This is a genomic window from Sedimentitalea sediminis, from assembly GCF_042687825.1.
Lineage (GTDB): Bacteria > Pseudomonadota > Alphaproteobacteria > Rhodobacterales > Rhodobacteraceae > Sedimentitalea.
Genome location: NZ_JBHUQE010000008.1, coordinates 54,004 through 108,513 on the forward strand (window position 1 = coordinate 54,004; position 54,510 = coordinate 108,513).

The 54,510-nt window shown below is 65.5% G+C and carries 58 protein-coding genes, 1 tRNA gene and 1 pseudogene (2 of these 60 cut by a window edge); 29 read left to right on the top strand and 31 right to left on the bottom strand.

The features are described from left to right. From ACFMPD_RS08640 to ACFMPD_RS17600, 5 genes and pseudogenes are all read right to left on the bottom strand, one after another. A protein-coding gene (locus tag ACFMPD_RS08640; RefSeq protein WP_380993399.1) for a GcvT family protein crosses the window boundary here: on the bottom strand, nucleotides 1-829 show its 5' portion. Its footprint begins 1,616 nt before the window's first position; 829 of the gene's 2,445 nt are visible here — the first part of the coding sequence; the start codon lies at nucleotides 827-829; its stop codon lies beyond the left edge, outside the window. Nucleotides 830-843: 14 nt separating this feature from the next. Then, the gene (locus tag ACFMPD_RS08645) at nucleotides 844-1,221 is read right to left on the bottom strand and encodes a GFA family protein (RefSeq protein WP_476463232.1); all 378 of its coding nucleotides are present in this window, start codon (nucleotides 1,219-1,221) and stop codon (nucleotides 844-846) included. Between the two features lie 11 nt (nucleotides 1,222-1,232). Next, a complete protein-coding gene (locus ACFMPD_RS08650; RefSeq protein ID WP_380993401.1) occupies nucleotides 1,233-1,847 on the bottom strand; it encodes a LysE family translocator in 615 nt (204 codons plus the stop codon). A gap of 4 nt (nucleotides 1,848-1,851) precedes the next feature. Next, nucleotides 1,852-2,424: a helix-turn-helix domain-containing protein gene (locus ACFMPD_RS08655; protein WP_380993402.1), complete on the bottom strand. Its 573-nt coding sequence runs from the start codon at nucleotides 2,422-2,424 to the stop codon at nucleotides 1,852-1,854. A gap of 201 nt (nucleotides 2,425-2,625) precedes the next feature. Beyond that, nucleotides 2,626-2,852: pseudogene (locus ACFMPD_RS17600) on the bottom strand (acetyl-CoA C-acetyltransferase); the annotation flags it as partial. Nucleotides 2,853-2,873: 21 nt separating this feature from the next. On the opposite strand from ACFMPD_RS17600, the gene ACFMPD_RS17605 reads away from it, so the two are divergent. The 4 genes from ACFMPD_RS17605 (at nucleotide 2,874) to ACFMPD_RS08675 (ending at nucleotide 5,899) form a co-directional block, all read left to right on the top strand. Next, a complete protein-coding gene (locus tag ACFMPD_RS17605; RefSeq protein WP_476463233.1) occupies nucleotides 2,874-3,074 on the top strand; it encodes a hypothetical protein in 201 nt (66 codons plus the stop codon). A 143-nt stretch (nucleotides 3,075-3,217) separates the two neighbouring features. Further along, on the top strand, nucleotides 3,218-3,556 hold the full coding sequence (locus ACFMPD_RS08665) for an STAS domain-containing protein (protein ID WP_380993403.1): 339 nt from the start codon (nucleotides 3,218-3,220) through the stop codon (nucleotides 3,554-3,556). Nucleotides 3,557-3,582: 26 nt separating this feature from the next. After that, a complete protein-coding gene (locus ACFMPD_RS08670) occupies nucleotides 3,583-4,032 on the top strand; it encodes an ATP-binding protein (RefSeq protein ID WP_380993404.1) in 450 nt (149 codons plus the stop codon). A gap of 289 nt (nucleotides 4,033-4,321) precedes the next feature. Then, the gene (locus ACFMPD_RS08675) at nucleotides 4,322-5,899 is read left to right on the top strand and encodes a gamma-glutamyltransferase family protein (protein WP_380993405.1); all 1,578 of its coding nucleotides are present in this window, start codon (nucleotides 4,322-4,324) and stop codon (nucleotides 5,897-5,899) included. Between the two features lie 8 nt (nucleotides 5,900-5,907). Here ACFMPD_RS08675 and hspQ read toward each other — a convergent pair whose 3' ends face one another. Beyond that, complete coding sequence (gene hspQ, locus ACFMPD_RS08680) at nucleotides 5,908-6,234, bottom strand: heat shock protein HspQ (protein ID WP_380993406.1); 327 nt, start codon at nucleotides 6,232-6,234, stop codon at nucleotides 5,908-5,910. A gap of 247 nt (nucleotides 6,235-6,481) precedes the next feature. Between hspQ and ACFMPD_RS08685 the strand changes: the two genes are divergently transcribed. Further along, on the top strand, nucleotides 6,482-7,072 hold the full coding sequence (locus ACFMPD_RS08685) for a transglycosylase SLT domain-containing protein (protein ID WP_380993407.1): 591 nt from the start codon (nucleotides 6,482-6,484) through the stop codon (nucleotides 7,070-7,072). On the opposite strand, the gene ACFMPD_RS08690 is transcribed toward ACFMPD_RS08685, so the two are convergent. The 4 genes from ACFMPD_RS08690 to ACFMPD_RS08705 form a co-directional block, all read right to left on the bottom strand. Then, complete coding sequence (locus tag ACFMPD_RS08690) at nucleotides 7,069-7,668, bottom strand: LolA family protein (RefSeq protein WP_380993408.1); 600 nt, start codon at nucleotides 7,666-7,668, stop codon at nucleotides 7,069-7,071. The two genes, ACFMPD_RS08685 and ACFMPD_RS08690, sit on opposite strands and share 4 nt — an antisense overlap. Before the next feature lie 40 nt (nucleotides 7,669-7,708). Further along, nucleotides 7,709-10,615: a DNA translocase FtsK gene (locus tag ACFMPD_RS08695; protein WP_380993409.1), complete on the bottom strand. Its 2,907-nt coding sequence runs from the start codon at nucleotides 10,613-10,615 to the stop codon at nucleotides 7,709-7,711. 12 nt (nucleotides 10,616-10,627) lie between these two features. Then, nucleotides 10,628-11,809: an aminotransferase class I/II-fold pyridoxal phosphate-dependent enzyme gene (locus ACFMPD_RS08700; RefSeq protein WP_380993410.1), complete on the bottom strand. Its 1,182-nt coding sequence runs from the start codon at nucleotides 11,807-11,809 to the stop codon at nucleotides 10,628-10,630. A 106-nt stretch (nucleotides 11,810-11,915) separates the two neighbouring features. Further along, nucleotides 11,916-13,244, bottom strand: a complete 1,329-nt coding sequence (locus ACFMPD_RS08705; RefSeq protein WP_380993411.1) for an amidase — start codon at nucleotides 13,242-13,244, stop codon at nucleotides 11,916-11,918. A gap of 82 nt (nucleotides 13,245-13,326) precedes the next feature. Here ACFMPD_RS08705 and ACFMPD_RS08710 point away from each other — a divergent pair, with 82 nt between their 5' ends. After that, complete coding sequence (locus tag ACFMPD_RS08710) at nucleotides 13,327-14,589, top strand: FAD-dependent monooxygenase (RefSeq protein ID WP_380993412.1); 1,263 nt, start codon at nucleotides 13,327-13,329, stop codon at nucleotides 14,587-14,589. Nucleotides 14,590-14,607: 18 nt separating this feature from the next. Here the strand turns inward: ACFMPD_RS08710 and ACFMPD_RS08715 are convergent, their stop codons facing one another. The 5 genes from ACFMPD_RS08715 to ACFMPD_RS08735 form a co-directional block, all read right to left on the bottom strand. Continuing rightward, complete coding sequence (locus ACFMPD_RS08715; RefSeq protein ID WP_380993413.1) at nucleotides 14,608-14,793, bottom strand: Trm112 family protein; 186 nt, start codon at nucleotides 14,791-14,793, stop codon at nucleotides 14,608-14,610. Continuing rightward, complete coding sequence (locus tag ACFMPD_RS08720) at nucleotides 14,790-15,431, bottom strand: LON peptidase substrate-binding domain-containing protein (RefSeq protein ID WP_380993414.1); 642 nt, start codon at nucleotides 15,429-15,431, stop codon at nucleotides 14,790-14,792. Before ACFMPD_RS08720 ends, ACFMPD_RS08715 begins: the two co-directional genes overlap by 4 nt. A 27-nt stretch (nucleotides 15,432-15,458) precedes the next feature. After that, nucleotides 15,459-16,370: a thioredoxin gene (gene trxA, locus ACFMPD_RS08725; RefSeq protein WP_380993415.1), complete on the bottom strand. Its 912-nt coding sequence runs from the start codon at nucleotides 16,368-16,370 to the stop codon at nucleotides 15,459-15,461. 90 nt (nucleotides 16,371-16,460) lie between these two features. Then, entirely contained in the window at nucleotides 16,461-17,249 is a 789-nt protein-coding gene (locus ACFMPD_RS08730; protein ID WP_380993416.1) for an exodeoxyribonuclease III, read from the bottom strand. 383 nt (nucleotides 17,250-17,632) lie between these two features. Next, nucleotides 17,633-18,319, bottom strand: a complete 687-nt coding sequence (locus ACFMPD_RS08735) for a response regulator transcription factor (protein ID WP_380993417.1) — start codon at nucleotides 18,317-18,319, stop codon at nucleotides 17,633-17,635. A 158-nt stretch (nucleotides 18,320-18,477) separates the two neighbouring features. Between ACFMPD_RS08735 and ribA the strand changes: the two genes are divergently transcribed. Further along, a complete protein-coding gene (gene ribA / locus ACFMPD_RS08740; RefSeq protein ID WP_380993418.1) occupies nucleotides 18,478-19,569 on the top strand; it encodes a GTP cyclohydrolase II in 1,092 nt (363 codons plus the stop codon). 11 nt (nucleotides 19,570-19,580) lie between these two features. Next, nucleotides 19,581-20,078 carry a L,D-transpeptidase family protein gene (locus tag ACFMPD_RS08745; RefSeq protein ID WP_380993419.1) on the top strand — a complete coding sequence of 166 codons (498 nt, stop codon included), beginning with the start codon at nucleotides 19,581-19,583 and terminating at the stop codon, nucleotides 20,076-20,078. A gap of 18 nt (nucleotides 20,079-20,096) precedes the next feature. On the opposite strand, the gene ACFMPD_RS08750 is transcribed toward ACFMPD_RS08745, so the two are convergent. Further along, entirely contained in the window at nucleotides 20,097-20,759 is a 663-nt protein-coding gene (locus ACFMPD_RS08750) for a YggS family pyridoxal phosphate-dependent enzyme (protein WP_380993420.1), read from the bottom strand. A gap of 107 nt (nucleotides 20,760-20,866) precedes the next feature. Next, nucleotides 20,867-21,946, bottom strand: coding sequence for a porin (locus ACFMPD_RS08755; protein WP_380993421.1), 1,080 nt, complete (start codon nucleotides 21,944-21,946; stop codon nucleotides 20,867-20,869). A 305-nt stretch (nucleotides 21,947-22,251) separates the two neighbouring features. Between ACFMPD_RS08755 and ACFMPD_RS08760 the strand changes: the two genes are divergently transcribed. The 5 genes from ACFMPD_RS08760 to ACFMPD_RS08780 all read left to right on the top strand — a co-directional run bounded on the left by ACFMPD_RS08760 (nucleotide 22,252) and on the right by ACFMPD_RS08780 (nucleotide 27,557). Further along, complete coding sequence (locus ACFMPD_RS08760) at nucleotides 22,252-22,761, top strand: DUF3576 domain-containing protein (protein ID WP_380993422.1); 510 nt, start codon at nucleotides 22,252-22,254, stop codon at nucleotides 22,759-22,761. 72 nt (nucleotides 22,762-22,833) lie between these two features. Further along, nucleotides 22,834-25,395 carry a leucine--tRNA ligase gene (gene leuS / locus ACFMPD_RS08765; RefSeq protein ID WP_380993423.1) on the top strand — a complete coding sequence of 854 codons (2,562 nt, stop codon included), beginning with the start codon at nucleotides 22,834-22,836 and terminating at the stop codon, nucleotides 25,393-25,395. Continuing rightward, nucleotides 25,382-25,873, top strand: a complete 492-nt coding sequence (gene lptE / locus ACFMPD_RS08770; protein ID WP_380993424.1) for an LPS assembly lipoprotein LptE — start codon at nucleotides 25,382-25,384, stop codon at nucleotides 25,871-25,873. The genes leuS and lptE overlap by 14 nt, the downstream gene beginning before the upstream one ends. Beyond that, a complete protein-coding gene (gene holA / locus ACFMPD_RS08775) occupies nucleotides 25,870-26,898 on the top strand; it encodes a DNA polymerase III subunit delta (RefSeq protein WP_380993425.1) in 1,029 nt (342 codons plus the stop codon). Before lptE ends, holA begins: the two co-directional genes overlap by 4 nt. A gap of 65 nt (nucleotides 26,899-26,963) precedes the next feature. After that, nucleotides 26,964-27,557, top strand: coding sequence for a glutathione S-transferase family protein (locus ACFMPD_RS08780; RefSeq protein WP_380993426.1), 594 nt, complete (start codon nucleotides 26,964-26,966; stop codon nucleotides 27,555-27,557). Here the strand turns inward: ACFMPD_RS08780 and ACFMPD_RS08785 are convergent. Then, entirely contained in the window at nucleotides 27,548-28,747 is a 1,200-nt protein-coding gene (locus ACFMPD_RS08785) for a TIGR03862 family flavoprotein (RefSeq protein ID WP_380993427.1), read from the bottom strand. The two genes, ACFMPD_RS08780 and ACFMPD_RS08785, sit on opposite strands and share 10 nt — an antisense overlap. Further along, nucleotides 28,744-30,072, bottom strand: a complete 1,329-nt coding sequence (locus ACFMPD_RS08790) for a mechanosensitive ion channel family protein (protein ID WP_380993428.1) — start codon at nucleotides 30,070-30,072, stop codon at nucleotides 28,744-28,746. The genes ACFMPD_RS08785 and ACFMPD_RS08790 overlap by 4 nt, the downstream gene beginning before the upstream one ends. 301 nt (nucleotides 30,073-30,373) lie before the next feature. On the opposite strand from ACFMPD_RS08790, the gene ACFMPD_RS08795 reads away from it, so the two are divergent. Then, a tRNA-Leu gene (locus ACFMPD_RS08795) sits at nucleotides 30,374-30,458 on the top strand. A gap of 43 nt (nucleotides 30,459-30,501) precedes the next feature. On the opposite strand, the gene ACFMPD_RS08800 is transcribed toward ACFMPD_RS08795, so the two are convergent. Further along, entirely contained in the window at nucleotides 30,502-31,122 is a 621-nt protein-coding gene (locus tag ACFMPD_RS08800) for an enoyl-CoA hydratase/isomerase family protein (RefSeq protein ID WP_380993429.1), read from the bottom strand. Continuing rightward, nucleotides 31,119-31,868, bottom strand: a complete 750-nt coding sequence (locus ACFMPD_RS08805) for an SDR family oxidoreductase (protein WP_380993430.1) — start codon at nucleotides 31,866-31,868, stop codon at nucleotides 31,119-31,121. The genes ACFMPD_RS08800 and ACFMPD_RS08805 overlap by 4 nt, the downstream gene beginning before the upstream one ends. Nucleotides 31,869-31,993: 125 nt before the next feature. On the opposite strand from ACFMPD_RS08805, the gene ACFMPD_RS08810 reads away from it, so the two are divergent. The 6 genes from ACFMPD_RS08810 to lpxK all read left to right on the top strand — a co-directional run bounded on the left by ACFMPD_RS08810 (nucleotide 31,994) and on the right by lpxK (nucleotide 38,409). Further along, on the top strand, nucleotides 31,994-33,520 hold the full coding sequence (locus ACFMPD_RS08810; protein WP_380993431.1) for a DUF2125 domain-containing protein: 1,527 nt from the start codon (nucleotides 31,994-31,996) through the stop codon (nucleotides 33,518-33,520). 206 nt (nucleotides 33,521-33,726) lie between these two features. Beyond that, the gene (locus tag ACFMPD_RS08815) at nucleotides 33,727-35,073 is read left to right on the top strand and encodes a TldD/PmbA family protein (protein ID WP_380993432.1); all 1,347 of its coding nucleotides are present in this window, start codon (nucleotides 33,727-33,729) and stop codon (nucleotides 35,071-35,073) included. Beyond that, nucleotides 35,060-35,842, top strand: coding sequence for a 3'(2'),5'-bisphosphate nucleotidase CysQ (locus tag ACFMPD_RS08820; protein ID WP_380993433.1), 783 nt, complete (start codon nucleotides 35,060-35,062; stop codon nucleotides 35,840-35,842). The genes ACFMPD_RS08815 and ACFMPD_RS08820 overlap by 14 nt, the downstream gene beginning before the upstream one ends. Before the next feature lie 99 nt (nucleotides 35,843-35,941). After that, nucleotides 35,942-36,184, top strand: coding sequence for a DUF4170 domain-containing protein (locus ACFMPD_RS08825; protein WP_380993434.1), 243 nt, complete (start codon nucleotides 35,942-35,944; stop codon nucleotides 36,182-36,184). Nucleotides 36,185-36,206: 22 nt separating this feature from the next. Further along, nucleotides 36,207-37,424 carry a 3-deoxy-D-manno-octulosonic acid transferase gene (locus ACFMPD_RS08830; RefSeq protein ID WP_380993435.1) on the top strand — a complete coding sequence of 406 codons (1,218 nt, stop codon included), beginning with the start codon at nucleotides 36,207-36,209 and terminating at the stop codon, nucleotides 37,422-37,424. Beyond that, a complete protein-coding gene (lpxK, locus tag ACFMPD_RS08835; protein ID WP_380993436.1) occupies nucleotides 37,411-38,409 on the top strand; it encodes a tetraacyldisaccharide 4'-kinase in 999 nt (332 codons plus the stop codon). The genes ACFMPD_RS08830 and lpxK overlap by 14 nt, the downstream gene beginning before the upstream one ends. Before the next feature lie 128 nt (nucleotides 38,410-38,537). On the opposite strand, the gene ACFMPD_RS08840 is transcribed toward lpxK, so the two are convergent. Both ACFMPD_RS08840 and ACFMPD_RS08845 read right to left on the bottom strand, forming a co-directional pair. Beyond that, on the bottom strand, nucleotides 38,538-39,206 hold the full coding sequence (locus tag ACFMPD_RS08840; RefSeq protein WP_380993437.1) for a DsbA family protein: 669 nt from the start codon (nucleotides 39,204-39,206) through the stop codon (nucleotides 38,538-38,540). A 12-nt stretch (nucleotides 39,207-39,218) separates the two neighbouring features. Next, a complete protein-coding gene (locus tag ACFMPD_RS08845; RefSeq protein ID WP_380993438.1) occupies nucleotides 39,219-39,725 on the bottom strand; it encodes a DUF721 domain-containing protein in 507 nt (168 codons plus the stop codon). A gap of 82 nt (nucleotides 39,726-39,807) precedes the next feature. On the opposite strand from ACFMPD_RS08845, the gene mutY reads away from it, so the two are divergent. Next, nucleotides 39,808-40,860 carry an A/G-specific adenine glycosylase gene (gene mutY / locus ACFMPD_RS08850; RefSeq protein ID WP_380993439.1) on the top strand — a complete coding sequence of 351 codons (1,053 nt, stop codon included), beginning with the start codon at nucleotides 39,808-39,810 and terminating at the stop codon, nucleotides 40,858-40,860. A gap of 68 nt (nucleotides 40,861-40,928) precedes the next feature. Further along, nucleotides 40,929-42,062 carry an alkane 1-monooxygenase gene (locus tag ACFMPD_RS08855; RefSeq protein WP_380993440.1) on the top strand — a complete coding sequence of 378 codons (1,134 nt, stop codon included), beginning with the start codon at nucleotides 40,929-40,931 and terminating at the stop codon, nucleotides 42,060-42,062. A 103-nt stretch (nucleotides 42,063-42,165) separates the two neighbouring features. On the opposite strand, the gene ACFMPD_RS08860 is transcribed toward ACFMPD_RS08855, so the two are convergent. From ACFMPD_RS08860 to ACFMPD_RS08870, 3 genes are all read right to left on the bottom strand, one after another. Further along, nucleotides 42,166-43,269, bottom strand: coding sequence for a site-specific DNA-methyltransferase (locus tag ACFMPD_RS08860; RefSeq protein WP_380993441.1), 1,104 nt, complete (start codon nucleotides 43,267-43,269; stop codon nucleotides 42,166-42,168). 89 nt (nucleotides 43,270-43,358) lie between these two features. After that, complete coding sequence (locus ACFMPD_RS08865) at nucleotides 43,359-43,991, bottom strand: ribonuclease HII (RefSeq protein WP_380993442.1); 633 nt, start codon at nucleotides 43,989-43,991, stop codon at nucleotides 43,359-43,361. Nucleotides 43,992-44,083: 92 nt separating this feature from the next. Beyond that, nucleotides 44,084-44,593: a hypothetical protein gene (locus ACFMPD_RS08870; RefSeq protein WP_380993443.1), complete on the bottom strand. Its 510-nt coding sequence runs from the start codon at nucleotides 44,591-44,593 to the stop codon at nucleotides 44,084-44,086. 202 nt (nucleotides 44,594-44,795) lie between these two features. Between ACFMPD_RS08870 and ACFMPD_RS08875 the strand changes: the two genes are divergently transcribed. Next, nucleotides 44,796-45,110: a hypothetical protein gene (locus ACFMPD_RS08875; protein ID WP_380993444.1), complete on the top strand. Its 315-nt coding sequence runs from the start codon at nucleotides 44,796-44,798 to the stop codon at nucleotides 45,108-45,110. Then, on the top strand, nucleotides 45,082-45,783 hold the full coding sequence (locus tag ACFMPD_RS08880; protein ID WP_380993445.1) for a winged helix-turn-helix domain-containing protein: 702 nt from the start codon (nucleotides 45,082-45,084) through the stop codon (nucleotides 45,781-45,783). The genes ACFMPD_RS08875 and ACFMPD_RS08880 overlap by 29 nt, the downstream gene beginning before the upstream one ends. Before the next feature lie 36 nt (nucleotides 45,784-45,819). Here the strand turns inward: ACFMPD_RS08880 and ACFMPD_RS08885 are convergent, their stop codons facing one another. The 4 genes from ACFMPD_RS08885 to ACFMPD_RS08900 are packed head-to-tail and all read right to left on the bottom strand — an operon-like array spanning nucleotide 45,820 to nucleotide 47,750. Further along, nucleotides 45,820-46,506, bottom strand: a complete 687-nt coding sequence (locus ACFMPD_RS08885; RefSeq protein ID WP_380993446.1) for a 5-formyltetrahydrofolate cyclo-ligase — start codon at nucleotides 46,504-46,506, stop codon at nucleotides 45,820-45,822. After that, the gene (locus ACFMPD_RS08890; protein WP_380993447.1) at nucleotides 46,503-46,937 is read right to left on the bottom strand and encodes a DUF488 domain-containing protein; all 435 of its coding nucleotides are present in this window, start codon (nucleotides 46,935-46,937) and stop codon (nucleotides 46,503-46,505) included. Before ACFMPD_RS08890 ends, ACFMPD_RS08885 begins: the two co-directional genes overlap by 4 nt. Further along, on the bottom strand, nucleotides 46,934-47,269 hold the full coding sequence (locus ACFMPD_RS08895) for a carboxymuconolactone decarboxylase family protein (protein ID WP_380993448.1): 336 nt from the start codon (nucleotides 47,267-47,269) through the stop codon (nucleotides 46,934-46,936). Before ACFMPD_RS08895 ends, ACFMPD_RS08890 begins: the two co-directional genes overlap by 4 nt. Before the next feature lie 28 nt (nucleotides 47,270-47,297). Next, nucleotides 47,298-47,750 carry a group III truncated hemoglobin gene (locus ACFMPD_RS08900; protein ID WP_380993449.1) on the bottom strand — a complete coding sequence of 151 codons (453 nt, stop codon included), beginning with the start codon at nucleotides 47,748-47,750 and terminating at the stop codon, nucleotides 47,298-47,300. Between the two features lie 99 nt (nucleotides 47,751-47,849). Between ACFMPD_RS08900 and ACFMPD_RS08905 the strand changes: the two genes are divergently transcribed. The 5 genes from ACFMPD_RS08905 (at nucleotide 47,850) to ACFMPD_RS08925 (ending at nucleotide 52,903) form a co-directional block, all read left to right on the top strand. Next, nucleotides 47,850-48,272 (top strand): Rrf2 family transcriptional regulator, encoded by a 423-nt coding sequence (locus ACFMPD_RS08905; protein WP_380993450.1) that lies wholly within the window; start codon nucleotides 47,850-47,852, stop codon nucleotides 48,270-48,272. 37 nt (nucleotides 48,273-48,309) lie between these two features. Continuing rightward, nucleotides 48,310-48,543, top strand: coding sequence for a hexameric tyrosine-coordinated heme protein (locus ACFMPD_RS08910; protein ID WP_380993451.1), 234 nt, complete (start codon nucleotides 48,310-48,312; stop codon nucleotides 48,541-48,543). Beyond that, on the top strand, nucleotides 48,525-48,812 hold the full coding sequence (locus ACFMPD_RS08915; protein ID WP_380993452.1) for a DUF6522 family protein: 288 nt from the start codon (nucleotides 48,525-48,527) through the stop codon (nucleotides 48,810-48,812). Before ACFMPD_RS08910 ends, ACFMPD_RS08915 begins: the two co-directional genes overlap by 19 nt. Before the next feature lie 687 nt (nucleotides 48,813-49,499). After that, the gene (locus ACFMPD_RS08920) at nucleotides 49,500-51,806 is read left to right on the top strand and encodes a hypothetical protein (RefSeq protein ID WP_380993453.1); all 2,307 of its coding nucleotides are present in this window, start codon (nucleotides 49,500-49,502) and stop codon (nucleotides 51,804-51,806) included. Between the two features lie 32 nt (nucleotides 51,807-51,838). Further along, nucleotides 51,839-52,903: a TAXI family TRAP transporter solute-binding subunit gene (locus ACFMPD_RS08925; RefSeq protein WP_380993454.1), complete on the top strand. Its 1,065-nt coding sequence runs from the start codon at nucleotides 51,839-51,841 to the stop codon at nucleotides 52,901-52,903. Between the two features lie 98 nt (nucleotides 52,904-53,001). Here ACFMPD_RS08925 and ACFMPD_RS08930 read toward each other — a convergent pair whose 3' ends face one another. Next, nucleotides 53,002-54,510, bottom strand: the 3' portion of a protein-coding gene (locus tag ACFMPD_RS08930) for an AAA family ATPase (RefSeq protein ID WP_380993455.1). Its footprint extends 1,050 nt past the window's final position; 1,509 of the gene's 2,559 nt are visible here — the last part of the coding sequence; its start codon lies beyond the right edge, outside the window — the gene reads right to left on this strand; its stop codon occupies nucleotides 53,002-53,004.

A 54,510-nucleotide genomic window follows, 5' to 3' on the forward strand; every position in this document is an offset into this window, starting at 1 on the left:
CATAAGGGCCAAGGTTCAACCCGGTCTTTTCCTGCCGCAGGTAGTACGAGCTGTCCACATCGCGCAGCAGCGGCAGCTTGCCGTGCGCGCGCGTATGCGCCGCGATCTCGGGAATCTCGTCGGTCAGCATGTATTGATGGCTCATCACCATCATCGGCAGCCGGCGCCCGCCATGGGGCCGGAACCATTCGGCGACACGCTGGGCATAATAGCCGGCGGCGTTCACCACATATTCGCAGCGGATGTCGCCCTTGACCGTGTGCACCACCCATTCGCCCCCGTGGCGGCTGACTCCGGTGGCCGGACAGAACCGCAGCGTCCGCGCCCCCAGATCGCGCGCGCCCTTGGCCAGCGCCTGCGTCAGCTGGCTGGGGTCGATATCGCCGTCATGCGGATCGTAAAGCGCGCCGGCCAGATCGTGCAGTTCCAGAAAGGGATAGATGTCCTGCGCCTCTTTCGGCGTCATCAATTCGATATCCATCCCCTGATACCGCCCCATGCCCCTGGCCCGGGCAAATTCCTGCATTCGCTGACGGCCATGCGCCAGGCGGATCGAACCGGTGACGTGATAGTTCATCGGATAATCCACCGCCGCGCCAAGATCGCGGTACAGCTCGGTCGAATAGCGCTGCATGTTCATGATCGACCAGCTGGTGGAAAAGGTCGGCACATTGCCCGCCGCATGCCAGGTGCTGCCGGCGGTAAGCTCGTTCTTTTCCAGCAGAACGCAATCGGTCCAACCCGCCTTTGCCAGGTGGTACAGCGCCGATGTTCCCACCGCACCGCCACCGATGATGACCACGCGGGCCGTCGTTGGAAAATCTGCCATGTCCGGCCCTCCTGTCATGCCTGCCGGGGCAGGTTGTCGGCGATATCGGAATAGTCGCCCTTGTCCGCCACAAAGATATGGCGGGCGACGTGCTGACCGGTCGGGGCGTCGATGGCGCCCATGGCGACCGAGAACTCGTCTTCGGCCTCGTTTTTCCAGAACAGGAAACTACCGCAGACGCCGCAGAACCCCCGCCGAAAGCCGGGGCTGGACTCAAACCAGCGCAGCGACGCCCGATCGGTCAGCGTCAGGCCGTTGTCGGGAATATGCGTCGAGGCCCAGACATGGCCCGACTGCCGGCGGCACTGGCCGCAGTGGCACAGGGACGGCGGCGCCAGTTCCGCGCTGATCGTGAACATGACCCCACCGCAATTGCAGCGTCCCTTATGCATGTCTATTCCCCCTAATGTGGCATCGCGCTGGTGCCCAGCAGGATGCCATAGACAATGAAACAACCCGCCATGACCCGGCGGACCCAGATGTTGAACACCGCCCCCAGGGCGGCGCGTCCCAGACCTGCGCCCAATGCCGTGAACCCGGTATAGCTGAGCGCGGTGATGACCAGCGCGGTCGGCATGATCACCCCCATCTGGGCCGCAATAGGCACATCAGGCTGCACGAATTGCGAGAACGCCGCCAGATAGCCGGCGACGCTTTTCGGATTGATCGTGGCGATCGCCAAGGCGTGCAGATAGACATGACGGGCCGGGCGGACCTCGGATGGCACGGGCCGCCCGGCGCGCGACCAGCCGCGCAGCCCCAGCCAGACGAGAAACCCGGCGCCGATCATCTTGGCGACGAAGAACCCGGTCGGCGAGGCCGCAATCAGCGCCGTCACCCCCAGAGCAGACAGGATCAGGAACAGGCTGGCCTGGGTCAGGATGGCCAGCACCCCGATCATGGCGCGGCCGAACCCCAGATTCATGCCGTTGCTGATACAGTTGACCGCGTTCGGCCCCGGCGTCGTGACGAACACCACCCAGAACGTCGCGAATATGCCCCAGGCCTGAAAACTCATGACGTCAATAGACCGGCGGCGCGATCACCCAGATCGCGACAGCAGGCTCGTCATACGGGTTGATCCAGCGGAACGGCTCTCCGCGGATGCGGAAACTGTCACCGGGATGCAGGGTGAAACGGCGGGGGCCGATCTCCAGGTCAAGGCGGCCCGAGATCAGATATCCGACCTCTTGCGTGGCGCGGCTATGGGGGTCTTCGGATTCCGCATGCGGCAGAAACGTGGACAGGACCATCTCGAAATCATCGGTCAGGTCCGGGGACAGCAACTGTTCGACCAGCCCGGCCTGATCTGATCCGATGGTGCGGCGGTTGTCCTTGCGCACGACGTAACCCGCCTCGTCCTGGGTTGCCGCGGCGGTACCGAACAGCAGCGACATCGGGACCGACAAATGTGCCGCGATCCGGCGCAGATCGGCGACCGAGGGTTCGGACAGGTCGCGCTCGACCTGGCTGAGCCACCCGACCGAGCGGCCCAGCGCCTCGGCCAGTTCCGCCAGGGTCAGGCCCCGCGCCTTGCGCAGGGCGCGCAGATCGGCCCCCAGTGTCGCCGGCTGTATCGGATCGGTCTGCAGCATCGCTTCGCCATGAAAAAATTGACCTGTTTTTCACGATGCCGCGAATCGCTGAAATCTCCAAACGTTTTTTCACCCTTGCCTGCGTGACAGTGACCTGGATTGCACGTCGGTTGAACAAACACGGCCCACAGAGATAGCGACGGTCCGGATGGGAACTGACCGCGCCCGCGCTGGTCGACGGACAGGCAAGGTCACTGCCGGTCAGAGCCGCTCGATCGCGATCGCCGTGCCCTCGCCGCCGCCAATGCAGATCGCAGCCACGTCGTCTCTCAGCTCGTCTTTTTCTTTTTAATTCCGGGATTTGACCATAATTCGCGCGCCGGATGCGCCGGTCGGACAGTCCAATGCGCAGGCCCCTCCATCGACGTTGATCAGATGCGCGACAGGCCAAGTTCCTGTATGCAGGCCATGGGCACAACGGCAAAGGAGACCACAAGACGGCCCCGATCATGGGTGTCTTCGCGCCCGTCCAGGAATATGTGGTCGACAACCGCACCATGGCCAATCCGGGCACCGCCGTCCGGACCAGCAGAATGCGGTCGAACCCGCACTTTTCCGCTTTCATGCCCGATCCGCACATCTTGTTCAGCGGGGTGGCCGGCACCGCTTCGCCCCATACCAGAGCCGCGACATCCTCGAACACGCCCTGAATTCCGCCCATCGGCATACGTGCAGCACCGGCGGCGATCACCCCGGTCATGCCGCCTCTCGATGTCCCGAAAAAAGCACACCGAATGGTAAGAATTGGCTTTTATCGTCGCTTGGAAATTCTACTGCGCAAAGGAACACCTCAGTGAGTCTGACCAGTACCGTTACCGAGTCGGCCCAGATTGTGACCGTCGACGGCCCCCGTATCGACGCCGCCATGGCCATCCAGTTCAAGGAAGAGATGCGTGAACAGACCGTGGATGGTCACAGCCGCGTCATTCTGGACCTGTCGCGCGTGGATTTCATCGATTCCAGCGGCCTGGGGGCCATCGTCGCGGCGATGAAACAGCTGGGCGACCACCGCCAGCTTGATCTGGCCGGGCTGACTCCCACGGTCGAAAAGGTGTTTCGCCTGACCCGCATGGACACGATCTTTCAGCTGTTTCCGTCGCTGGACGACGCCATTTCCGCCCGGGCCGGCTGATTCGGCAAATCACAGGGTAACTTGATGTGACAGACGAGCCGACCAGTTTCACCCACAGCTTTGTCGCCAGCGAACTCGAAACCCGCGAGGCGCTGTGCACGGTCATGGGCCGGCTGCGCGCCATGGGCCTGGCCGAGGAACAGGCCGGGGCAATCGAGATCGCACTGGCCGAGGTGGTGAACAACGTGGTCGAGCACGCCTATGCCGACCGTCCGCCCGGCGACATTCTGATTCGCGGCCATATGGACGAAATGGCGCTGCAGGTGCGCGTGACCGACAAGGGCCGTGCCCTGCCCAATGGCCGGCTGCCCGACGGCCACCCCGCCGATATCAGCGGGCCGCGCTCGGGCCTGCCAGAGGGTGGATTCGGCTGGTACATGATCCGCACGCTGGCCAGGGACATCCGCTATGTACGGGAAAACGGCGGCAACCATCTGCAACTGACGTTTGATCTCATTCCCCCTGCCGCTCCTTGATCCGGACGTTGTCCCGTGGCCCCGCGGCGGCCTTTGGCCCGCCTTGCAACGCGCCAGTGGCAACCACCCACCGCGACGAACGCCGCAAAACGGCCCCATTCGTTCCCTACTGCTGCCGAAAACCGGCGCCATAAGAAAAGGGTAGCTGCATAAGGCTTCCCTCGGCGCCACGTATCATAGCCCCCACCCATAACGTGGCGCCGAGGATCACTCCCGAAAAATATTGATCTGACTTGGCAACTTGCGCCCCGCCCCCTAGCCTGACCGCGCGACAAGGACAGGGTTAGCGATGCGCGATTTCCAGCTTCCGGGGCGGTCGGCGATGTTTGCCGGCAACGGAATGTGCGCCACGTCGCACCCCCTGGCGGCCCAGACCGCCATCGACATTCTCAGGCGTGGCGGCAACGCCATGGATGCGGCCATCGCCGGCGCGCTGCTGTTGGGCATTTGCGAACCGCAGATGACCGGGCTGGGCGGTGACTGCTTTGTGCTCTTTACCCGGCCGGGCAGCCAGGAAATCGCCGCGCTGAACGGTTCGGGACGCGCGCCGCAACGGACGGATCCAGAGCGGCTGCGCCGCGCCGGGCTGTGCGTAATTCCACGCGACAGCCCCGAGGCGGTCACGATCCCCGGCGCGCTGGACGCCTTTTGCCATTTGTCCGAAGCCGAGGGCCGCATTGGTCTGGACGCAATTCTGGCCCCCACCATCCACTATGCCGAGGCCGGCGTGCCGGTGGCGCCACGGGTGGCATATGACTGGCGTCACGGCGCGTCTCTGCTGAACGCGCGGGCCCAAGAATCCTATATGTTCGATGGCAAACCACCCGTCCCGGGGCAGATGTTCCGCGCCCCGGCGCAGGCCGAGATCCTGCGCCGCGTCGCCCGCGACGGGCGTGATGCCTTTTATTCCGGCGAGATCGCCGAGGATATCGTGGCAACCCTGAATCGCCTTGGGGGCGCGCATGATCTGCAGGATTTCGCCGCCACCGCCGCAACTTCGACACAGCCGCTCGGCGGCCGCTATGACGGGATCGACCTGATCGAACACCCTCCGAACGGTCAGGGGGCCACGGCGATCCTGATGCTGAACATCCTGTCGCATTTCGACCTGTCTGGCCTGCCGCCGCTGGGGGCTGCGCGCATCCATATCGAGGCCGAAGCGGCCAAGCTGGCCTATGACGCGCGCAACCGGTTCATCGCCGACCCGGACCACAGCCGGCGAGTCGATCATATGCTGGCACCGCAGACCGCGGCGCGTTTGGCGAAAATGATCGAACCCGACCGGGTCTTGCCGGCAGTAGCGCCGCTGACAGAGGCGGTGCACAAGGACACGGTGCTGATCACCGTGGTGGACCGGGACCGGATGGCGGTGTCGTTGATCTCTTCGATTTTTCACCGCTTTGGTTCGGGCATTGCCAGCGATCGATTCGGGATCCTGCTGCACAATCGCGGCCAGGGGTTCACCCTGGAACCCGGGCACCCCAATATGCTGGGTGGCGGCAAACGCCCGATGCACACGATCATACCGGCCATGCTGCGCGAAAACGGCCGGGTGTCCATGGCTTTTGGCGTGATGGGCGGGGCCTACCAGCCCAGCGGCCATGCGCGTCTGATCACCAATTTGCGTGATTTCGGGATGGAGCTGCAGGCCGCCGTGGATGCGCCGCGCGCCTTCCCTGACGGCGAACTCCTGCAGCTCGAGCGCGGTTATCCGGACGCGGTGAGGCGCGACTTGTCTGCTCTGGGTCACAAGGTTGCGATGCCCGAGGCGCCATTGGGCGGCGCGCAGGCGATTCGCATCGGCGCGGACGGAATCTTGCAGGGCGCCAGCGATCCGCGCAAGGATGGCTGTGCGCTGGGCTATTGAACCGGTGGTCAGTTCAACTGGAAATGCAGCGGATAAGCCCCGTCCCGGAACGGGCCGAACATGTCGGCGATATCCGGGTGATCCACCGGTTCGCCGGAATAGTCGGCGACCAGATTCTGTTCGGAAACATAGGCCACGTAGTAGGATTGGTCGTTTTCCGCCAGCAGATGATAGAAGGGCTGTTCCCGCGCCGGACGGCTGTCCTCGGGAATCGCCTGATACCATTCTTCGGTATTGGAGAATTCGGGATCCACGTCAAAGATCACCCCCCGAAAGGGGTGTTTCTTGTGGCGGACAACCTGTCCCAAATGATATTTAGCGCGTGTTTTCAGCATTTTCGGTTTGCCCCTACCCATTCATAATAGCCGGTACAAGCCCTTCTTGTCCAATCGTTGCCGGCAAATTCCGGGAAACAGTGTGTGAACCCCCATATGACAATGGGTTCGGTCCCGACCGCCTGCGGTCGCCCCATCGCTGCAGATCGCGGCACCTGAAAGACAGCGCGGCAACCGGTCCTGCGGCAATTGGGATTCCATCCGCGTCCGACTTGCGCTAGACTTTGCGAAAAATGGCGAGAGGCAGATGAGCAGAACTCTTCGCGCAATGTTGCTGATGCTGATGCTGGCATCTTGCGGGGGTGGGCATAAGGCACCCCCGCGCAACCTGAACGATGCCTGCAGCATCGCTCAGCAGCGCCCGAAATACGTCAAGGCCTTTAAGGCGACGGAACGCCGCTGGGGTGTTCCGGTACATGTGCAGATGGCGACGATCTACCAGGAAAGCAAGTTTCGCGGCGATGCGCGCACGCCCTATAACTATGTTCTGGGTGTGATCCCCATGGGCCGGCAAAGCAGCGCCTATGGGTTCAGCCAGGCGCTGGACGGCACCTGGGACCAGTATCGCCGGGAAACCGGACGCCGCAGCGCCAAGCGCGACCGGATCAGCGACGCCGCCGATTTCGTCGGCTGGTACATGACACAGAGCCGCGACAGGAACGGCATCGCCCTGACCGACGCCCGCAACCAGTATCTGGCCTATCACGAGGGCCATACCGGCTATGCCCGTGGTAGCTATCGCAACAAAAGCTGGCTTATGCGCGTTGCCGGCGAAGTCGATGCCCGCGCGACCCTGTATCAGGCCCAGCTGGCCAGTTGCCGGGCCTTTCGGCGCTAGCGGTTCGACGCCCTGCCGCCGCCGGACTGGTGGCTGAACAGGCTGCTGCCCAATCGGCCGCCCTTGGTCAGCGGCCCCAGCACCACGGTGGTCTGTCCGCCGCCGGAATCGTGGATCACCCACCGCCGCAGTTCGGTCGGACCGCTTTCAAACATCAAATCGATGCGGCCATAATCCGGGTTTTCCGGGTCCTGCGCAGTGACCACGGTCGTCTGGCCATCGATCCGGTGTCCCACCACCATGTTGGCCCGGCCCAGATCGACCCTTCTGTCCAGGATCAGCGACAGCGGCGTGCGTTTCAGCGGATAGCTTTCCGGCGGCTGATTGGATTTCGGATCGTGGATCACCACCGCCCCGGCGCCGGCCACTACGGTGGCCGCGTTCGGCGGGTCGTATTCGAACCGCATTCGGCCGGGACGTTTCAGGTATAGCGTGCCACGCGACGTGGAACCGTCGTCGTTATATTGCACAAAGGGCGCCACGACCGTGCTCAGACCGTTCAGATAGGTCGAAATTTCGGACAGGGACAGTTTGCCGCCGGCCCAGGCGGCCGGCGCGATCAGGGTCAAGAACAAGGCGTACAGGAAAGGTCTCATGATCCGTACATAGGCGTTTCGGACGCGATGTGAAGCGCCTCTATTGCTGTTCCGGCACCAGGATCTCACGTTTGCCCACATGGTTGGCCGGCGAAACCAGACCCTCTTCCTCCATCTGTTCGACCAGGCGTGCCGCCTTGTTGTAACCGATCGCCAGTTTCCGCTGGATATAGCTGGTCGAGCATTTGCGGTCCTTGATCACGATCTGCACCGCCGTGTCATAGAGCGCATCTTCGCCATCGGTATTGCCGCCCAGCCCCAGAACCAGGTCAATGTTGCTTTCTTTGTCCTCGTCCGGACCCTCGACCACGCCGCTCATATAGGCGGGCGGGCCAAAGCCCTTGAGATGGGTGACCACCTCTTCGACCTCTTCGTCGGACACAAAGGGGCCGTGGCAGCGGGTGATCTTTGCACCGCCGGCCATGTACAGCATGTCGCCCATGCCCAGCAGCTGTTCGGCGCCCATCTCGCCCAGAATCGTCCGGCTGTCGATCTTGGACGTGACCTGGAACGAGATCCGGGTCGGAAAATTCGCCTTGATGGTACCGGTGATCACGTCGACCGAGGGACGCTGAGTGGCCATGATCAGGTGGATGCCGCTGGCCCGCGCCATCTGGGCCAGACGCTGGATACAGGCTTCGATCTCTTTGCCCGCCACCATCATCAGGTCGGCCATCTCGTCGACGATCACGACGATGAACGGCATAGCCTCGGGCGCGAATTCCTCGGTTTCGAACACCGGATCGCCGGTTTCGTCGTCAAACCCGGTCTGCACCGTGCGGCTGAACATCTCGCCCTTGGACAGGGCGTCGCGGACCCGGCCGTTATACCCTTCGATGTTGCGCACGCCCATCTTGGACATCTTGCGATAACGGTCCTCCATCTCACCGACGACCCATTTCAGGGCGACGACCGCCTTTTTCGGGTCGGTGACGACGGGGGACAGCAGATGCGGAATGCCGTCATAGACCGACAGTTCCAGCATCTTGGGGTCGATCATGATCAGGCGGCATTCCTCGGGGGTCAGTTTGTAGAGCAGGCTCAGGATCATCGTGTTGATAGCCACCGACTTGCCTGAACCGGTGGTGCCCGCGATCAGCAGATGCGGCATCTTGGCCAGGTTGGCGACGATCGAATCGCCGCCGATATCCTTGCCCAGCGCCAAAGGCAGGCGCATGTTGCTGTCACCGAAATCGCGACTGGCAAGGATTTCCCGCAGCACGACCTTTTCGCGGTTCTCGTTGGGCAGTTCGATGCCGATCACCGACCGCCCCGGGACCGTCGAAACCCGCGCCGACAGCGCCATCATCGAGCGTGCGATATCATCGGACAGGCCGATCACGCGCGAGGCTTTCAGGCCCGGCGCCGGCTCCAGCTCATACATGGTGACCACCGGACCGGGGCGGACACTGACGATTTCGCCCTTGACGCCATAATCGTCCAGCACGCTTTCCAGCATCCTTGCGTTTTCCTCCAGCGCCTCGTCGCTGAGGACATGCCGCTGGATCGAGGCCGGATTGGTCAGCAGATTCAGCGGCGGCAGCTCGAATTCCGACCCGCTTTCATCGAATGCCAGCGCCGGTTGCGCCTCGGCCTGGGCACGCCGCGACGGGGGCGGCGCCTTGCGCGGCAGGTTCTTGACGACCTTGCGCGGCTCCAGTGCCGGAATGGCCACACCAGCCGGGGCTGGCGACCTCAGTGGCAGGCTTTCGGGCTGCTCTTCGATCTCGGCCTCGGGGACCGTCTGCCGCTGCCGGACATCCTGCGGCGGCAGGTCCACCGGACCAGCGGACAGCGGCGGCACGAGCTCGGGCATTTCGGCGACGGGTGCGGCGGTCAGCGGAGGTTCCGGCCGCAACCGGCCCATACCGCTGGTGTCCAGCACCAGAGGGTCCGGACCGCGTCCGCGACCGCGGGTCAGCGGGCGGGTCGGATCGTCGACCGGTTCGTTCGGGCGCAGGCGCGCGCGCACCGCGTCTGCAATCTTGGCCCTGACTCGGTCATCGCCGGGTGCGGGTTCTGCGTCAGTAGCGACATCGAAATCTGTTGGTTCGTCCGGCGACGCCGCTTCGGGCCGGCGGATCAGCGACGGCATGCGCGACAGAAACCCGCGACGATCCGCGGCGTCGGATGGAACCCTGACTGCCGCCTCTTCGTCGGTCTCAAACAGCGCATAGTCGGACGGATCGGACACTGCCAGTGCCCGGGCTTCTGCCGCTTTCGCGGCGCGGGCTTCGGACCGTCGCGCCTGCATGTCGGCCTGACGCTGCCGGACGGCTTGCAACGCCGAACCGGCACCGCGCCCCAGCAGAGTCATCAGGCCGGCATAGGCCATGATCACGCCGATCAGCACCGCCCGCGCGCCGCGCGCGATCTCGGCGCGGGTGAAGCCAAAGACAAAAGCCGCCAGCGCCACCAGGCAGATCGCCGCCAGCAGCGACATCAGTTTCAGGGCCAGATGCGAGCCGATCGGCAGCAGCGTCAGCAAGGCGCCCATCACCGTGTCGCCAAACAACCCGCCCAGCCCGAAGCTGTGGGTCGCCCGCCAGGCGGCGTCAGGCACCAGCGTCGCGGCATAGACCGAAGCCAGAGCAATCGCGATCGGGGCAAAAATCAGACGTCCGACAGCGCGCTCTTCGCCATGGTGCAGAGCAAACCGGCCCCCCCAGACCAGACAGACCAGCGCAATGCCCCAGCTGCCCCAGCCGACGATCATGAACAGCGGTGCCGCCAGCGACGCGCCGACCGGCCCCATCCAGTTCTGCACCGGGGCATCGGTCGAGACCATCCAGTTGGGATCGTCCGGCGTATAAGAGGCAATCATCGCCGCGGCGGCCAGTCCGAGACAGATCAGGACAATCCCGATCAGTTCCTTGCCGCGTTTTTCGATCGCCGCCTGCATGTTGCTGTCCAACAGCGGATCGCGGCTGCGTGAAGAATATGCCATACCTACCTCGGTCTACCTGTACAAGCAGTCGCGCAGCCTTGTCAGCCCGCCCTGCATTTCCTGTTTCGGGGCCACCAGCGCGACCCGCAAATATCTCTGGCCCGGGTTCTGCCCGTCGGCCCCTTGCGCCAGATAGGCGCCGGGCAGCACACGCACCCCGGTTTCCGTCCACAGCTTCAGCGCCGCCGCCTCGCCATCCGCGACCGGCAGCCACAGAAAGAACCCCGCCTCGGGCGGCTGATAACCCGGTACGGCCGCAAGGATTTCATCGGCCATCGCGTATTTCTCGCGATAGAGATCGCGGTTTTCCTGCACATGCGCCTCATCGGCCCAAACCGCCGCCGCGGCGGCCTGCAATGGCCCGGGCAGGGGCGCGCCGGCATAACTGCGCAATTGCCGGATGCGGGCCAGCGTCTCGGGGCCGCCCGCGACGAACCCCGACCGCAGCCCCGGCAGGTTCGACCGCTTGGACAGCGAATGAAAGATCGTCACGCGCTCGGGGTCGGCGCCGATCTCGCGCGCCACCTGCAGCGCGCCGACCGGCGGCGCATCGCGGTAGATCTCGGAATAGCATTCATCGGCAAAAATGCGGAAGTCATATTGTTCCGCCAGGGCAATCAGCGCCGCCCAATAGTCGCGGCTGGCCACGGCCCCCTGCGGGTTGGCCGGCGAACAGATATAGACGATGGCGGTGCGGTTCAGCACCGCGTCTCCGACCGACGCGAAATCTGGCAGATGACCGGTGGCGGCGGTGGCCGGCACAAAGACCGGCTCGGCCCCGACCGACAGGGCGGCAACCATATAGACCTGGTAGAACGGGTTGGGTGTCAGCACCACCGGCTGCCGGCCGTTCTTTTGCTCGGGACACAGCGCCATCGCCGCATTGTACAGCCCCTCGCGGGTGCCGTTCAGCGCCATGACCTGAGTATCGGGGTCCAGATCGACGCCATAGCGCCGCGTCAGCCATTGCGTGATCGCCGTGCGCAGGGGCTGGCTGCCCTCGTTGGGCGGATAGGAATTGAACCCGGCCGCGTGCTGCTGAATGACCTCCGTCACCCAGGCGGGAAAGGCGTGTTTCGGCTCGCCGATGGACATGTGCACCACATCGCCGCCGGGCGCATGGGCGTCCAACAGCGCGCGCAAACGCGGAAATGCGTATTCCGGTAGGTTCGAAAACCGCTCGGGGTAATTCATGCTACTGCCTCAGGTCGGGATCGTTTTCGCCCCGTTTGACAGCAGGTTACAGACCCGTGGCGCACCCGTCCAGACAAACAGGGCGCTTGCGCCGGATTTGTGGCTTTCAGGTCAGCGCCGCTTCGGCCGCCGCCCCCAGGCGCAACAGCGCCTCTTCGGTGCCGGGGGCCGCCATCAGCGACACCCCGCAACTGGGCGTGCCGGTCGGCAGGGTCAGCGCACACAGCCCCATCAGGTTACCGATCCGCGTGTTGCGCAGCGCCAGCAGGTTCTCGGTCACGTAGTAATCGTGATCCGACAGCAGCCGCGCGTGATCCGGCGGCAGGATCGGCGCGGTGGGGCACAGAACGGCATCAAACGGCGCTGTCGCTTCGGCCCAGATGGCACGGATCTCGCGCAGCTTTCGCCAGGCCGCGACATAGTCCGGCCCGGAAAACTCGGCCCCGGCCCGGAACCGGCCGAGAATCTGCTCGAACATCAGCTGCGGGTTTGCCTCGATCACATCGCGCCAAATGCCATAGGCCTCGACCGTGTACAGCACCCCGCTCAGCGCCATCGCCGCGTTCAGATCCGGCACCGCCAAGGTGTCGATCTCGGCCCCTGCCGCCGCCAGCCGAGCCACCGCATCGTCAAAGGCCGCGCGCGGAACGGCGCGCACATCCTCCAGGGCCGCGGTCTGCAGAACCGCCAGCCGACGCCCGCGCAGGGTCGACCTGCGCAGATCCGCCGGCGGCCCGCCCTCCAGCAGCGCCAACAGCAGCGACGCGTCCTCGACGGTGCGGGCCAGCGGGCCAACCGTGTCAAAAGCCGGGCACAGGGGCACGACCCCTTTCAGACTGATGCGCCCGGACGTGGTCTTTAGCCCGACCAGATCGTTCCAGGCGGCCGGGATGCGCACCGAGCCGCCGGTATCCGAGCCGATGCCGCCGGCAGCCAGCCCGAACGCCACCGAGGCCGCCGCCCCCGATGACGAGCCTCCCGCCACCGCCGCGGCATCGTTGACGCAGGGCGGGGACTGGGTCGCCGGGTTCAGCCCCAGCCCGGAAAAGGCCAGCTCGCTCATATGGGTCTTGCCCAGACAGACGCTGCCCATGGCCGAAGCGGTGCGCAGAACCTGCGCGTCAGCCTCGGGCACCCGCCCCTTCAACAGTGCCGATCCGGCCTCGGTGGCCACGCCAGCACTGTCAAACAGATCCTTCCAGCTGATCGGCACACCGTCCAGCGGTGACAGACGCCGGCCACCGCGCGCCCTTGCCCGTGCGGCACGGGCTTCGTCCATGGCGCGGTCGCTCGTGACGCCTGCATAAATTCGGTCGCGCAACGGATGCGCTTGTAGCGCCTGTAAAAAGCTTTCGGTCAGGTCCACCGGATCGATATCCTGCGCCGCGATCCCGCGCCCCAGTTCACCGGCACTCATGGTCCGCCAGTCCTGCATTCCGTCCCCCCCGCCTGGCCCCCGATTGACCCCCAAATGGCCCCCGGTCCGACACCGCCGCAGCCTAGCGACCGCACGGCATATGGACAATCCCGCGCGCAGGATCATATTGCGGGGCATGACACCGGATACCGACATCATCATCGTGGGCGGCGGGCTGAACGGTCCCGCCCTGGCCCTGGCTCTGGCGCAGACCGGACACCGCGTCAGCGTGATCGACGCCCTGCCCGCGGCAACGCGCGGCGATCCCGGCTTTGACGGGCGCGCCTATGCGCTGGCGCTGACCTCGCAGCGGCTGTTGCAGGCCATCGGCATATGGCCGGGGCTGACCGAACACGCCCAGCCAATGCTGGAGATCAAGGTCACCGATGGCCGTGCGGGAACCGGTCCGTCACCGTTCTTCATGCATTTCGACCATACCGAGATCGAAGAAGGCCCGATGGGCTACATGGTCGAGGACCGGCACCTGCGCCGGGCTTTTCTGGACGCAATGGCCGAACAACCGCTGATCACCCAGATCAACGGTCGCACCGTCGTGGGCCAGACCCCGACCGCGGCCGGGGTTTCGGTGACGCTGGACGATGGCAGCAAGATTTCAGGCCGGCTGCTGGTCGGATCGGACGGGCGCAATAGCGGCACCGCCCGCCGGGCCGGAATTCGGCGCACCGGTTGGGATTACGGGCAGACCGCACTGGTCTGCGCGGTCGCCCATGAAAAGCCCCATGGCGGCATTGCGCACCAGTTCTTCATGCCTCCCGGCCCCTTGGCGATCCTGCCCCTGACCGGCAACCGCTGTTCCATCGTCTGGAGCGAACGCACCGAAACCGCGCGCCGTATCCACGCGCTGGACGAAGCCAAATACATGGCCGAACTGCACCCGCGTTTCGGCGACTTTCTAGGCAATCTGACCCTGGCCGGTCGGCGGTTCACCTATCCGCTGAACCTGACCCTGGCCAACAGCTTTATCGCCGAGCGGATGGCGCTGGTCGGGGATGCCGCACACGGGATGCACCCGATCGCCGGACAGGGCCTGAACGCCGGTCTGCGCGACGTGGCGGCATTGGCCGAAACCCTGACCCTGGCCGCGCGCCGGGGCGAGGATATCGGTGCAGCGACCGTATTGCAGCAATATCAGCAATGGCGGCGCTTTGATACAGCCACGCTTGCCTTGGCGACGGACGCATTCAACAAACTGTTTTCCAACGATAATTCTATTTTACGGCTGGGTCGGGATCTGGGCATGGGGCTGGTCAATGCCATGCCCGGCCTGCGCCGGAACTTTGTCCGCGAGGCTGCCGGTCTGACCGGAGATTTGCCCCGCCTGATGCAGGGTAGACCGATCTGAGGCGCAGGCCGCCGCGTTTCAATCCAGTATCCGCGCCTCGTCGATCAGCAGAATCGGAATGCCGTTGCGGATCGGAAAAGCCAGCCCCGCGGGCTTGGACACAAGCTCCTGACGTTCGGCATCATAGCGCAGCGTCGCCTGGGTCTGCGGGCAGACCAACGCCTCGAGCATATGGCGGTCAAAACCGGTTTGGCTGTCGGTCATTGCAATATTTCCTCGTCATTGCCGCCGCGCAGGGCGTATTCGATCAGGGTGATCAGGGTTTCCCGCCGGGTCGACAGACAGGGCGCCTCGAGCAAAGCCTGTTTGTCCTCGGTGGTAAAGTCCAGCAGCATCGACAGCGAATTGATCAGCAACTCGTCATCCGCATCGCGGATCATCTGCCAGTCGGTGGACAGCTTGCGCGCGGCAAAGAACCGGTCCAGCAGCGCAACAAAGGCGCGACGGTCCAGCCCCTCATCGGTCTCGCTGCGGCCCAGATCGCGTTCGAACCCCGCCCAGCTGACATCGCAGCGCCGATAGGGCAGAAAGCCGTTGGTCTCGGTCACGATACGGAACCGCGAGATGCCGCTGAGCGTGATCATATAGCGGCCATCCTCGGTTTCCGAAAACTGCGTGACACGGCCGGCACAGCCGATGCTGTGCAGGGCCCCGTCGCGGCCCGGCATCGGGTCCGGCTGCACCATGCCGATCAGCCGTTGCGGCGTTTTCAGCGTGTCTTCGAGCATCTGCAGATAACGCGGCTCGAATATGTGCAGGGGCAGCCGCGCGCGGGGCAGCAACAGCGCCCCGGGCAGCGGGAAAACCGGGATCGTGTCGGGCAGGTCGGCGGCATGGAACATGCCCGAGACTCTAGTTCCGAAAACCGATTAGGCAAATATCATCGAACTCAGCTTGCGCCGACCATTCAACACCACCGGATCGTTCGGCTTGAGCGCGTCAAAGATCGTGAACAGCTGAGTCTTGGCCGCGCCGTCCTTCCAGTCACGGTCGCGACGGAAAATCTCGAGCAACTGGTCGACGGCCTCCTGCACCTGGCCGGCGGCGTGCAGCGCCAGCGCCAGATCGAACCGGGCCTGATGGTCGGCCGGGTCTGCCTCGACCGCCTTTGTCAGTTCGGCAACCGGGCCGGCGTCTTCGGCCTGGCGCGCCAGCTCCAGCTGCGCATGCGCGGCTTCCAGTTCGGCGCTTTTGGAGATTTCGGCCGGCGCTCCGTTCAGCACAGCTTCGGCCTGGTCCAGATCGTTCATGGCGATATGCGCGCGCACCAATCCGCCATAAGCTCCGGCATGGTTGGGATCCTCGGCCAATATGGCAGCAAAGGTCTGCGCCGCGTCCACTGCCGCGCCTTCGGCCAGCATCTCTTCGGCGGCTTCGACCGCCGAGTTCAACGTGTCGCCCGGTGCCTCGCCGCCGGCGGCGGCAATCACCTTGTCGACAAAGGCGTTGATTTCGGATTGCGGCAATGCCCCCTGAAAGCCGTCGATGGGCTGGCCCTTGTAAAAGGCAAAAACCGTCGGAATCGACTGGATCTGCAGCTGCCCGGCGATCATCTGGGCCTCGTCGACATTGACCTTGACCATCCGCACCGCGCCCTTGGCCGCCGTCACGGCCTGTTCCAGCATCGGACCCAGGGTCTTGCAGGGACCGCACCACGGCGCCCAGAAATCGACGATGACCGGGGTCGTCTGCGACGCCTCGACCACATCCGCCATGAATGTTGCCTCGGTCGTGTCCTTGATCAGATCGGCGCTGGCAGCGCCGGTGGACAATTCTAGCATTCCTTCATCTCCTTGGAGCTTGGCCCCTATATGGAAGCAGTCAGCGGGAAAACCAAGAGCAGAGTTGAGTCGCAGCCCCTGCCCGCGCGCCTAGAAGTCAAAGCTGGCCAGGACCGGTGCGTGATCGCTGGGTTTCTCCCAGCCGCGGGCGTCGCGCAGCACGCGGCTGGAATGGGCCGCAGCCGAAATGTCCGGCGTTGCCCAGATGTGATCCAGTCGCCGGCCCTTGTCCGCCGCCGACCAGTCGCGGGCACGATAGGACCACCAGCTGAACAGCTTGCCATCGGGGATGTCCTGACGCGTGACATCGACCCAGCCGCCTGCCTCCTGGGTCTCGGCCAGGTGCGCGACCTCGATGGGCGTGTGGCTGACCACTTTCAGCAATTGCTTGTGGCTCCAGACATCATCCTCGCGCGGGGCGATGTTGAGATCACCCACCAAGATGGATTTTTGCGGTTTCTCGGCATGGAACCAGTCGCGCATCTCGGTCAGGTAATCCAGTTTCTGGCCGAATTTCTCGTTCAGTTCGCGGTCGGGTTTGTCACCGCCCGCCGGCACATAGAAGTTGTGGATGGTCACTCCGTTTTCCAGCCGACCGGCGATATGGCGGGCATGCCCCAGTGCGGCAAAATCCTGCGAGCCGACCTCGTGGATCGGCAAACGTGACAGGATCGCGACGCCGTTATACCCCTTTTGCCCGCGCGCGATCATGTGGGTGTAGCCCAGTGCGGCGAACCCCTCGGTCGGAATCTTGTCGACCGGCGACTTGCATTCCTGCAGGCACAGCACATCCGGCGCGGCGTCCTGCAGCAGCTTGAGCACGATGGGTTCGCGCAGGCGCACGGAATTGATGTTCCAGGTGGCGATGGAAAGGGTCATGAACGTCTCGCGCAAATTATTCGGGTCGGGCGCAACCTATCCCGCCCTGGCGCCGGATGCCATCGGCCATCGCCACGACGCGACCCTGTTCCGGCAGATGTGCCGGACCCTGGCCCAGGCCCGTGCGGGGGCAGGGCCGGGGGCGGGGGCGGCATCAGGGGCGGAGCGTGGAAAGGAAATCGGCAGCAGGACGTCATGCCAAAAAAAGAGCCGGGCAACTCTTGCCCGGCCAAGTCCAACAGGGAGGTGTATGCCATTGCCCGGACATACGCGGGATTTTTTTCTTCTAAAGGTGTTTTCCGAATGCGTCATTGATTCAGATCACAGACTTCAACCATAGCGTGCAATCGGCAATAAGTAAATCTCTGGCTTTTCCTTCCGTGTCACGCCACCAGACGATAGCCACCGGATTCGGTGACCAGCAGCCGGGCATTCGAGGGGTCCGGCTCGATCTTTTGCCGCAGCCGATAGATATGCGTCTCCAGCGTGTGGGTGGTGACACCGGCATTGTAGCCCCAGACCTCGTGCAACAGCACGTCGCGCGCCACAACGCCATCGGTCGAGCGATACAGGTACTTGAGAATGTTGGTTTCCTTTTCGGTCAGGCGGATCTTGCGCTCGTCCTCGGTGATCAACAGCTTCATCGCCGGCTTGAACGTATAGGGACCCAGGGTGAACACCGCGTCCTCGGATTGCTCGTGCTGGCGCAGCTGGGCCCGGATTCGCGCCAGCAGCACCGGAAACTTGAACGGCTTGGTGACGTAGTCGTTGGCACCTGAATCCAGACCAAGAATGGTATCGGCGTCGCTGTCATGCCCGGTCAGCATCAGAATCGGTGCCTTGACCCCCTGTTTGCGCATCAGACGGCACAGTTCCCGGCCATCGGTGTCTGGCAGACCCACATCCAGGATGACGAGGTCGTACAGCGCTTCCTTGGTGCGTTCCATCGCGCCCTGGCCGTCGCCGGCCTCGAACACGTCGAAATCCTCGGTCATGATCAGTTGCTCGCTGAGTGCCTCGCGCAGGTCGTCATCATCATCAACCAACAAAATCTTCTTCAACTGCGCCATGGGCCGTCCTCCTGTGTTACCGATCAAAAATGTGTGCGCTTGCGTGAGGCGACAAGAGATGCTGCACCGCCTCACGCTGACGTGTCCGGATCACAGGAATTGTTTCACATTCCTTCGCGGAAAGCTTAAGCAAGGCCAATTCTGAACGAAAGCACGACATGAGCCTTACGCCAGACATTTCCGAGCTGTTGGCCCGCGCCCGGGCCGATCTGCGCATGGGCGTTCCGGTGGTGCTGACCGATGGGCAAGGCGCCCTGCTGGCGTTGGCTGCAGAAACCCTGACTGCGGCGCGTCTGTCAGATTTGCGCGGGCTTGGCGGGCATCCGGTCGTGGCAATCACCGCGCGCCGGGCCGAGACGCTGAAGGCGCGCGCCTATGACGGTGATCTGGCCCGTGTGGTCATGCCCGACAGCGCCGTTGCCACCTGGGTCAGGGCCATTGCAGACCCGGCCGACGACCTGAATGCCCCGATGAAAGGACCGCTTTCCACCCAGCGCCACGGCGGGGCCGAGCTGCACCGCACCGCCATCGCCCTGACCAAGGCGGCGCGGCTGCTGCCCGCCGCTGTCACCCTGGCCCTGGCGGATGGCGCCGGTTTCGCCGCGCGACACGGGCTGACCCTGATCGAAAGCGCCAACGCCGCCCCGCATCTGGCCGACCGCAGCCCGCTGCACGAGGTCGTCAGCGCCCGCCTGCCGATGCAGGTCTCCGAGGCCGGCCGGCTGCATGTCTTTCGCCCCGAGGATGGCGGCGAAGAGCATTACGCCGTCGAAATCGGCCGCCCGGACCGTGCTGCACCGGTGCTGGCAAGGCTGCATTCGGCCTGTTTCACCGGCGATCTGCTGGGCAGCCTGAAATGTGATTGCGGCCCGCAGTTGCGCGGCGCGCTGGCGCAGATGGGCACCGAGGGGGCCGGGGTGCTGCTGTATCTCAACCAGGAGGGGCGCGGCATCGGGCTGGCCAACAAGATGCGGGCCTATTCGCTGCAGGATCAGGGATTTGACACGGTGCAGGCCAATCACCGGCTGGGGTTCGAGGATGACGAGCGCGATTTCCGGCTGGGCTCGGATATCCTGAAATCCATGGGGTTCTCCGCCGTCCGTCTGCTGACCAACAATCCCGCCAAGATCGCGATGATGGAAAAGACCGGCGTCGCCGTGGTCGAACGCGTGCCCCTGAAAGTCGGCGAAACCGCGCATAACACCGCCTATCTGGCGACCAAGGCGGCCAAGTCGGGCCATCTGCTGTGAGCCCGGCGGACATGATCCTGACACCCGGCGGTCTGCGGTTTCGTGGCCGGCTGTATCCCTGCAGCATCGGCAAGGGCGGCGTGACACCCGCCAAGCGCGAAGGCGACGCGGCGACGCCGGCGGGGACACACCACATCACCGGGCTGCTCTATCGTCCCGACCGACTGGCCGCGCCGGCCCCCTGGGCGCAACCGATCGGGGCCTTTGATCTGTGGTCGGACGATGCCGCCGATCCGGAATACAACCACCGGGTCCGCGCGCCGCATGGCTATGGCCACGAACGCCTGCGCCGCGCCGATCCGCTATATGATCTGGTATTGCTCACCGACTGGAACTGGCCCGCGGCGGTGCCAGGGCGCGGATCGGCGATCTTTGTGCATCAATGGCGCCGCCCGGGCTATCCCACCGAGGGCTGCATCGCCCTGACGCGTGCCGACCTGCTCCGGATCGCCCGTCGCGCCGTGCCGGGCACCCGGCTGATCGTGCCGCATGGCGCGGGCCGCCGCTGACCCGCCTTTGGTTTTGTTTCAGACGGGCGTGGCGGGGGTGCGCGCGCCAAAGATCGCCGAACCGACGCGGATATGGGTCGCCCCCAAAGCGATGGCGGTTTCGAAATCGCCGCTCATGCCCATCGACAGACCGGTCAGACCGTTGCGCTCGGCGATGCTGGCCAACAGGGCGAAATGCAGCGCCGGCTCGTCGTCCACCGGCGGGATGCACATCAATCCGCGCAGCGGCAGGTCCAGCCCCCGGCATTCGGCCACCAGATCGTCGGTATCGGCCGGCAACACACCGGCCTTTTGCGCCTCTTCACCGGTATTGACCTGGATGAACAGATCGGGACAGGCGCCGCGTTCTTGCGCCAATCGGGCGAGGGTTCGGGCCAGCTTGGGCCGGTCCACGGTGTGGATGGCGTCGCACAGTTCAACCGCCTGACGCGCCTTGTTGGTCTGCAACGGACCGATCAGGTGCAGGTCGATGCCGTCAAATCGCTGGCGGAAATCCGGCCACTTGCCTGCCGCCTCCTGCACCCGATTCTCACCAAAGCATCGGTGTCCCTGCTGCAGCACCGCCTCGACCCTGTCCAGGGACTGCACCTTGGAAACGGCGATCAGCCTCACCGACCCGGGCGCGCGCCCGGCAGCCGATTCGGCGGCGGCCACACGTGTCATGATCTCTTGCAGCGGCATCCGGTCTCCTCTGGCAATCTGGACTCACAGAAACACCAGACCGCAGAAAAAGAAAAGGGCGGACCCCGAAAGGTCCGCCCGATTACTTAGCCTAAACGTGGTTCAGCTTAGAAGCTGAAGTACACACCAGCCTGAACTTCGGTGTTGTCGGCGGCGCTTTCGGTCGCACCGGCAACAAAGGTCGCACCACCGCCCAGATCGTACTGGTAGTTGATGCCGAAGGAGGTGCCGTCCATGCCGTTGGCGGCTGCACCCAGAGTACCGGCGGCAGTGCCGTTGGCGGCAGCGGTCAGTGCGCTGTCAACATCGGTGCTGTTCACCCAGACCAGGATGTTGCTGGCGGCGCCCAGGTCAAAGTTGCCTTCGACGGTGACACTGTCGGCCACATCGGTCGAACCGTAGGCGACTTTCGCACCGAACTGACCCCAGTCAGCGCCGGCGGCCAGGAAGTACAGGCCGTCGTTCGGGTCGAACACGGTGCCGTTGGCTGCGGTCACGGTGGCGGTGTTGTCTGCGCCCTGATAGGCACCGGTCACATAGTAGTCACCAAAGCTGTAGGTCAGCATGATGGCGGTGCGCTCTTCGCCGCCGGCCGAACCGGCCACGGTGCCACCGTTACGCTGCGAGTACGAGATGTGGCCGGTGAAACCGCCAACAGTGTACAGAGCTTCGACGCCGTTGCTGCCTGCACCGGTGGAGTCGTAGTTGTCAAAGTTAAAGCGGGTGCCGCCGGTCCAGGTACCACCAGCATTCACGGTCAGCGACTTGATGGCCAGCGACTGGAAGCCTTGACCGTCGATGCCGGTGCCGGCCGAACGGGTGCCGGTTGCGTACAGGCCGGGTGCGTTGTCGATCGCGCCCAGGATGTTGCCGACGTTGACCAGCAGGCCGCCGTAGGTCACGCCAAAGCGTGCGCCGTTGAACACTGCGCCGCCGGCAACGCCGTCACGGCTTTCTGCCTGGGCACGGTAGCGGGCGTTGAAGCCAACACCGCCGTCGGTTTCGGCCGACATGTCGAACTGCAGACGCAGACGCGACGTGATGTTGGTTTCGGACCGGCCAACGACGTTCTTGTTGGCTTCGTTGTAGTCCAGGCCGAAGCGGCCATAGCCGCTCAGACGAACGTCTGCTGCGGCGACGCTTGCGGTCGCGATCAGAGCAGTCGTTGCAAAGAGAACCTTTTTCATCGTTTTTCCCTCGGTTTCAAAACATAAGCCCAAACCGGGGAATCCGGCGTGGGTATGAACAGGGGTTTCGCTCTTTCCGTCCCGTTTTGGCAAGAGGCCGCGGCGGGACGCGTCGCAATGTCGTGCCAGATGGTGCAGCTTTGCCACAGTTCCGGTCGGCGCCACGGTGGGGAAAAACGCATCGCAATCCGAACGCCTGGCCGCCGGGATGACCACCGAACAGGTGCCCGGTACCGGGACTAAGGTCTTGCCCACCCGAGTCGGCTTGGGTAGGAACCTGTGGAACACTGTTTCAGGATTAGGTGATGACGCTGCATAAGGTCCTCAAGGTGACATTGGTCGTTTCGGTATGCCTTGGCCTGGCGGCCTGCGGCGGCCGCCGGTCCCAGAATCGCGCCGCGCCCGAGAAACCGCCGCTGACGGATTTCGAAAGCCACACCGCCGCAACCGCCGGGTTCGCCAAAGAAACCGACTCGTCGTCGATCTGGGACGTCTTCGGCCCGAACAAGAACGACCAGACCGTCAACGTGAACCGATATCTTTGGTCGGCCTCGCTGGATGTGCTCAGCTTTCTGCCCGTGACTTCGGTCGACCCGTTCACCGGCGTGATTATCACCGGCTATGGCACCCCACCCGGCGGCGGCCGCTCGTATCGCGCCACGGTGCATATCAAGGATCCGGCTCTGGACGCCCGGTCGCTCAGCGTCGCCCTGCACAGCCGGGGCGGACCGGTCAGCGCCGCCACGACCCGCGCGGTCGAGGATGCGATCCTGTCCCGCGCCCGGCAGATGCGGGTCCGCGACAGCAGGCTCTGAGGCCGGCCACGCACACAAACCATCAGGGCGCCGGGTTCTTGCCCGGCGTTTTCAGTCAAAGGACCGCTCTTCATGTCGCGCTATTCGGCCGCAGAAATCGAAACGAAATGGCAACAGGCCTGGGACAAGGCCGGGATCTTCACCGCCAGCCGCGCCGAAGACCGCCCGAAATACTATGTGCTGGAAATGTTCCCCTACCCGTCCGGGCGCATCCACATGGGGCATGTGCGCAACTACACCATGGGCGACGTGATCGCGCGCTACAAGATGTCGACCGGGCATAACGTGCTGCACCCGATGGGCTGGGACGCCTTTGGCATGCCGGCGGAAAACGCCGCCATGGCGATCGGCGGCCACCCCAAGACTTGGACCTATGACAATATCGCCGACATGCGCGCCCAGATGAAGCCGCTGGGCCTGTCGATCGACTGGTCGCGCGAATTCGCCACCTGCGATCCGGAATATTACGGCCAGCAGCAGGCGCTGTTTCTCGACATGCTCGACGCCGGCCTTGTCTATCGCAAGAACGCGGTGGTGAACTGGGACCCGGTCGACATGACGGTTCTGGCCAACGAGCAGGTGATCGACGGCAAGGGCTGGCGCTCGGGCGCCGATGTGGAACGGCGTGAACTGACGCAGTGGTTCTTTCGCATCTCGGACATGGCCGACGAACTGCTGGCCGCGCTGGACGGGCTGGACAACTGGCCCGCCAAGGTGCGCCTGATGCAGGAGAACTGGATCGGCAAGTCGCGCGGGCTGCAGATGGGCTTTGCCCTTAGCACGCCGGCGCACGGGTTCGATGCGATCGAGGTCTATACCACCCGCCCCGACACCTTGGCCGGGGCCAGTTTCATGGCCCTGTCCACCGATCACCCGCTGTCGCGCGCGCTGGAGGGCGACAACCCGGACCTGGCCGCGTTCAACGCCGAATGCCGCAAGATGGGCACGTCCGAGGCCGATCTGGAAAAGGCCGAGAAACGCGGCTTTGACACCGGCCTGACAGTGGCGCATCCGCTCTATCCGGGCCGCACCCTGCCGGTCTGGGTGGCCAATTTCGTGCTGATGGATTACGGCACCGGCGCGGTCTTTGCCTGCCCGGCCCATGACCAGCGAGACCTTGATTTTGCACGAAAATATGGTCTGGACGTCATCGACACCTTTGTCGCTCTGGACGATGACTCGCGGGTCGGAAACACCGCCTTTGTGCCGCCCAAAACCGAACAGGTGCGCTGGATCAACCAGCCCGCCGGGCTGGATGTCGCCACCGGGCAACAGGCCATCGACGCCACCATCGACTGGGCCGAACGACAGGGCCTGGGCACAGGCAAGACCCAGTATCGCCTGCGCGATTGGGGTCTTTCCCGCCAGCGCTATTGGGGCTGCCCGATTCCGGTGGTGCATTGCGACGGCTGCGGCGTCGTGCCCGAGAAGAAAGAGAACCTGCCCGTGCGCCTGCCCGATGACGTGACCTTCGATGTGCCCGGCAACCCGCTGGACCGGCACCCGACCTGGCGCGACTGCGCCTGCCCGTCCTGCGGCGCGCCGGCCCGGCGGGAAACCGACACGATGGACACGTTTGTCGACTCAAGCTGGTATTTCGCCCGGTTTACCGCGCCGCGCGCCGAGACCCCCACCGATCTGGCCGAGGCGGAATACTGGATGAATGTCGACCAGTATATCGGCGGCATCGAGCACGCGATTCTGCATCTGCTGTATTCGCGGTTCTTTGCCCGGGCCATGCAGATCACCGGGCATCTGCCGGCAAAGGCCATCGAACCGTTTGACGCGCTGTTCACCCAGGGCATGGTCACCCACGAGATCTATGTCACCCGCGACGAACGCGACCGACCGGTCTATCACCTGCCCGAGGATATCGAATGGCACGAAAGCGGCGCCCGGCTGGGCGCCACCGGCCAGCCGGTCACGGTGATTCCCTCGGCCAAGATGTCGAAATCAAAAAAGAACGTCGTCGATCCGGTCAACATCATTTCGGCCTATGGCGCCGATACCGCGCGCTGGTTCGTGTTGTCCGACAGCCCGCCCGAGCGCGATGTGGAATGGACCGCATCGGGCGCCGAAGCCGCCCACAAGCACCTGACCCGGGTCTGGAACCTGTGCGACCGGATCGCCGCGATGGACGCGGATGCGCCCGGTCAAGGCGATCAGGACCTGCTGCGCGAGATGCACAAGACGATTCGCGACGTGACGCTGGGCATCGAGACATTCGGGTTCAACGCGGCCATCGCACGGCTTTATGCCTTTACCAACACGCTGGCGAAATCCAAAGCCGGGGCAATGGCGCAGAAACAGGCGATCATGGCGCTGGCGCAACTGATGTCGCCGATGACCCCGCATCTGTCCGAGGACATCTGGGCGCATCAGGGCGGCCAGGGGCTGATCGCCACAGCGCCGTGGCCGGTGGCGGACGAAACGATGCTGGTGGACGACACGATCACCCTGCCGATCCAGATCAACGGCAAGCGCCGCGCCGAGATCAACGTGCCCAAGGACATGCCCAAGGACCAGGTCGAAGAGACCGCGCTGGCCATGGATGCGGTGCAGAAGGTGCTGAACGGCGCGGCCCCGAAAAAGGTGATCGTCGTGCCGGGCCGGATCGTCAATGTCGTGGTTTGACCGCCGCGCGCTGCTGGCGCTGCCGTTGGCTGCGGCGGTGGCCGCCTGCGGCTTTCAGCCGGTCTATGCACCCGGCGGCACCGGCGGGCAGTTGCATGGCAAGATCCGGGTCGATGCGCCCGAGGGCGTCAACACCTATCTGCTGGTGCGCCGGCTCGAGGAACAGCTGGGCCGGGCACAGGCGCCTGATTATCGTCTGTCCATCGTTCTGGCGACGGGCCTGCAGGGACAGGCGATCACCGCCTCGGGCGATATCACGTTTTACAGCGTGCTTGGCTCGGCCGAATACACCCTGCGCCGCCTTGCGGACGAGCAGGTCGTCGCCACCGGCACGGTCGACAATTTCACCGGTTATTCCGCCACCGGCTCGACCGCCGAAACGCTGGCCGCGCAGCGCGACGCGCGTGAACGGCTGATGGTGATTCTGGCCGACCAGATCGCCCGCGAGCTATATGTCACTGCGGACCTGACCGAATGAAACTGGGCACCCGCGACGCCGACGCCTTTTTCGCCAAGCCGCGCACCGATTGTGCCGGTTTGCTGATCTATGGCGCCGACGGCATGCGGGTGGCCCTGAAACGTCAGCAGGTGATTGCCGCGCTGCTGGGGCCGGGCGCGACCGAGGAAATGCGCCTGACCCGGGTGCCCGGCGCCGATCTGCGCCGCGATCCGGCGCTGTTGCTGGACGCGGTCAAGGCGGTCGGGTTCTTTCCCGGCCCCCGCGCCGCGCTGGTGGACGAAGCCACCGACGCCGCCGCCCCGGCCGTGCAGGCCGCGCTGCAGGACTGGCAGCCGGGGGACGCACAGATCGTGGTCACCGCCGGCGCGCTCAAGCCCAGTTCGAAACTGCGCAAGATGTTCGAAGCCCACAAGAACGCCTTTGCCGCCGGCCTGTATGACACCCCGCCCGGCCGGGCCGAGATCGAACGCATTCTGGCCGAGGCCGGGCTGAACGGTGTGCCCGCCGAGGCGATGACGGCGCTGACCGAACTGGCCAACACGCTGGGACCGGGCGCCTTTGCCCGGACGGTGGAAAAGCTGGCGCTGTACAAACATGGTGATGACAATCCGTTGGGCCTGGACGATATCGCCGCCTGCGCGCCGCAATCGACCGAGGCCGCACAGGACGATCTGCTGAACGTGGTCGCCGAGTCGCGCGTCGCCGAGATCGGCCCGCTGATCCGCCGGCTGCAGTCGCAGGGCACCAATGCCGTCAGCCTGTGCATCGGCGCAACCCGGCATTTTCGCACGCTCTATACCGTCGCCTCGGCGCCTGGCGGTGCGGCAGCGGGGGTGGGCCGCCTGCGGCCACCGCTATATGGCCCGCGCCGTGACCGGGTGCTGCGCCAGGCCGGAACCTGGGGCGCGGACCGGCTGGAAACCGCGCTGACGGTGTTGACCGACACCGACCTGCAGCTGCGCTCGGCCGGGCAGACCGCGCCGGCGATGGCGGTTGTCGAAAGGGCGCTGATTCGGTTGGCGATGCTCGGCCAGCCGCGCTGATCGCCCCTTGACCTGCGGCATCAGAACGGCACTTTTGCGACAGCCGCGCAATTGGGAGACACCGCATGTACACGGTCTATGGAAGCATCCCCAGCAGAGCGTTTCGCGTTCTCTGGATGCTCGAAGAACTGGGCGAGCCCTATGAATTCGTCCAGGCCGGGCCGCGCAGCCAGGCGGTGTTGGCGCTGAACCCGTCGGGCAAGGTGCCGGTGCTGCTGGATGGCGATGCGGTGCTGACCGATTCCACCGCGATCCTGACCTATCTGGCGGACCGGCACGGCAAGCTGACCCATGCCGCCGGCAGTCTGGAACGGGCGCGTCAGGATGCGCTGACCCACACCCTGCTGGACGAGTTCGATGCGCTGGTGTGGACCGCGGCGCGGCACGGGTTCGTCCTGCCCGAGGAACACCGCGTACCGGCGGTGAAACCCAGCCTGAAATGGGAGTTTGCCCGCAATCTCGAACGCCTGGCCGAGCGCCTTGAGGGACCGTTCCTGCAGGGCGAGGTGATGACGGTTGCCGACATCATCGCCACCCATTGCCTGAACTGGGCCTATGGCGCCAAGTTCCCACTCGAAAACAAGAAAATGGCCGACTATGCCAGCGCCATGCGGGCGCGCCCCGCATTCAAGCGGGTGCGGGCGCTGGCTCAGGACTGAACGCGTCCCAGGGCCCGTTCCGCCGCCGCCCGCCCGGCCCAGCGTCCGGTGGCCAGGCAGGCAGTCAGCAGGTAGCCGCCGGTCGGGGCCTCCCAATCCAGCATTTCACCGGCGCAGAACATGCCGGGAACGGCGCGCAGCATCAACCCGTCATCCAGCGCTGCGCGCGTCACACCGCCGGCGCTGGAAATCGCCTCGTCCATCGGCCGCAAACCGCCATGGCGGATCGGCAGCGCCTTGATCAGTCGCGCCAGCCCGGCGGTATCGGCGGGCAGCGGGCGACCGAATTCCTGCAGCAGCGCCTGCCGCGCCGGATCCAGCTTCAGAACCCGGCGCAGATGGTTTGACAGGCTGGTCTTGCCACGGGACCGGGCCAGACGCGCGATCACATCGGTAGTGGACAGATCGGGGGTCAGATCCAGCGTCAGCGCCGCCCCCTGACGCACCGCCTTGCAGACGGCATAGATGCCGCCGCCCTCCAGCCCGCGCCGGGATATCACCGCTTCGCCGCGCGACCGCTGATCGCCCGCTGACAGCGCGATGCCTTTCAGCGGTTGGCCCAGTACCGGTTGCATGTGCGGCGACCAATCCACCCGCAGCCCGGCATTGGCGGGCGCAAAGGGGGCCAGTTTCACACCGCGCTCGGCCAGCAGCCCGGCCCAGGCCCCGTCCGAGCCCAGCCGCGCCCAGCTGGCACCGCCCAGGGCCAGCACCGTGGTATCCGGCTGGCAGGTAACCGGCCCCTCGGGCGTGTCAAAGCACAGCGCGTTCTGCGGCGTCCAGCCGGTCCAGCGCCAGCGGATGTGGCGCACAACGCCCAACCCGTCCAGCCGCGCCAGCCAGGCGCGCAGCAGCGGGCTGGCCTTCATCGCGCGGGGAAACACCCGCCCGGTGCTGCCGGTGAACAGCGCCTGCCCCAGGCCCCGCGCCCAATCCTGTACCGCCGCGGCGTCGAATTCCGCCAGGATCGGCGCCAACCAGTCCGCCGCCTCGTCATAGGCGGTCAGGAACCGGTCGGCGGGTTCATCCTTGGTCAGATTCAACCCGGATTTCCCTGCCATCAGCAACTTGCGCCCGACCGAGGGCTTGGCCTCGGTCAGGGTCACCGCACAGCCGACGCGCGCCAGCTCCTCGGCCGCGATCAGCCCGGCGGGGCCGCCGCCGACCACCATCGCCATGGGTCGGCTCATGCCGCGCTACCCAGCGGCCCGCTCTTCAACGCGACGGCAGGGTGCGGACAGGGGATTTCGATACCGTTGCCTCTGAGCGCGTTCCACGCCGCGAACAACACCCTGGGCGTGAACTTGTTGCGCCCGTCATCAATGCCGTTGACCCGGCATTCGATCGCGATATCCCTGTCGCCGACCCCGCGCAGTTCACGATCCGGGCCGTCCGGCACAAAGGGCGGCCTGGCCACCCTCGCCGCGGTGATGGCGGGAACGGTGTTGATATCGGTGCCATTACTGACCGAGAACGGCGCTTCGTGGCGTTTCGCCGAACCGCTGTCGGAAGAGTTCACCACCCGCGTGGTGATGAAATCCTCGTTCGGGACCACCATCCAGCGCCCGTCAAAGGTTTTCAGGATCGCCACGCGCGCGGACATCTTGACGATGGTGCCGGCCTCGCCGCCATCCCGTTCGACATAGTCGCCCACCGTCGCCTGCCGCTTGAGCAGCAGAATCACCCCCGAGATGAAATTCGAGGCGATCTTTTGCAGGCCAAAGCCCAGCCCGGCGCCGATCCCGCCACCCAGAACCGCCAGGGTGGACAGGTTCGCGCCCATGATGTTCATCAACAGGATAAAGGCGATGCCATAAAGCGCGATCTCGACAGCCTTGATCGCCAGTTCCCGTGTCGCTGGGCGCATTTCCTTTTGTTTACCGATGAAGACACAGGACTGGTCGTTGGACCAGCAGACCAGCCAGACAAGCAGGCTGCCGGCAATCGCACCGCGCGCCAGAGCCATCAGCGAAAAGCGGATATTGTCCATCCCAGCCGTGGTTTCGGTCAGTTTCAGGCCGACCACATCCAACAGCCCGACCGTATAGATCGCCGCGACCGGCAACAGCACGAACCGGCCCATCAGTTTGAGGAACGGTTCGTCTATGATCTCGCGAACCAGAATGCGCGCGGCCAGAAAAAGGAAAAAGCATTTGCCAAAGGCGATCACCGAACTGCTGTCAAACAACGACCGCACCACGGTTTCGCCGATGCCGGTGAACACATAGGCCAGCAGCGGCAGAACCAGCGGGACAAAGATCAGAACGAACCGGCTGGCGGTGGCAAACACGTTGCTATGTTCTGCGGGCGGGGTCAGCAGCCGTGTCAGCGCCGGACGCAGCCTGCGGACCACCAGCACGGCCAGCAGATAGGCGGCGATCAGCAGGGCAAACTGCATCCAGGCCGGCGGACTCAGCCGCCAGGGTCCGGCCAGATCCCAGACCTGCAGCGCATCACCCGCCGCCTGCTGCGCGATCTGCGGCTGGCTCTCCAAGTCGATTTCATACCCTAACATTGCGACCCGCGTCCCGCCCTTGTCTCACCCCCGGAACCCTTGCCCAACCGGCCCTGCGGGATCAAGCAGGATGTCCGCGCAAGCCACCGCCCGGCCGGCCGGATGCCGGGGCCAAACGCGGCCGGTTTTGCGCCACCCGACCGGTCGACATCCGGCGCCAATCCGGAAAAGTTGCACCTTTTTATCGGGAAACGCATTGTTGTCAGATTGTTGCAGCGATAGGAAAAACTTCGAACCCGTGTCCCAACTGCCGATATCCGGCTGGTCGCAAGACAGGAGCTGCGATAGAGGACGGGTTCAGGGCCCCTTGGCGGAAGTGGTAGACGCAAGGCACTTAAAATGCCTGGCCGCAAGGCGTTCCGGTTCAAGTCCGGAAGGGGCCACCACACCCGCCCGGCGCAACCGGGCGGGCGAAAACCGGAAACTTTCCTAGGCGATCTGCTTGCCGCAAAGGCGGGCGATGCCCGCCGCCACTTCGGGTCTGGCGGCACAGGAATCCGCAGTCAGGGCGCGCGCCGTGTCGATCAGGTCTTCGGGCGGCACGATCCGGTCGATCAGGCCAAAGCCATGCGCCTCGTCCGCCGTGATCTTTTGCCCGGCCATCAGGATCAGCTTGGTGCGGGCCGGACCGATCAGCGCCGCCATCCGCGCCGGATCCGACGGTTGCGGCAGAAAGCCCAGCTTCATCACCGGGTAGAAGAACTTGGCTGTCGGCACCGCGATGCGCAGATCACAAGCCAGCGCCATACCCATGGCGCCGCCCGCCAGCGTGCCGTTCAGCGCCGCCACGGTCAGGCAGGGCAGCCCGGCAATTGCGCCGGACAGGCGCTCCCACAGGTCCGACTTGGCCAAACCGGCCCGGGCCTCGTCCAGATCGGCACCGGCGCTGAAGACCTTGCCAGCGCCGGTCAGGATCAGCGCCCGCGCCTGGTGCGCCGATTCGGCGATCTCGGCCAGGTCGCGCAGCATCGCGGCGGTCAGAGAATTGGCCTTGTCGGGCCGGTTCAGCGTGACGGTCCACAGCCCGTCATTCTTGCTCAGATCGATCATGTCAGTCCTATCATCTTGCGAATGTCGTCGTCGCGCAGCGAAATTTCGGTGCCCACATACGGATCGGCGGCGGGCGCACACATCCACAGCAACGCCCGGGCCGGCCAGTCGGCGGGGATGTGGTCGGACCAGTCCAGCTGGCTGACCGGATTGACGCCGCTGGCCTTGATCTCGCGCTGCATCTGCGTGGCCACGGTGCCCGGCGACAGGCCCATCGCCCGGATACCCTTGCCACGGTTTTCTTTGTCGACGCAGGCGGTCAGCATCGCCGCTCCCGCCTTGGAGGCGCAGTAATGGCTCCAGGCCTCGACCGGGCCATGCGCGGCCCCGGAACTGACTGTCAGGATGCTGCCGCCACCGGCCGCGATCATCACCGGCAGGGCGGCGCGCATGCCGTGAAACACGCCCTTGAGGTTGATGTCGATGACCCGGCCCCAGGCGGCGGGATCGGCGTCGGCCAGATGCGAAATCGGTTCGATCACCCCGGCATTGCCGATCAGCACGTCCAGCCCGCCGAAATGCTGCACGCAGGCCTGTACGGCCGCCTCTGCCTGCGCGTAGTCGCTGACATCACAGTTCACGCCAATGGCTCGCTGGCCCAGATCTTCGGCCAGCGCCTGCACCTTGTTGACGCTGCGCGCCGCCAGGGCGACATTGGCCCCGGCCAAGGCGAAGACCCGCGCCGCCTCGGCACCGATTCCCCGGCTGGCCCCGGTGATCAGCACCGTTTTGCCCGTCATTTGCATGCGCACGCCCTCTCGCTGTGTTGTGCCCGCCCGTGGTAATGCCGCGAATTGAGCGGGTCCACCCCTTGACGCCCGAACGCCAAGCGCAGAGCATGCGGCGCGAGTATCTCAGGAAAGGGTCGCCCATGACCAAGTATTTCGCGCGCGGCGCCGTTGCCACGCTTGTCATTGCCGTTACCGCACAGTCCGCCCAGGCGGACCTGACGGCGCAGGATGTCTGGTCGGACTGGAAGCAATACCTGACCTCGGCAGGCTATGCGGTCAGCGGCAACGAGCAGGACACCGGCAGCGGGCTGACCGTGCAGAATCTGGCCCTGACGATGCCGATGCCCGAGGAGACCGGCAGTTTCGCGGTCAATATCGACAATCTGACCTTTACCGAGAACGGCGATGGCTCGGTCAGCATCCGGTTCCCCGACAGCATTCCGATGAGTTTCGAAGGCTCGGATGACGGCGAGGATCCGGTTTCTGGCGTCCTGACCTACAGCCAGACCGGCAGCAACATGACAGCGTCGGGAACACCCGAGGACGTGGTCTATGCCTACGCCGCCGACAAGGTGGCGCTGAACCTGACTTCGCTGGTGGTCGATGGCCAGCCGGTACCGGACTCGGTGGCGCGGATGTCGGTCGAACTGAACGAGGTGGCCAGCGACACCCACATGACCGTGGAGGCTCAGCGCAGCTATACTCAGTCGATGTCCGCCGCCACGCTGACCTATGACATGGCTTTTGACGATCCGGAATCGGACGACAAGGGCACCTTTGCCGGCGCGATCCAGGATATCGGCTTTCAGGGCAGCGGCGCGATTCCGCTGGAGATGGACCCGGCCGATTTCAACAGGATGCTGCAAGACGGCTTTGCCATGGACGGCGCCTTTACCTACGGCGCCGGGAAATCCGATATCCAGGGTGTCGGCGACGGCCAGCCCTTTGCCTTTGGCAGCAGTTCGCAGGGCGGCAGGATCGCGATCAAGATGGATGCCGCGCAGATCGCCTATGACGTTCAGCAGAAACAGACCGCACTGACCCTTTCGGGGGCGGAACTGCCATTTCCGGTGGCCCTGAACGCCGCGCTGACGGCCTTTCAGCTCAGCATACCCGTGGCCAAGTCCGATGCCGAACAGGATTTTGCCATGGGCTTGAACCTGTCGGATTTCACCATGTCCGACATGTTGTGGTCGATGTTCGACCCGGCCGCGCAACTGCCCCGCGATCCGGCCACGGTGGCGCTGGACCTGACCGGGCGGGCCAAGGTGCTGTTCGATTTCCTCGACCCGGCGGTGGCTGCCACGCTGGAGCAAAGCGGCGAGACTCCGGTGGAACTGAGCGCGCTGACGATCAACAAACTGTTGGTGTCTCTGGTAGGGGCAAGACTGTCGGGCACGGGCGACTTTACCTTTGACAATACCGATCTGGAAACCTTTGACGGCATGCCCCGGCCCACCGGCCATGTCGATCTGGAACTGGTCGGCGCCAACGGCCTGCTGGACAAGTTGATCGCCATGGGCATGGTCGGCGACGACGAGGCGATGGGCGCGCGGATGATGATGGGCATGCTGGCCGTTCCGGGCAGCGAACCGGATACGTTGAACTCCAAGCTGGAGATCAACGATCAGGGTCATATCCTGGCCAACGGGCAGCGCATCCAGTAACCGCCAGCCGCATCCCGGCCCGGCCTTCGCCTGTTGTCTCAGAGACCGGCAGGCGAAGGCCATTTTCACGCGGCCCTGTCGGACCGGGGCGCGTTGAAATGCCGGTTGCGCTCCGGGCCGGAATCCGACCGGGCCTTGCGGTGCCGGGTCGTGGCGGTTACCTGCTGACCAGATGTTGGCCTTGCTCAGTTCCGGAAAGACTCCGCATGACACAATCGCTTGAAACCCTGGGGGCGGCGCTGCTTGATGCGGCCCGGCGCGCCGGTGCCGACTCGGCCGATACACTGGTCATGCAGGGCACGTCGCTGTCCATCGACATACGCGGTGGCAAGCTGGAACAGGCCGAGCGCGCCGAGGCCGTCGATCTGGGCCTGCGGGTCCTGCTGGGGCGGCGCCAGGCCATCGTCTCCTCGTCCGACACCAGCCAGACGACGATCAATGCCATGGCCGAGCGGGCCGTCGCCATGGCACGCGAAGCGCCGGAGGATCCGTTCACCGGACTGGCTGCACCCGAGCAACTGGCCAGCGACTGGGATGCGGCAGCTCTGGAAATGGCCGATCCTGCACCCGAACCCGCGCCCGCCGATCTGGAACGCGACGCGCAACGGGCCGAGGCTGCCGGATTGGCGGTGTCCGGCGTGTCGCAGGTGCAATCGGCCAATGCCTCTTATGGCGCGCATCGGGTGCATCTGGCCGCCAGCAACGGGTTTGCGGGCAGCTATGCGCGCACCAGCCGCTCGATCAGCTGCGTGGCGATCGCCGGCACCGGCACCGGCATGGAGCGCGATCATGATGGCGAATCCCGCATCTTTCAGGCTGACCTGCCCGCCGCCGACCAGATCGGCCGCCAGGCCGGCACGCGCGCGGTGCAACGGCTGAACGCGCGAAAACCCACGACCGGCAGCTTTCCGGTGCTGTTTGACGAACGCGTCTCGGCCTCGCTGGTCGGCCACCTCATGGCGGCGATCAACGGATCGGCCATCGCCCGCGGCTCGTCCTGGCTGGCGGATAGGTTGGGCCAGCCGGTGCTGCCGGACGGCATGTCGCTGATCGAAGACCCGCATCGCGCGCGCGCCGCAGGCTCGCGCCCGTTCGACGCCGAAGGCCTGCCGACCCGGCGGCGCGCCATCATAGAGAACGGCATACTGACCGGCTGGACACTGGACCTGTCCAGCGCCCGCAAGCTGAACATGGCGCCCACCGGAAACGCCGCGCGCGGCGTGTCCTCGCCGCCGTCGCCGGCAAACTGGAATTTGCAATTGACCCAGGGCGATGCCACCCGGGACCAGTTGATCGCCGACATGGGCACCGGGTTGCTGGTCACGTCGATGATCGGCAGCACGATCAACCCCAATACCGGCGACTACTCGCGCGGGGCAGCCGGGTTCTGGGTGCAGAACGGTGAAATCACCTGGCCGGTGAACGAATGTACCATCGCCGGCAACCTGCGCGACATGCTGTGCCGGATCGTACCGGCGAACGACGCCCGCCCGCACCTGTCGCGGGTCGTGCCGTCCCTGCTGATCGAGGGGATGACCCTTGCCGGCAACTGACCTCGAACTGCTGGTCGACGCGGCCCGGGCGGCGGGCGAAATCGCCCTGACCTATACCGGCACCACCGCGCGGCGCTGGGACAAGCCCGGCGGCGCCGGGCCGGTGACCGAGGCCGACATTGCCGTGAACGACATGCTGCAGGCGACATTGCGGGCGGCGCGCCCGGACTATGGCTGGTTGTCCGAAGAGACCGAAGACAGCCAGGACCGCCTGCGTCGCGACCGTGTGTTCATCGTCGACCCGATCGACGGCACCCGCAGCTTTGCCGATGGCTCGCGCACCTGGGCGCACGCCCTGGCGGTGGCGGAACGCGGCGTCGTGACCGCCGGCGTGGTGTTTCTGCCGATGCGCGACCTGATGTATGCTGCCGCCGCCGGTCAGGGGGCGTTTGCCAATGACCGGCCGATGGCGCCCAGCGAACGAATGACGCTGGATGCGGCCGATATTCTCGCCACCAAACCCAACATGAACGCCAGCCATTGGCGTACCGGACAGGTGCCCGGCTTTGCCCGCGCGCATCGCCCGTCGCTGGCCTATCGCATGGCGCTGGTGGCCGAGGGACGGTTCGACGGCATGCTGACCCTGCGCCCTTGCTGGGAATGGGACATCGCTGCCGGCGACCTGATCCTGCGCGAGGCCGGCGCGGTCTGCACCGACCGCTTCGGCGCGCCGCTGCGTTTCAACAACCCGCATCCGACGGTCAAGGGCGTGATCGCCGGCGGCCGGTCGGTGCACGGGCTGATCAGCGCCGCCCTGCGCCCGGCCTGACCGCCGCTGCGGTGCCAAAGCGTCGCCTTGACGCTCTGGCCCGATGGCGTAGGTTGCAGCGACCTCTTTTTGTCCCTTTTCTCGCAAAGGATGCCCGAAATGGCCCAACGCCTGCACCTTGTCTTTGGTGGCGAACTGATCGACCCCAGCCAAAACGCCTTTAAGGACGTGAACGACATCCATATCGTGGGCATGTTCCCGGATTATCAATCCGCCTACGAAGCCTGGAAGGACAATGCCCAGCGTACCGTGGACAATGCCCATATGCGCTATTTCATCGCCCATATCCACCGGCTGCGCGACGAAGAGGTCGAGAGCTCGGCAGCCAGCGGATCCAGCTGAGACGGTGGGCCGCGCATTCGGGATGGCAGACGCCGATACGCCCGGAACAGCGCCGGCGCCCAACGGCCGGTCAGACTGGCGGCCCCGGTCCGACGGAGAGCTGATCTGGGCGCATGCCACGTCGCGGTCGCGGTATTCCGCGCTGTGCGATCTGGGCCTGCGGCTGCGCACGATGCGGCCGGACCTGCAATTGTTGATTACGGTCGAAACCGACCGCTTTGGCCCGCTGCCGCAGCTGCTGAACGGCTGCGACCACATCGTCGGTCTGGACTCTGATTTCCGCAACGCCGCGCGCGCCTTTCTGGATCACTGGCGCCCCGACCTGTGCCTGTGGGCCGGCGCCGATCTGTTGCCCGGTCTGATCGCAGCGGCTCGCGCCGGCGGCCTGCCGATGATCCTGCTGGATATCGGCGAAACCGATTTCCGCGCCCGGCGGCGGGCCTGGTTCCCCGATCTCGTGCGCCGCTGCCTGAACGGCTTTGACGTGATCCTGACCAGCAGCGAATCCACCGCGACGACGCTGCGCCGCATGGGCGTGACCGCCCCGCGGATCGATGTCACGGACCGGCTGCGCAACAGCGCCACGCCGCCGCCCTGTTCCGACGAGGAACTGGCCGACGTCACCAAGGAAATCTCCAGCCGCCCGGTCTGGCTGGCCGCGCATCTGCGCACCGACGAATTCGACGCGGTGCTGTTTGCGCACCGCGCGGCGCTGCGGCTGTTGCACCGGCTGCTGCTGGTCGTGGTCACCGAGGCCGAATCCGGCGCCGACGACATGCGTGATCGACTGACCGGGCAGCGCCTGCGCAGCATCGATTGGGACACCGGAGAGACGATCGACGACAACACCCAGGTGGTGCTGTCCCGCGATGCCGACAATCTGGGCCTTTGGTACCGCGTGGCGCCGTTGACCCTGATGGCCAGCTCGCTGAGCCCGGGCGCCACCGGGCGCAACCCGCTGACGGCCGCGGCACTGGGATCGGCGGTCCTCTATGGCCCGTATGTGGAACACCATGTCGAGGCCTATGCCCACCTGGCCGCCGCCGGCGCGGCGCGCGCGGTGCGCGATGGCGACGCGCTGGCCAATGCGGTGATTCAGCTGGCCGCGCCCGACCACGCCGCGGCGATGGCGCTGGCCGGCTGGGAGGTCATCACCGAAGGGGCCGCGATGACCGACAAGCTGGTCGACCTGATCCTCGACAACCTCGATCGTCGGCAGGTGCAGAATGCGCCCGCCTGAGTTCTGGAACACGCCGCCGGACCGTCCGGACTGGCGCGCCCGGTTGCTGGCGCCGCTGGGCTGGGCCTATGGCCGGGCAACCGCACGCCGCGTGGCCCGATCCGGCGGGCTGGATCCGGGGGTGCCGGTGATCTGCGTCGGCAACCTGAACGCGGGGGGCACCGGCAAGACCCCGACGGTGATCTGGCTGGTCGAAACGCTGCGCAACGCCGGGCACGAACCGCATGTGATCACACGCGGCTATGGCGGCAGCCTGAGCGGGCCGGTCTGCGTCGATCCCGGGCGTCACACGGCCGCCGAAACCGGAGACGAACCCTTGCTGCTGGCCGCCTTTGCCCAGGTCTGGGTCGCCACCGACCGCGCCGCTGGCGCGCGACGCGCGGCGACGGCCGGAGCCAGCGTGATCGTGCTGGATGACGGCTTCCAGAACCCGCAGGTCAACAAGGATCTGTCGATCATCGTGGCCGATGCCGCCACCGGCTTTGGCAATGGCCGCTGTCTGCCCGCCGGACCGCTGCGCGAACCCGTGGCGCAGGGGCTGAAACGTGCCGATCTGGTGCTGGTGCTTGGCAACCCGACCGCGCAGGCAGAATTTGCGGCGCACTGGGCGGACCAGCTGCCGGTGCCGCTGGTGACCGGACAGCTCCAGCCGCTGCAGACCGGCATGGACTGGCAGGACACTCCGGTGCTGGCCTTTGCCGGGATCGGCAACCCGCAGAAATTCTTCGACACGCTGCGCAGCCTCGGCGCCCGACTGCTGCGCAGCGAACCGCTGGACGATCACCAGCCGCTGACCCCGGCGCTGATGGCCCGGCTCGAAGCCGAAGCCCGCGCCCTGGGCGCGCAGATGGTGACAACCGAGAAAGACGCGGTACGCCTGCCGCCGGGCTTCCGCAGCAAGGTGATCACTCTGCCGGTGCGGCTGCACATCGACGGTGCCGATGCGCTGCGCGACACGCTTCTGGGCGTGGCCCCGCCCCCCTGAACCTGCCCCAGCGCGGGCAGCCGGGGGAGTCCGAGGGGGCCACCCCTCGGCGCCCGCGTGGCGGACACGCAAATAGATCATGTGCGCCGCAGGCGCGCTTTCAGGTAACGGCGCGCGTCCGGGGTGGGTCAGCTGCCCAGTTCGGCGTCAATCAGCGCGGCGAAATCGGCATAGGACTGGTTCGGCACCTTGCGCCCGTTGACGACGAAACTGGGCGTGCCCTGAATGTCGTCGGCTTCGGCATTCTTCTGATACCAGGCCACCAGGGTCTGCGCCTTTTCGCCATCCTGCAGACAGGCGTCCAGAGTGGCCTCGTCCAACCCAGCCAGCCGCCCGATCTTGCGCAATTCGCCGACGATGGCGCTGCCATCGCCCGCCTGCACCCATTCGGCCTGCCCTTTGAAGATCAGATCGGTGATGCCAAAGAATTTCTCGGGTCCGCCGCAGCGCGCAACCATCGACGCCCACAGCCCGTAGCGGTCGAAATACACCTCGCGATAGATCAGCCGTACCTTGCCGGTGTCGATATAGTTCTTCTTGATCTGCTGATACGCCCCCTGATGGAAGGTCGCGCAATGCGGGCAGGTGAACGAGGCATATTCGATGATCGTCACCGGCGCATCCTCGGCCCCCTGCACCATCTCGACGATCTGTGCGGTGTCGATCTCTGCGGCATCGTCGGCCTGCGCCGGCGACACCAGCAACCCGGTCGGCGCCGCGCCGGAGCGATTGGCGACAAAATACCCGCCTGCGGCAACCGCAGCCAGGGCGCCCAACAGAGCATCTCTTCGTTTCATCTCATGCCTTTCTCAGTATTTCGATTTGCTTAGAACGTTGCGACCCAGGCGTTCAAGGGCCGCGCGCAGATCGTCGTTTTCGATCGGCCGCACCGACTCTTGCGCCTGCGCCAGCGTCCGCGCGTCCGGTTCCGGTGGTTCCGCGGCGGGTTTGGCCGCGAACACCGCCTGACCCTCGGCAAAGCCAGTAGCGGCGGTCTGGGTGATCCGCACCCGGCTGATGGCGTTATAGCCATAGACCGCATTGACCTTTTCCCGCAGCGTTTCCTTTTGCATCTCAAGCATCGGCGCCTGCGCCCCGGTGGTCAGCACGGTCAACGTCGCGCCAAACCCTCCGCGGCCATAGCCGACATTGACGGGCTGGGCGATGGCGGCGATCTCGGGACCGGCGATCTCGGCCCAGTGGGTCAGCAGCCGCGACACCGCAAAACCGCGACTTTCGCCGGCGCGGCGAATCCGTTCGTTCAGGACGCTGGCGGTGCGTTTAAAGCCGCGCGTTGACGATGTCCGACGTGCCATGGCTGGGTTCCGTTGCGGTTGGGCCTACTGTACTGTTCGGGCCGGCGGGCGCCAGCGAAACCCGATGACAGAGGCATAAACTATGCGTGACACAGACCCCGGCGCCAACGAGGTGGCCGACATCATGCTGGACTGGTACGACCGCAACGCCCGCGCCCTGCCCTGGCGCATCCCGCCGGGCAGCGCGCAGCCCGCCGATCCCTATCGCGTCTGGCTGTCCGAAGTGATGCTGCAGCAGACCACCGTTGCCTCCGTCAAGGACTATTTTCACCGCTTTACGCAGCGGTGGCCCACGGTGTCGGACCTGGCGAGCGCGCATGACGCCGATGTCATGGGCGAATGGGCCGGGCTGGGATACTATGCCCGGGCCCGCAACCTGCTGAAATGCGCTCGGGTGGTGGCGTGGGATCATGGCGGCCGCTTTCCCGATACTCATGACGCCCTGCTGGCCCTGCCCGGCATCGGCCCCTATACCGCCGCCGCCGTGGCCGCCATCGCATTCGGGCGCGCCGAGACCGTGATGGATGGCAATGTCGAACGAGTGATGGCGCGGCTCTATGACATCCATGTGCCGCTGCCGGCGGCGAAACCTGCCCTGAAAGCCCGCGCCGCGGCGCTGACGCCGCTTCACCGCCCCGGCGACTATGCCCAGGCGATGATGGATCTGGGGGCGACGATCTGTACCCCGAAATCGCCGGCCTGCGGGCTTTGCCCCTTGCGCGATCTCTGCGCCGCGCTGGCCGCCGGCACCGCCGCCGACCTGCCGAAGAAAACGGCGAAAAAGCCGAAACCGACCCGGCGCGGCATTGTCTATCTGGGCCGGCGCGCCGATGGCGCCTGGCTGCTGGAACGCCGCCCCGACCGCGGATTGCTGGGCGGTATGCTGGGCTGGCCCGGTTCCGATTGGGCAGAGACCGCCACCGAATCGCCACCGGTCGCCGCCGACTGGCAGCACCTGGCCGGCGAAGTGCGCCATACCTTTACCCATTTCCACCTGATCCTGACGGTCCGGAGCGCAGATTTGCCCCTGCATAGCCGACCCGACACCGGGTTCTTTCTGGCACAAGGTGACTTTCGCCCCGGTGATCTGCCAACAGTCATGCGCAAGGCGTTTTATCTGGTGCAGGGCGCCTGATAGCCTTGGGCGGCTGCGGGAAACGGCGTATGCTTGCCCGCTAGCAACCCTGACGTGCCGAGGTTTCCATGCGCACCCCCCAATCCATTGCCCGATGGCAGCGTGTCCTGCCGTTCTGGATGTCCTTTCTGCTGGTGCCTCTGGCCTGGATTTCCGCCGTACTGGGCGGCTGGACCGTGCTGCTGCTGCCGCTGGTCGCCTGGTATCTGATGGCGGCGCTGGATGCCGCCGCCGGACGCAACCTGCAAAATGCCGATCCGGAGACGCCCGAGGCCGCACTGGATGGATACACCGCGCTGACCGTGATCTGGGTGCCGGTGCAGTTCGCCACGCTGTTCACGCTGATCTGGTATGTGTCCGGCGCCGATCACCTGTCGATTCTGGAAAAGCTGCTGGTGTTCTTTGGCGTCGGCGTCATCACCGGCACCATCGGCATCAATTACAGCCACGAGCTGATGCACCGGTCCAGCCGGCTGGAACGCCACCTGGCCGATCTGTTGCTGGCGATGGTGCTGTACTCGCATTTCCGCAGCGAACACCTGCTGGTGCATCACCCGCATATCGGTACGCCGCGTGACCCGGTGACGGCGCGCTATAACGAGGGGTTTCACCGGTTCTACCCCCGGGTTCTGAAACAATGCCTGATTTCGTCCTTTCGGGCTGAACGGGACCGATTGGCGCGCAGAGGGTTGCCCTGGACCGATCGCAGCAACCCGTTCTGGAAATACTGGGGGCTGCAGACCTTGATGCTGCTGCTGGCCTTTGCGCTGGGCGGCTGGGGCGGTGTCGGCCTGTTCCTGATGCAGGCCGGCGTCGCGATCTGGCAGCTGGAGCTGGCCAATTATGTCGAACACTACGGGCTGACACGGAAACATCTGGGGGACGGCCGGTACGAGCGCGTGCAGCCGCGGCATTCCTGGAACGCGGCGCCGAAAGTGTCGAACTGGCTGCTGATAAACCTGCAGCGCCATTCCGACCACCACGCCCGGCCCGACCGGCGCTTTCCGCTGCTGCAACATCACCAGCCCGCCGAGGCGCCGCAATTGCCCCACGGGTATCCGGTGATGACGGCGGTGGCGATGGTGCCGCCCCTGTGGCGACGGATGATGAACCCGCGCGTGCGCCGCTGGCGTCAGATGTACTATCCCGAAATCACCGACTGGCGCCGCTATAACAAGGCCACCAACCCGGTGCCGCGCTGACCCTGCCTTGCCCGAAAACCAAAAAAGCCCCGCCAGAAAGGCGGGGCAGGTCAGGTGCCCCGTGACAGGCCACAGGCACCGGCGGTAGTCGTATTCGGGTGGATCAGTTCCGCATTTCCGAGCGGATCTGCTGGCGCAGCACGTCGATGGGGACGGTCTTGCCTTCCTTCTTGAAGCACCAGTAGGTCCAGCCGTTGCAGCTGGGCGCCTTTTCATACGCAGCGCCGACCTGGTGGATCGAGCCCTTGATGTCATTGCCGATCAGGGTGCCGTCAGCGCGCACTTTCGCCCGATGGCGCCCGTTCATCGAAAACAACTCTTCGCCCGGACGCAGCATGCCGCGTTCGACCAGTTGTCCGAAGGGCACCCGCGGCTCGGCGCGTTTGGACGCGCTGACCTGCAGCGCCTCGCGGTCGAACTTGCGCACCTTGGAAATGCGTTTCTCGGCGACCTTGCGATAGGCGGCTTCGCGTTCGATGCCGATGAATTCCCGGCCCAGCATCTTGGCGACCGCACCGGTCGTGCCGGTGCCAAAGAACGGGTCCAGAACCACGTCGCCCGGATTGGTCGAACCGACCAGCACCCGGTGCAGCAGGCTTTCGGGTTTCTGCGTCGGATGCGCCTTGTCACCGTTCTCGTCCTTCAGGCGTTCATGCCCGGTGCAGATCGGCAGCACCCAGTCGCTGCGCATCTGGATACCTTCGTTCAGCGCCTTCAGCGCCTCGTAGTTAAAGGTGTATTTGGCGCCTTCTTCCTTGCTGGCCCAGATCATCGTCTCATGCGCGTTGGTGAACCGCTTGCCGCGGAAATTCGGCATCGGGTTGGATTTGCGCCAGACCACGTCGTTCAGGATCCAATAGCCGGCATCCTGCAGCGCGCTGCCGACGCGAAAGATGTTGTGATAGCTGCCGATGACCCAGATCGCGCCATTGGGTTTCAGAATGCGCCGCGCCGCCGCCAGCCATGCGCGGGTGAATTTGTCATAGGCGGCAAACGAGGAAAACTGATCCCAGTGATCATCGACCGCATCGACCTGGCTGTTATCCGGGCGGTGCAACTGTCCCTTAAGCTGCAGATTATAGGGCGGGTCGGCGAAAATCAGGTCAACCGAGTTCTCGGGCAGGCCATTCATCACCTCGATGCAGTCGCCGTCCAGAATCGTGTTCAGGGGGAGCACCGGGGCGCTCTGTGTCTTGGTCTTGGTCATTTTCTGCCTCTGTCCCTGGCGCTTTTTGCGCTCTGCTGGTTGATAGCAGGATGAGTCAAAGGCGATTCGCCGTCAAATTCTTTTTTGAATCAGTCACTTATAGATTTTTCTTGATACAATATATTGTGCACCGGCTTGAACGAACGTCTATGGTGTGGGGTCACCCCCAGATTTATGAGCGCCAATCTGTGACTTTTTGACGGATAACCCGCATTGGTCTCCCAGCCGTAGCCGGGGTGCTGTTGCGCCAAATCCACCATGATCCGATCGCGGCAGGTTTTCGCCACGATTGAGGCCGCGGCAATCGACACCGATCGCGCGTCGCCCTTGACGACGGCCTGCGCCGGCAGGCTCAGCCCGCGCGGGATCATGTTGCCGTCGATCAACAGGTAATCCGGCGCCGGGTTCAACCCGGCCACAGCGCGCTCCATCGCCAGATGGCTGGCCCGCAGGATGTTCAGGCTGTCGATCTCGGCGACACTGGCATGGGCGATGCTGATTTCGGCCTTTTGCCGCAACTGCGCGTCCAGCGCCGCGCGCGTCCGCGCCGTCAGCTTCTTGGAATCGTTCAGGCCCGGCGGCGTGGCGTGCATGTCCAGAACCACCGCCGCCGCGGTGACCGGCCCGGCCAGCGGGCCGCGCCCGACCTCGTCAACACCGGCAATGCGCAGGTAACCTTGGGCCCGTGCGGCCCGTTCCAGACTGTCATCGGGATTCTGCATACCCCTTGCTGGACCAGAGCAAGGGGCCGGCGCAACCCCCAACCGTCCGGGGCCGGCGCCGGGTTTCTGGCCGGCACCCGGGCATGGGTGGCTCAGTCCGGCACGATCCGATAGCCGCGTTTTTTCAGACAGCCGGGTGCGTACCCGACCCGTACCATGTTGCGGGTCTCGAACCGCACCCGGCAAGCCTGCGGCAGCGCCTTGGCAAAACGATAATTCTGCTGCAGGCAGCGCATGCCCAACATGCGGCGCGGCCCGCCCCGGGACCCGTGGTTGCGCAGACACCGGGCCGGCAGGTCATACCGGACGACCGACTGTGGCAGCGGGCGCGCGCGCCGGTGCTGCGGGTTCCGGGCCTGGTAATCCTGGTTCTGATAATCCTGGTTCTCGTAGTCATATGGCGGGTGCCGGGACACGGTCTGCTGGTTGTCGTCGCGGCTGCTGCGAATCGCGGCGCCAAGAATGGCAAAGGCGGCCAGCCCGGCCAGAACACGGGCCACGTCGGCCTGGTCGGCGCGGGCCGGCACCGCCGTGACCCCGGTGATGGCGATGGCGGTCCCGACGATCAGGGCAATGAATTTTCGATGCGCGGCGGTTCTCATGACGGTATTCCTTGTCTGGCGGCAGGGCTGGGTTGCCCCGACCGGGGCTATCTGTGAAGGCACCGATCAACGCGACCAGGCCGTGCCCAAATCTGGTGCGGGGTCGCAAAGACAGGCAATATCGCCCGCCTGTTATCGCATATCAGTCCTGCAAACCCCGACGGTTATTGAATAACCGCGCGTTCATGCGCAGGGTGGTGGCATGACAAAAAAGCTTCTCCATCTGGTATCGGCGCTGCTGCCGGCCCTGTTTCTGGGCCTGTGGCTGAGCCTGCCCGGACCCGCCTACGCCGCCGATTGCTATGCCGATTACAAGGCCAAGCAGGACGCGCCCCTGCGCCTGCATTATGGCGTCATCCAGCTGAACGGCCCCTGCAAGCCCGGCCCCGCCCGAAACGAGGCGGCCGCGCGGCTGGCGCAGGGCGGCTGGACGTTGCTGAACCTGTTGTCGCTGTTCGGCCCCGAGGGATTGCAGGAAAGGAAAGCCGATGCCGGGCCCTTCTATCTCCGTTTCTGAGGCCCGCCGCTCGGGCAGCCGTGTCGTCGCGCTGGGCCTGTCGGCCATCGTACTGGTTCTGGTGGTCGCCGGAGCCGTGCTGCTGCTGACGCTGCCGGATGCCAACGCCTTCAATGCCCGGGTCGAGCGGCTGTTCATCGAGAACGACCTGACAACCCAGGCCGAAATCCGGTTGCTGGAGATCCTGGCGCAATCGGGCACCGCCTTTTCCGACACGCTGGCCAGCTATCGCATGGTGATTTTCGTGCTGCTGGTCTTTGCCACCGCGCTGCTGATCGCGGCGCTGGTGTTTCTGCTGATGCTGGTGACGCTGAACCGCCGGATGGTCCAGATCGAGCGGGCCGGCATTCAGGTCACGTCCCTGCTGATCAGCCGCGAGGAAAAAACCGTCTATCTGAACAACATGGATTTCAAACTGACCGCGGCGGCGATGGAGACCCTGGCGGTCCTGGTCGAGGCACGGCTGGATGACGATGTCTTGTCAGGCGCGCAGATCGAAGCGGTGGTCTCGGGCCGCAATGCCGCCGATTGCGACGAAGCCGCCGGCGCGACCCGCATCAAGCGCCTGCGGGACACGCTGGGCAACCAACTGGTCAGCGCGTTGCTGGTCAAGACGATCACCCGTCGCGGATATATGCTGGCCATCGACAAGGACGTAATCCAGATGGTCTGAGGGCGATCGCCTGCGCCTCGTCCGTGGCACCCTGGCTTAGCCGGCGGTCTGCCATTGCAGCCCGTCCTCGGTGACGATGGCGTCCAGCCTGACGTCATGGGGTTGGGGATAGATCGTCGGCATCTGCGCATCCTGATACCCCACACCGATCGCGCGGGGGGCCGGGCGCAACGCCGCCAGGCTGCGGTCGAAATAGCCGCCGCCATAGCCCAGACGATAGCCCTGCCCGTCCCAGCCGACCAGCGGCGCCAGGCAGATCGCCGGAGTCACGGTCCGGTCCGTATCCGGCTCCAGAATGTTCCAGTGCCCGCGCCGCATCGGGCAGCCCGGTGTCCAGGGCCGGAACACCAGGGGCGCCTCCCGCTGCGCCACCACCGGCAGGGCCACGATCGCCCCCGCCGCAACCAGCCGCGCCATCCACGGCCGCAGATCCGGTTCGGACCTGATCGGCCAATAGCCCGAGATCACCCGCCCCGAGATGTCGCCGAAACGGCTGGCCATCAGGGCATCCAGATGCGTTGCAAGGGTCGCCTCGATCTGGCGCCGGCTGTCCGCGCTAGGGCGCGCCGCCAGCCGGTCGCGGCGCTGCGCGGTGCGCCAGCGCGCCACATCGCGGGCCTGGGCCGGGTCCACCGCAAGCGGGTCGAAATAGTCCGGCGCGATCTCGGCGGCCATGCAGGGGGGCGAGGCATAGGATGCCCCCTGATCGTCGCGACCGGTCATGACCGAACCTTTTGCGCGGCCGCGCCTTGGTGCCCGCATATGCCGTCCTTCCGTGCCACCCCGTTGTCAGTCAATCGCCGCGCAATATAGTCCCGCAGCAGCCCGGCATGGCTGCGCGCCGGATCCCGAACAGCGGTCAGAAAGGTCACCGGGCCTGCGCGGCACCAGTCGGCAACCTCTTGCACGGCCTCTGGCGCGGCATCCAGTTCGGCACGGTACCGGGCGGCGAAATCCGACCAGCGGTCGGGGTGGTCGTGATACCAGCGCCGCAACTCGGCGCCGGGCGCGGCCCTTTGCAGCCATCCCTGCAGCGCCAGATCGGCCCGGGACAGGCCGCGCGGCCACAGCCTGTCGATCAGCAGCCGGGCGCCCACCGTGGTGTCGGGCGGATCATAGACTCGCGCCAGATGAATGGCATCAGCTATGGTCACCCGTCATCCTCCGGCATCAGATCCAGCGCCTTGACCGAATGGGCCACCGCGGCCCCCGCGCGCATTTCAGCCGCGACCCAGATCGCCTCCATGACCTGTTCCGCACTGGCACCTTCGCGGCGGGCCGCCTTGACGTGACCCTCGATGCACCAGGGACATTGCGTGACATGCGCCACAGCCACGGCAATCAACTGCTTGGTCCGCCGGTCCAGCGCGCCGTCGGCCAACACGGCCTTCGAGAAGGCACGAAAGGCGGCTTCGGCGTCCGGCGTCAACGCCGCGCGCTTGTCGGCATGGGCGCGGGTGGCTTTGGGATAGGTCAGATCGGTCATGGCGGAGCCTCGTATCTCATCGGTGATTTCACAGGGTCGGAACGGCTCCAATTGCGGCATCGCTATGATCCCGCACGGCCATATGCAGCGAACGCGCGATGCGCTCGGCGCGCTCGACCACATGGGCTGCGCCCTTGGGCGTACAGGTCTCCCGCGCAGTCTCGCGGAACAGCGCCAGCCAGCGGTCGAAATGTTCCCATGTGACCGGCAGGGTCTGATGCGCCGGTACCGGGGCACCATGATAGCGACCGGTCATCAGGGCGACCGACGACCAGAACGCAACCATGCGTTCCAGATGCGGTTCCCAGTCCTGAATGCGTGCGGCAAAGATCGGCCCCAGCACCGCATCGGCGCGCACCTTGTCATAAAAGCCGTGCACCAGTTGCGTCAGACGGGCTTCGTCCAGCCCGGTCTCGGCCATCAGGGCTGCGGTCATGGCCGGCCTGGCCGACAGGATCTGCGGCTGCATGTCGTCCGACATCGGACACCTCCTGATTCACAAGCCCCGCCGATTGGGGGTTGCCTCTAGGGGTAATTCAGTTAATAAGTATTGTAAATACCTATTCATTGGAGAATCTGGATGCGCCTGACCTCGTTCACGGATTTCGGTCTGCGGGCACTGATGCGCATCGCCAGCGATCCGGCGCGTGGATTTTCGACCGCCGAACTGGCCGATGAATTCGGCCTGTCGCGTCACCACCTGAGCAAGATTGTCCAGCGTCTGGCCCGTGGCGGCATCGTCACGACCCGGCGCGGCGGCGGCGGCGGCGCCACCCTGGCCCGTCCCGCCGAACAGATTCGGCTGGGCGACGTCGTGCGCCTGTTGGAAAGCGACCAGGCATTGGTCGAATGCTTTGCCGAAAATGCCGGCGAATGCTCGATCGCGGGGTGCTGCCGGCTCAGGGCGCGGCTGCGCTCGGCGGAATCGGCTTTTCTGGCCGATCTCGACCGCTCGACCCTGGCCGACATCGCGCTACCGCAACTGGCCCCCAGCGCTTCATGATCCGAACCGTCAGACCCAAACAGGAAAGGCACCAAACATGGACAACTGGCTACCGTCAATGATCACGGAAAACCCGCAACAGGGGTACGAACTGGCCGTGAAGCTGTCGCGCGTCGCGGTCAAGCTGACCCAGCCCGACGCCGACATCCGCGACAAGCTGCGCCCGGTCTACGCCGAGGATGCCGCGTCGCTGATCGCGGTCAGCCAGGTGGTCGCGACCCATTTCGCCACCGTCGCCGCCGCCAACGGCTATTGGCGCGACCCGAAATGACCGGCGTCACCCCGACCGAGGACGGGTTTGTCGTCGACGCGCAAATCCTGGGCGACGGGTTTGGCCTGGACCCCGCCAAGGTGCCGGAACTGATGCGGGCCGGCGCCATCACCAGCCGCAGCGAGACCGGGCAGGACACGGATGCGGGCCGGTTTCGCCTGACCTTCTTTCACCGCGGGAAAGGCCTTCGCCTGACCATCGATTCGCAGGGCGAAATCCTGGGTCGCTCATCCTTTGCCGTTCCCGATCGCGAGGCCGGGAAGCAATAGGCCGGGTTGGGCTGGTCTGGCGCCCGGTCCACCCGGGAACCAGCGACATCATGTCCACCATGCGCCGCGCGGGACCTGGACCAGCCAGCAGGCGGACGCGCACCGATCCACCGGATTGGCACGTTCCGGCAACGCCGGTGCGCGCGTCAGCGCCGCGGCCCGGCATCAGCGATTGCGTCCCCGCCATTCGCCGGCAGATCACACGAAGGGCCGTTTGCTTTTCCACCAGATGGTTAACGATGAATATCAGATGGTTGCAGGAGCCGACGCCAAGCCCGGGCCAGGCGCAGCGGCGGACAAGCTCCTGAACCGCCGAAGGTGCAAGCAGACGATCAACGGGGTCGGCTGACGAACAGTCCGCCGGAACGCAACGCGCCGCGGAACCATGCCCCGCACCCCCGGCCAGCAGCAAAACGCGCCCACCGGCTTGATGGTGTTGCCCTGCAATCAGTGGCACAAACGAGTCGATAAAAGTTGTGTAAAACGTGTTTTGTGCAATTGTTGCAGAATATTTCGGGAGTGGATTTGATGCATGTCTTGGTGCGGAAACCGCATGTTGCGCTGATTTTGTCTCTGCTGGTTTTCCAGCCCCCCGGGGCTGCCGCCCAACAAACGGGCCAGTCATCGGGATCAGATCAATCCGACGCGGCGGCCACGCTATCGGAACAGGCGGCGTCGTTCCGCCGAATGATCGCCCTGCTCGAAGAAGACATCGCCGCGCTGGAAGCCGAAATCGCCGAGGCAAGGACCGAACGCCAGATCGAGGACAAACGCCTGAGCCTGGCGCAGCAGGCGCTGGCGGATGCCCAGGAGCGCCTGAATGCGGTGGCCCAGACCGCCCGCGCCGAAGAGGCCGGATTGGCCCAACTGACAGCGCAGCGCGACGCACTGCGCGACGAAATCGCGTCGGCCGGGGCCGAACTGGCAGATTTGCGCAGCCAGGCCGAGGCCAGCCGACCCTCGGCCGAGGCGGTGGCCGAACTGGCCGATGTCAGCGCCGCCATCGAAACGAAGCAGGCCCGGCTGACCGAGTTGAACAACGCGTTGACGCAGGCGGAAACCACACGCGACGCGGCCCTTTCGCAACAGGCCGAAGTCCAGCAGCAACTGACCAAGCTGACGGCGGCATTGGGCAAGGCGAAAAAGCAGCTGGAACAGACCGAAAACGACAATATCCGCTTGGCCGCGGCCGGTGCCGATGTCGAAAAGGCACTGCAGGACGCGACCGAAGCCAAGACCAAGGCCGAAGCGGATGTCGCAGCGCTGACCGGTCAGGCCGACGACCTGAAGGCGCAGGTCGAACTCGGGCGTCAGGACTTGGCGGCGTTGACCGAACAGGCCAAAACCCTGCGCCGCGAGATCGAAACCGGCCAGCAGGAGCTGACAGCGCTGACCAGGGACATCGAGACGCAACAGGCGGCGCTGACGGCGGGCAGAAAGGAACTGGCGGCGCTGCAGGAGCAACAGGCGCAGGCCCGCTCGGCCTCGGCCGACCAAGCGGCCCGGGGCGGTACTCTGGCAGAGCTGGACGCACAGATCGCCCAGCGGCAGACGGAATTGGCGGCGGTACAGGCCCGCGAAACCGAATTGCGCGGTCAGACCGACGAACTTGCGGCCCAGATCGAGGCGCAGCAGCAGCGCCTGGCCGCATTGCAGGACGAAGAGGCGCAACTGCGCCAAAGCCTGGCAGCGGCAGACGACACTCTCAAGGAACGCGAGGCATCACTTGCCGCACAAACCGCCCTGGCCGAGACCGCGCAGGCCGAAAGGGATGCCGCTTTGGCCGAGTTGGATGCGGCCTTGGCCGAGAAACAGGCCGCCCTGCAGGCGCTGGATGCAGACCATACCGACAAGACCGCCGCGATTCAGGCCGTGCAGGCCCGGCGGGACGAGGCGCAGGCCCAGTTGCAACAGGCCCAGACCCAGACGTCGGCCCTGCAGGCGCAGATGCAGCAGTTGCAGGCCGACCTGACCGAAAAGACCGAGGCGCTAGAGCGGATCGAGACCGAGACCGCCGCCCTGACATCGAAAAAGGGCACGGCCCTGGCCGACATGGATGCCGAACTGGCCGACCGGATCGTCCAGGCCGAAGCCGCCGAGGCGCGGATCAGCGAGGCGCAGGCGCAATTGCAACAGGCGGAAACACGCGCTGCCGAGGTGCAGGCACAGATCGACGCATTGCAGGCGTCGCTGGCCGAACAGACCGCGGCGGCCGACAGCCGCAAGGCTGAAACCGCCGCGGCGCGGGCCGCTTTGGACGCGGAACTGGCCGATAAAACCGACCGGATCCAGGCGGCCGAAACGCGTTTGGCCGAAGCCCGGGAACAGACGCAGCAGACCGAGGCCCAGGCCGCGGATTTGCAAAGCCAGGTGGCGACGCTGCAGCAACAGCTCGACGATCTGCAAAACCGCCGGAAACAGGCCGAGGGCAGCCAGAGCGAAACCGAAGCGCAGTTGCAGGATTCGGTGGCCGATCTCGGCCGTCAGGAACAGGCATTGCAGGCCACGCTGGCGCAGACCAAAGACGAGGCCGACGACCTGACCCGGCAGATCGAGACCGACCGCGAGGTGGCCGCGCAGTTGCTGCAACAGCGCGATGCCATGCAGGCCGGGCTGGCAAAGCTGCAGGCGGATCGCAGCGACGGCGAAGCCCGCCTGCAGGCCCTGCGCCAGCAGATCGCCGCCGCGGAAAGCCGGCTGGCCACGGTGCAGCGTCAGACGGCGGCGGCGCAGACCGCCATCTCTGCCCCCCCGCCGGAACCGGCGGCGGCCGCCCAGGCTGCGGCCAAAACCGGCGCGCCGCGCGACGCGACCCTGGTGGCCGAGGCCCTGCGCAAGGCACCGGGCCTGCCCGATCTGCGCAGCCCGCGGGCGGCGCAATTGCAGGAACTGCTGGTACAGGGGGTCTGTCCGACCGATGCGCTGCGCAGCGCGTTCGGCAGGATCAACCGCCAGACCCTGGTTGCGCTAGTGCGCAGCCTGGGCCCCTGCTGACGCAACCAACCGACTGAATTGGAGAAGAGAGAATGAAACCAGCAAGACCCCTTCTGATCCGGGCGGTGACACTGGCCTTTGCGCTTGTGGGCCTGCTGTCGCCCGCGCAAGCGCAGGAATTCCAAAAGAACATCCTGACCGGCGGCCCCAGCGGAACCTATATCCAGTTCGGGCGCAATATCAGCGAACAGGCCGCGAAATGCGGCGTCACCCTGAACGTGCAGGAAAGCGCCGGCTCGCTGGAGAACTTTCTGGGCGTGCGCAAGCGCCGTCATACCCAGCTGGGGATCGTCCAGTCCGACGTGCTGGAATATCTCAAGACCTTTGCCGCCGACGATCCCAGCGTGGCGCGGGCCATCCGCGGCGTCCGCATCGCCTTTCCTCTCTATAACGAAGAGGTGCATATCCTGGCCCGCCGCGAGCTGAACGGGCTGGCGGATCTGGCCGGCCGCAAGGTCGCGATCGGTGTCGAGGACAGCGGCACCTTTCTGACCGCCTCGCTGGTGCTGGATCTGGCCCAGATCGAACCGGCGGAACGCCTGACGATCAATGCGGAATCTTCCCTGACGGCCTTGCTGGCCGGCGAGATCGACGCGTTCTTTTACGTCGCCGGGGCACCGACAAAGATCTTTCAGTCACCACAGATCGACGCTCAGCGCTTTCACCTGCTGCCGATCAGCGATCCGACCCTGCAGGCGGTGTATCTGCCGGGCACGATCCCGGCCGGCTCGTATCCGTTCCAGCCGGACAAGGTGGATGTGATCGCGGTCAAGGCCGTTCTGATGACCTATGAATACGACCCGCGGCGCAACTATTACCACCGGGCCAGTTGCAAGGCCGTGTCCGACATTTCCAATGTCATCGCCTCGCGTTTCGGCGAATTGCGCGCCACCGGGCACCCCAAATGGCAACAGGTCGATCTGAACGATCTGCCCCCGGGCTGGAGCATCGGCGGCTGCGTCAATACCGGGCTGGCCGAAGACTATAGTCTGAGCTGCGAGGGGGATGCACCCGCTGCCGGCTCTGCGGCTTCGGCACCGGAAAGCCCGGCCAACTCGGCCTATCGCAAGCGGATCTGCGCCTCGATCGGCTGCTGACGAAACGCCGCCCCGGGTGGCGTTGCATTGAAATCGCAGGGGCCGCCGGGCGCCTGCGATTTTTTCGTGTCGGCCTGGCGGCGGCACGCCGGCGCCGGTCAATCGGTTCGGGTTTCCCTGTCGGGCGCAGCCAGCGTGACGGTGATGTCCCCCGGCAGCGGCACCTCTGAATCAGGGGAACTGGCCGAAACGCGTTCGGCTCTTGCGTCGCTACCGATCAGGCCGGCGATACGCTGGGCGGCCATTCTGTCGGCCTCGTAGGTATATCCGATGACAATGGCATTGTCGGCACCGCCGGTCGCCGGACTCTGACGGGCGGCAAAGGCGATGCCTGCAGCGCCCAGCGCCTCGGTCACCGCCGCGACCCGATCTTCGGCCATGCCGGCGGGCACCGCCAGATCGACGCGCGGCATCAGACCCGTGGGACCCTCTGGCGCTGGCAGTTCCACTACCCCAAGGCCGCGCCATTCCGACACGGCGGACCGACCGGTTGCCGGATCGGCGGCCACGACCCGCCACATCTGCGCCGCGCCAAGATCCGGCAGGCGCAGGGCGGAAAGGGCCTGCGGTGGCAATCGGCGCAGCGGTGCGTCAGCACCCGGGGCCAGTTCCAGCACATAGACCGCCGGATCAGCGCCCGTGCCGCTGGACCAGACGAACTCGCCGCCGCCATCCGGCGCGATGCTGGCCGCCAACAGCCGAGGTGCGGTCAGTTCGCCGCCCTGTTCGGGCGCGCCAAGTGCCGCCAGACGCCGCCTGGCGCTGCGCACCGAAGGGCTGGCCAACTCGTACCAGGCCCGCGCCAGCGCCAGATCGCGCGGCACGCCGACGCCGGATTCGTGGATCTGGCCCAGGTAATAGGCGGCCTGGGCCTGCCCGCGCAGGGCCGCACGGGCAAATCCGACCACCGCCGCTGGATCGGTCGGAAGCGTGCTCAGCGCCTGCTGCAACAACGCCGCCCCGTCGTCCGAACTCTCGGGGTCGGTTTCAATGGCCTGACGCTGCGGTGCCTCGGCGGACGGGGGGGCCGGCTCCTTGGCGGCGGGGGCCGCGACGGCAGCGACCTTGGCGGCCTGTTCCACAGCGGCCTCGGGCGTTGCCACATCCGTGCTGTCGCGCACAGGAACAACCGGGCCGGATGCCGCATCACCGGCCGGGATATGCGGTGATTGCAACAATCGCGGCACGCCATAGGCACCGGCGGCGGCCAGAACCAGCAGGGCAGCGTAAAGCGGCCTGCGCCCCGCGCCCCAGCGCCGGCCCGTTTCAGGCGATGCCGCCGCCGAGGCCGGTTCAGCCATTGCGGCGGGGTCGGTTCCATCGCCCGGATCAGAAGAAGCGTCAGCGGGACCCGGATCGGCTGTCGCCAGCGTTGCATCCAACCGCAACGGCGCAACGGCGGCCGTCGCCTTTTCGTCCGGCGCGGACGCGGATGGCGACGGGTCGGGCGGCTGTGGATCCGTTTTTCCCTCGGTGCCGATTGCCGGCTCTGATGCCTCGGCAGCGGCGCGTTTGGCGACCGTGTCCCAGCGCGCCAGCGACCGGGCCATCAGGGATTCCAGGAGCTGCGCCTCGTCCGCCTCCTCTTCGCCTGTTGCCTTTTTCGA

Coding starts and splice junctions, on each gene's coding strand:
- ACFMPD_RS08645 (WP_476463232.1), bottom strand. CDS start 1,221: ATGCATAAGGGACGCTGCAATTGCGGTGGGGTCATGTTCACGATCAGC.
- ACFMPD_RS08650 (WP_380993401.1), bottom strand. CDS start 1,847: ATGAGTTTTCAGGCCTGGGGCATATTCGCGACGTTCTGGGTGGTGTTC.
- ACFMPD_RS08655 (WP_380993402.1), bottom strand. CDS start 2,424: ATGCTGCAGACCGATCCGATACAGCCGGCGACACTGGGGGCCGATCTG.
- ACFMPD_RS17605 (WP_476463233.1), top strand. CDS start 2,874: ATGGGTGTCTTCGCGCCCGTCCAGGAATATGTGGTCGACAACCGCACC.
- ACFMPD_RS08675 (WP_380993405.1), top strand. CDS start 4,322: ATGCGCGATTTCCAGCTTCCGGGGCGGTCGGCGATGTTTGCCGGCAAC.
- hspQ (WP_380993406.1), bottom strand. CDS start 6,234: ATGCTGAAAACACGCGCTAAATATCATTTGGGACAGGTTGTCCGCCAC.
- ACFMPD_RS08685 (WP_380993407.1), top strand. CDS start 6,482: ATGAGCAGAACTCTTCGCGCAATGTTGCTGATGCTGATGCTGGCATCT.
- ACFMPD_RS08690 (WP_380993408.1), bottom strand. CDS start 7,668: ATGAGACCTTTCCTGTACGCCTTGTTCTTGACCCTGATCGCGCCGGCC.
- ACFMPD_RS08695 (WP_380993409.1), bottom strand. CDS start 10,615: ATGGCATATTCTTCACGCAGCCGCGATCCGCTGTTGGACAGCAACATG.
- ACFMPD_RS08700 (WP_380993410.1), bottom strand. CDS start 11,809: ATGAATTACCCCGAGCGGTTTTCGAACCTACCGGAATACGCATTTCCG.
- ACFMPD_RS08705 (WP_380993411.1), bottom strand. CDS start 13,244: ATGCAGGACTGGCGGACCATGAGTGCCGGTGAACTGGGGCGCGGGATC.
- ACFMPD_RS08710 (WP_380993412.1), top strand. CDS start 13,327: ATGGACAATCCCGCGCGCAGGATCATATTGCGGGGCATGACACCGGAT.
- ACFMPD_RS08715 (WP_380993413.1), bottom strand. CDS start 14,793: ATGACCGACAGCCAAACCGGTTTTGACCGCCATATGCTCGAGGCGTTG.
- ACFMPD_RS08720 (WP_380993414.1), bottom strand. CDS start 15,431: ATGTTCCATGCCGCCGACCTGCCCGACACGATCCCGGTTTTCCCGCTG.
- trxA (WP_380993415.1), bottom strand. CDS start 16,370: ATGCTAGAATTGTCCACCGGCGCTGCCAGCGCCGATCTGATCAAGGAC.
- ACFMPD_RS08730 (WP_380993416.1), bottom strand. CDS start 17,249: ATGACCCTTTCCATCGCCACCTGGAACATCAATTCCGTGCGCCTGCGC.
- ACFMPD_RS08735 (WP_380993417.1), bottom strand. CDS start 18,319: ATGGCGCAGTTGAAGAAGATTTTGTTGGTTGATGATGATGACGACCTG.
- ribA (WP_380993418.1), top strand. CDS start 18,478: ATGAGCCTTACGCCAGACATTTCCGAGCTGTTGGCCCGCGCCCGGGCC.
- ACFMPD_RS08745 (WP_380993419.1), top strand. CDS start 19,581: ATGATCCTGACACCCGGCGGTCTGCGGTTTCGTGGCCGGCTGTATCCC.
- ACFMPD_RS08750 (WP_380993420.1), bottom strand. CDS start 20,759: ATGCCGCTGCAAGAGATCATGACACGTGTGGCCGCCGCCGAATCGGCT.
- ACFMPD_RS08755 (WP_380993421.1), bottom strand. CDS start 21,946: ATGAAAAAGGTTCTCTTTGCAACGACTGCTCTGATCGCGACCGCAAGC.
- ACFMPD_RS08760 (WP_380993422.1), top strand. CDS start 22,252: ATGACGCTGCATAAGGTCCTCAAGGTGACATTGGTCGTTTCGGTATGC.
- leuS (WP_380993423.1), top strand. CDS start 22,834: ATGTCGCGCTATTCGGCCGCAGAAATCGAAACGAAATGGCAACAGGCC.
- lptE (WP_380993424.1), top strand. CDS start 25,382: ATGTCGTGGTTTGACCGCCGCGCGCTGCTGGCGCTGCCGTTGGCTGCG.
- holA (WP_380993425.1), top strand. CDS start 25,870: ATGAAACTGGGCACCCGCGACGCCGACGCCTTTTTCGCCAAGCCGCGC.
- ACFMPD_RS08780 (WP_380993426.1), top strand. CDS start 26,964: ATGTACACGGTCTATGGAAGCATCCCCAGCAGAGCGTTTCGCGTTCTC.
- ACFMPD_RS08785 (WP_380993427.1), bottom strand. CDS start 28,747: ATGAGCCGACCCATGGCGATGGTGGTCGGCGGCGGCCCCGCCGGGCTG.
- ACFMPD_RS08790 (WP_380993428.1), bottom strand. CDS start 30,072: ATGTTAGGGTATGAAATCGACTTGGAGAGCCAGCCGCAGATCGCGCAG.
- ACFMPD_RS08800 (WP_380993429.1), bottom strand. CDS start 31,122: ATGATCGATCTGAGCAAGAATGACGGGCTGTGGACCGTCACGCTGAAC.
- ACFMPD_RS08805 (WP_380993430.1), bottom strand. CDS start 31,868: ATGCAAATGACGGGCAAAACGGTGCTGATCACCGGGGCCAGCCGGGGA.
- ACFMPD_RS08810 (WP_380993431.1), top strand. CDS start 31,994: ATGACCAAGTATTTCGCGCGCGGCGCCGTTGCCACGCTTGTCATTGCC.
- ACFMPD_RS08815 (WP_380993432.1), top strand. CDS start 33,727: ATGACACAATCGCTTGAAACCCTGGGGGCGGCGCTGCTTGATGCGGCC.
- ACFMPD_RS08825 (WP_380993434.1), top strand. CDS start 35,942: ATGGCCCAACGCCTGCACCTTGTCTTTGGTGGCGAACTGATCGACCCC.
- ACFMPD_RS08830 (WP_380993435.1), top strand. CDS start 36,207: ATGGCAGACGCCGATACGCCCGGAACAGCGCCGGCGCCCAACGGCCGG.
- lpxK (WP_380993436.1), top strand. CDS start 37,411: ATGCGCCCGCCTGAGTTCTGGAACACGCCGCCGGACCGTCCGGACTGG.
- ACFMPD_RS08840 (WP_380993437.1), bottom strand. CDS start 39,206: ATGAAACGAAGAGATGCTCTGTTGGGCGCCCTGGCTGCGGTTGCCGCA.
- ACFMPD_RS08845 (WP_380993438.1), bottom strand. CDS start 39,725: ATGGCACGTCGGACATCGTCAACGCGCGGCTTTAAACGCACCGCCAGC.
- mutY (WP_380993439.1), top strand. CDS start 39,808: ATGCGTGACACAGACCCCGGCGCCAACGAGGTGGCCGACATCATGCTG.
- ACFMPD_RS08855 (WP_380993440.1), top strand. CDS start 40,929: ATGCGCACCCCCCAATCCATTGCCCGATGGCAGCGTGTCCTGCCGTTC.
- ACFMPD_RS08860 (WP_380993441.1), bottom strand. CDS start 43,269: ATGACCAAGACCAAGACACAGAGCGCCCCGGTGCTCCCCCTGAACACG.
- ACFMPD_RS08865 (WP_380993442.1), bottom strand. CDS start 43,991: ATGCAGAATCCCGATGACAGTCTGGAACGGGCCGCACGGGCCCAAGGT.
- ACFMPD_RS08870 (WP_380993443.1), bottom strand. CDS start 44,593: ATGAGAACCGCCGCGCATCGAAAATTCATTGCCCTGATCGTCGGGACC.
- ACFMPD_RS08875 (WP_380993444.1), top strand. CDS start 44,796: ATGACAAAAAAGCTTCTCCATCTGGTATCGGCGCTGCTGCCGGCCCTG.
- ACFMPD_RS08880 (WP_380993445.1), top strand. CDS start 45,082: ATGCCGGGCCCTTCTATCTCCGTTTCTGAGGCCCGCCGCTCGGGCAGC.
- ACFMPD_RS08885 (WP_380993446.1), bottom strand. CDS start 46,506: ATGACCGGTCGCGACGATCAGGGGGCATCCTATGCCTCGCCCCCCTGC.
- ACFMPD_RS08895 (WP_380993448.1), bottom strand. CDS start 47,269: ATGACCGATCTGACCTATCCCAAAGCCACCCGCGCCCATGCCGACAAG.
- ACFMPD_RS08900 (WP_380993449.1), bottom strand. CDS start 47,750: ATGTCGGACGACATGCAGCCGCAGATCCTGTCGGCCAGGCCGGCCATG.
- ACFMPD_RS08905 (WP_380993450.1), top strand. CDS start 47,850: ATGCGCCTGACCTCGTTCACGGATTTCGGTCTGCGGGCACTGATGCGC.
- ACFMPD_RS08910 (WP_380993451.1), top strand. CDS start 48,310: ATGGACAACTGGCTACCGTCAATGATCACGGAAAACCCGCAACAGGGG.
- ACFMPD_RS08920 (WP_380993453.1), top strand. CDS start 49,500: ATGATCGCCCTGCTCGAAGAAGACATCGCCGCGCTGGAAGCCGAAATC.
- ACFMPD_RS08925 (WP_380993454.1), top strand. CDS start 51,839: ATGAAACCAGCAAGACCCCTTCTGATCCGGGCGGTGACACTGGCCTTT.